Raw genomic sequence first — 57671 nt, forward strand, 5'->3', positions numbered from 1 at the left:
ACAAGTTGAGCGTTGTTATCAGCAGTACAAAAGCTTCACCAATAACTTAAATAAGCACATTTATTTACGTGCCATTCACGACACTAACGAGACCTTGTTCTTCCGTTTGGTACGCGATCACTTAGAAGAAATGATGCCGATTATTTATACCCCAACGGTAGGTGAGGCGTGTGAGCGTTTTTCTGATATTTATCGTAAACACCGCGGTTTATTTATTTCGTATGAAGACCGCCATAGTATCGATGATATTTTACGTAACGCCACCAAAGGTAAAGTAAAAGTAATCGTAGTTACTGACGGTGAGCGTATTCTTGGTTTAGGTGACCAAGGTATTGGTGGTATGGGTATTCCTATTGGTAAATTATCACTTTATACCGCAGTAGGTGGCATTAGCCCAGCGTATACATTACCGGTAATGCTTGATGTGGGTACCAATAACCAAGCGCTACTGGATGATCCTATGTATATGGGGCGTCGTCATAAGCGTATTTCGCAAGAACAATACGACGAGTTTTTAGAGCTATTTATTAACGCAGTTAAACGCCGTTGGCCAAATGTTATGTTGCAGTTCGAAGACTTTGCACAACCAAACGCAATGCCGTTATTACAACGTTACCGTGACCGCATTTGTAGCTTTAACGATGATATTCAAGGCACAGCTTCAGTTACCGTAGGTTCATTATTAGCTGCGTGTCGTGTTAAAGGTGAAGCGCTATCTGCACAAAAAGTGGTATTTGTCGGCGCCGGTTCTGCAGGCTGCGGGATTGCTGAGCAAATTATTGCGCAAATGGTAAGCGAAGGTATTAGTGAAGCGCAGGCGCGTTCGCAAATCTTTATGGTTGACCGTTTTGGTTTATTAACCGAGGGTATGGGCGATTTACGTGACTTTCAACAAGTATTAACACAGAAAAAAGACGCCATTAGCGATTGGAATTACAGCGGCGACTATGCATCTTTGCTTGATGTAATGAACTGCGCAAAACCAAATATTTTAATTGGTGTATCGGGTCAACCAGGTCTATTTACTGAGCAGGTAATTAAGGCAATGCATCAAGGTAGTCAACAGCCGATTATCTTCCCGCTAAGTAACCCAATCAAACAAGTTGAAGCGATGCCTGAAGACGTGATTGCGTGGACCAACGGTGAGGCAATTGTGGCAACGGGTAGCCCATTTGAACCAGTTACCTTTAATGGCAAAGAGCACATTATTCCACAATGTAACAATAGCTATATTTTCCCAGGCATTGGCCTAGGTGTAGTTGCAGTGGGTGCCAAGCGTATTACCGATGAAATGCTGATGATAGCGAGTGAAACCCTTGCCGCAGAATCGCCAAGAGCAAATACAGGTGAAGGTAGCTTGTTGCCGCCGCTAACAAAAGTTGAATCGCTTTCTAAAAAGATTGCGTTTAACATTGCGAAAAAAGCCATTGAACAAGGCGTGGCGCTTGAGATTTCAGATGAAAAATTAGCGAGCCTAATTGAAAAGAACTACTGGTTGCCTGAATATCGTGATTATAAGCGCGTAAGCATTTAAGTTTATCGTGTGATAATAAAAAGCCCTGCAAATATGCAGGGCTTTTTTAGTTTAAAAATGATATTTAACTAGCAAATTGACATTGTTTTCGTCAACACCACGTATGCCAAATTTATCAAGCCAATAAACGTATTCGATACCTAGGTATAATTTTGAATCGATATTTAAATGTGGAGCAACATCATATTTTAGCTGCGATGTGAAATTCATCTGTGCGTCGCTGTTGTCTCTGCTTGTTGCATAATCAATAAAACCATCATAATAAAGCGGTCCGATTGGTAAACCCCATGTAACGGTTGTTTGGTAGTTATTATCACCATGCTCATTGTTGCGGTAGTATAGGTTTACATTGAAAAAATCAAAGTAGGGCACATCAAACCCAGCACCTACGCCGTATAAGTAGTTTGTTAAGCTTGAACCAAAACCATCATGAGATGAAAACGTGCCGTACTCAATTGTAGTGGCAACGTAAAGTGCTTTAACGGGATTGTTTTCAAAGTCGGTGATTTTAAAGCGTGGCGAAAACTCGCCGTAGGTTTCTTTATCACCATTGTCAGACTCCAAACGGTCAACAAAAGTAAAGCTGTCTCCCCAGCTTGTAACCGCAAAGTGTTCTAGCGTTACGATTTGTTTTTTATTGTCGCCTACTTCATAGTTATTACCGTTTAAGTAACTTACACTAAAGTCAGAGAAATGTGTTTTTGCAGAAACCGTTGTTGAAAGACAAAGCGCTGCGAGTGATACAAGATGTGTTGTTATTTTCACAAAAGCCTCAGGTAGGGTTTTATTATAAATTTAATAGAATTTTAGCAGATTGTAGGAATGTTTCAGATAACTATCATTGATTTAGCGGCTAACAGGCTAAACAATAACCCTTTGTGATATGGCAACATGCCGTTTGATGACGTTTATATTGATGATTTCTCGGTATGTTACTACAGGTAGACAATAAAAAAGGGCGTGTTAACACGCCCTTTTTGTTGGTATTTTCTCGGGTATTAGAAATAAACGCGTAGGCCTAACTGTACGTTACGACCTGGTAATGGTGCGATATCTTTAATAAACGATGTATGGCTGAAAGCAAGTTCGTCTGTAATATTTTGTACTTTTGCAAATACAAACGAATCTGTGTTTAACACATCAAGATTATACTTCGCAGATACATCAAATAATGTGTAGCTGTCGGTGTGAGTTTCGTGTGCGCCTAACTTGTCTTGCTCAAAGTAATGCGTAGCAGCAAAGTTTACTTGCAATGCATGCCAGTCATACTCAGCCTCAAAACCTAATTTATTTTGCGGGAAACGCGGTAAATATTCCGATGAGTCTTTAACATCATTACGAATATGATCACCAATTAATTTAACTAGCAGTTGATCATTTACTTGGTAGTGAACATCAAACTCAATACCGTACAAATCAACATCTGCATATTGATATTGGAAAACACGTGTCGCTTCATCTTCGTCGTGACCATGCGATAAATACTCATCCATAGAAAGCATTTCGTCATGGTGCGCATCAATTACTAAACCTGTATCTTGCTGGAAATAAAAGTTATCAATCTGATTATAAAAAGCGTTTATAGTATAGCCAAAATCGCCATTGAATTTACGTAGTGTTAGGTCGATATTATTCGATGTTTCGCTTTCAACGTTTTCTGGCTCAAAGTGAATTTCGCCGCCTTCAATTTCATAGCCTAAACCAAGGTCATAAGTACTCGTTGCGATATGCAGACCATTTGATAATAGTTCAGCTGCACTTGGCGCACGTTCTGAATGACCGAGAGAAAGTGCGACTGAATGACCTTCTTGGAAATTCCAGATAGTACCTGCAGATAAGCTTACGCTGTCGAATTCACCAACATATGCGTATTCTTCACCGTGATGTTCCTCTTCATCATGTGCTTCATGATCGTGTTCGTCATGACTAAGGTGAATTTCTGGTGCATCGATTTCTGTATTTTCAAAACGACCGCCTAATTCAACGCGAAAATCGCCGAACGTTTTCTCTTCTAAAACGAAAAGTGCATGTTGTGTTGTATCGCTGTGTGGCGTAAATGCTTCTGCACCATCAGCGCCATAATCCGAATCATAATAGTGGTAACCGACAACACCGTGCCAACCTAACAGGTTATGTTCTGCAGTTGCGCGCAATTCTTTCGATTCATTGGTGAATACTGTGCCTTCCATGCCTTCTTCAATTTCGGCGTGGCGGTAATCGGTATAACCAAGTTTCACATCAAAACGTTCAATCATAGAATCATGTAGGCTGTAAGTGAAACGCGCTTGATAACGGTCTTGAGTTAATCGTGCGAATACATCACCATGTTCTTCGTGCTCATCTTCCTGTACATGGTTTTCTTCTTCGTGTTCATGCCCATGAACATGGTCGTGATGTGCATGAGAGTGACCCGGAATACCGTAATCTGATTCTAGCTTGCCATAAGAAACGCCTACAACTAGGTGTTCGTTCACATAACTTGTGCCTAAATTAAATGCAGTTGTATCAATAAAGCTGTTTTCAACTGAGTTTAAAACTTCTTCATCATGCTCATCTGCGTGGTCTTCACCTTCATGTTCTTCTTCGTGCTCTTCATGATGCGCTTCAAACTTTGGCACTTCAGTGTCTTCTGTTTTACGTTTTAAACCATCTAAGTGGAAGTTAAAACCGTTATCACCACCATTTAGTACAAATGCAGTTGTATTACCTTCGTTTACGGTATCGTGTTTGTATTCAACGGCACCTTCTAACGACTCGTAGTTAGTTGTCGGAATGCGGCCATCAACAACGTTAACAACACCGCCAATCGCACCTGAACCATACAGTAATGTCGCTGGGCCTCGCAGTACTTCAATTTGCTCTGCGCTGAGTGTTTCGTTGGTGTTCGCATGATCAGGTCCGACACGCGATGCGTCACTACTTTCTAAACCATTTTGCATTACGCGTACACGTGGACCATCCAATCCACGAATTACCGGAGATGACGAAACAGGACCAAAATATGTTTGGCTAACACCCGGCAGTTTATTAAGTGTTTCGCCGAGTGTATTAGATGATTTGTCTTTTAATTCTTCACCTGATAGCACGGTTACCGGTGAGGTCATGTCTAAGTTACTTTTATGAAGTGCTGAAGCGTATACAGTGATCGCTTCAATTGATGATTTTTCTAGTACAAAGTTGATCGTTTGCGCTTCGTTTTTAACGCTAATACGTTTATCTAAAAAACCATCTTTACTGAAATGTAGCTGACTATCGGCATCCAGTTCAATTTGATATTGACCCGCATTGTTGGTTGTAACGGTTTTTTCTTTACCATGAACATGCACTGCAACACCAGCGATTGGCTGGCCTGAATTATCAGTTAATTGTCCTGAAATCTGTGCTGCGTGTGAGCTAAGAGGGAATACTACGCTTAGCACTGCCAAGCTAATGAGAGATTTTTTCATAACGAATACTTCAGTAAGATTAAAACAAATACGTGTTATGTGATACTGTAACATCATCACACGCACAAATAAATAAATTGTTATATCATTACATATATTAATTATTTCTAATTACGAAACGATGACGGTAATTTACAGAAAGGGCAGTAAATAGGATTAAAACTTTGGAATGTCTATTTCGATATCTTCAAGTGGCGTGGCACAACACAATAAAATCTCACCTTTACGAACAAATGCCAATGGCTCCTGCTGGTAGTCGACTTTGCCACTGACTAGTTTACAGCGGCAGGCACCGCAAAACCCTTCACGGCAGTGAAATTGTGTTTGGATTTTATTTTTTTCTAAGAAGGTAAGTAGATTTGACTGATCAGAGTCGAATTCAAGACTCTGATCAGTATTTACAACAGTAACTTTGCTCATTAAAGATCAAAGTCACCAAAGTCAGAAGCATTTACTTCTGAATCAATTTGACCAACAAGGTAAGAACTAATTTCAGCTTCTTGTGGTGCTACCTGTACGTTATCTGAAACTAACCACGCGTTGATCCAAGGAATTGGGTTTGAGCTGGTTTCAAATACAGTTGGTAAGCCAACGGCTGCCATACGTACATTTGTAATGTATTCAACATATTGGCAAAGAATGTCTTTGTTTAAGCCAATCATTGAGCCGTCTTTGAATAAGTATTCTGCCCATTCTTTTTCTTGCTCTGCTGCCTTGGTGAACATTGCAATCGATTCTTCGCGGCATTGCGCTGCAACAATCGCCATTTCAGGATCGTCATCACCTTCTTGCATAATGTTTAGAATATGCTGTGTGCCCGATAAGTGAAGCGCTTCATCACGTGCGATAAGCTTGATGATTTTCGCATTACCTTCCATCAATTCACGCTCTGCAAACGCAAACGAGCAAGCAAAACTAACATAGAAGCGGATTGCTTCTAAAATGTTTACTGACATGATGCAAAGGTACAGTTTCTTTTTAAGATCGAATAAGTTGATCTTTACTTCTTCACCGTTAATTTGGTGTTTGCCTTCACCGTATTCGTTGTAAATCGTCGTTAAGCTGATTAGTTCATCGTAGTAACGCGTTACTTCTTCTGCGCGCTCTGCAATTTTTTCATTGGTAACAATGTCGTCAAAAATTAGTTCAGGCTGTTTTGTTACGTTGCGAATAATGTGGGTGTACGAACGGCTGTGAATGGTTTCACTGAACGCCCACGTTTCAATCCAAGTTTCAAGTTCTGGAATTGATACGATAGGGAGTAACGCAACATTTGGTGAACGACCTTGTACACTATCAAGTAGTGTTTGGTATTTTAAGTTGCTCAAGAAAATGTGCTTTTCGTGTTCTGGTAAACCTTCGAAGTCGATGCGGTCTTTGCTTACGTCAACTTCTTCAGGACGCCAGAAGAACGAAAGTTGCTTTTCAATTAGCTTTTCAAAAATAGGGTGCTTTTGTTGATCATAGCGCGAAACATTAACAGTTTGTCCAAAGAACATTGGTTCTTTTAGTTGGTCATTATGCTCGCGACTAAATGTTGAATACGACATATTATTATTAACTCTAGAGAAAACAAACTAGCGGGCAAAGAGTGTATACTTTGCCCGCTGGGATTTAGATTTTACACGCGCCGCCTGCACAGCCGTCATCTTCAGGCTCTGGCTTAAGCTCGTCCTGAGAATCCGATGCACCATCACGGGTGTTGTGGTAGTAAAGTGTTTTAACACCAAGTTTGTATGCAGTTAGTAAATCCTTAAGCAATAGCTTCATTGGAACTTTACCGCCTTCAAACTTATTTGGATCATAATTCGTGTTAGCAGAAATGGTTTGGTCGATAAACTTCTGCATAATACCCACCAATTGCAAGTAACCATCGTTGCTTGGAATATCCCAAAGTAACTCGTACGCATCTTGCAAACGCTCGTACTCTGGTACTACTTGCTTTAAGATACCGTCTTTACTCGCTTTAACACTGATATGTCCTCGCGGTGGCTCAATACCATTGGTTGCGTTAGAGATTTGTGATGACGTTTCTGACGGCATTAACGCAGATAACGTTGAGTTACGCATACCGTGTTTGACAATGCTTTCACGTAGGCCATCCCAATCAAGGTGCAATTGCTCATTACATACCGCATCAAGATCTTTCTTGTAGGTATCGATTGGCATAATGCCTTTTGCGTACGTTGTTTCGTTAAACTTAGGACACGCGCCTTTTTCTTTAGCAAGTTCATTTGATGCTTTCATTAAGTAATATTGAATTGCTTCAAATGTACGGTGAGTTAACGCGTTTGCTGAACCGTCTGAATACTTAACACCGTTTTTCGCAAGGTAATAAGCGTAGTTAATTACACCAATACCTAACGTACGACGACCCATAGTTGCGTTATATGCAGCCGGTACAGGGTAATCTTGATAATCTAGTAAGTTATCTAGTGCACGTACAGCAAGTTCTGCTAATTCGTCTAATTCATCAAGTGATTTAATCGCACCAAGGTTGAACGCAGAAAGCGTACACAATGCAATTTCACCTTCTTCGTCCATTACGTGTTTTAATGGCTTAGTAGGAAGCGCAATTTCTAGACACAGGTTAGACTGACGAATTGGTGCTACTTTTGAATCAAACGGGCTATGTGTATTTGTGTGGTCTACGTTTTGTAGGTAAATACGACCTGTGCTTGCACGCTCTTGGGCAAACATAGAGAATAATTCAATCGCTTTAATACGTTTTTTACGAATTGATTCATCTTGCTCGTATTGCACATATAAGCGCTCGAACTCATCTTGATCTTCAAAGAATGCATCGTAAAGACCAGGCACATCTGACGGGCTGAACAGCGTAATGTAATCGTCTTTAATTAAACGCGAATACATTACTTTGTTAAACTGAACGCCGTAATCTAAGTGACGAACACGGTTGTCATCAACACCACGGTTGTTTTTAAGCACCAGTAGGTTTTCAACTTCTAAGTGCCATAACGGGTAGAATAGGGTTGCCGCGCCACCACGCACACCGCCTTGTGAACAGCTTTTAACTGCCGTTTGGAAGTGCTTGTAGAAAGGAATACAGCCAGTGTGGAATGCTTCACCGCTGCGAATTGGGCTACCTAGTGCGCGAATTCGACCAGCATTAATACCAATACCAGCACGTTGGCTTACGTATTTTACAATTGACGATGACGTTGCATTAATTGAATCTAGACTATCGTCACATTCAATCAGTACGCATGAACTGAATTGACGTGTAGGGGTACGCACACCCGCCATAATTGGCGTTGGTAATGAGATCTTAAACGTCGACGTCGCGTCATAAAAACGTTTTACATAGTCTAAACGCGTGTCTTTCGGATATTTCGAGAATAGACATGCTGCAACTAAAATATAAAGGAACTGCGCGCTTTCATAAATCTCACCGGTAACACGGTTTTGCACAAGATATTTACCTTCTAACTGCTTAACGGCAGCATAGCTAAAGGTAAGATCACGAGAATGATCAATATATGCGTCAAGCTCTTCGATTTCCTGCAGGCTATAGTCGGCAAGTAGATGTGGATCATACTTGTTCATTTCAACCATCTTAACCATATGATCATATAGTTTAGGCGGCTCAAATTTACCATAGGCTTTCTTACGCAAATGGAAAATAGCCAAACGCGCAGCAAGATACTGATAATCTGGAGTTTCTTTCGAAATTAGATCAGCAGCAGCTTTGATAATGGTTTCGTGAATATCTTCTGTACGGATACCGTCGTAAAACTGAATGTGTGATTTTAGTTCTACTTGCGATACAGATACGTTATTTAGGCCTTCTGCTGCCCATGCAATAACGCGGTGAATTTTGTCTAGGTCAAGCGGTTCCTTGCGACCGTCGCGTTTACTGACTGAAAGCTCTTGGTTCATAGTTATGCCTGCAATTTCCTTCAAACGAGCAAAAAATTTTTATTATGTCGAAATATTAAACTGGACTTTTGTCCTATTATTTAAGCGCACGGCTCAGGCGAAATTACCACTAGTGCTCGTTTTTCGCTTAGCTACTAGATATGGTGTCGCCATCACAGATGATCACAAGATAGAGGGGTATGCGTCTTTTTTCAAGGCCTAGAAAAGCGAGATAATTTGTGATCAATTTTTTACTAACTAGTCTGTTAGCATCCACTAACTTGTTAAGTAAAGTGTGTTTAGTCTATGTGAAAAAACAACGAAAAAAATACGATAAAAAAAAATATTTAAAATTTATTTGTTGCAAATTCACAAGGTATTGTTTTTGGGTCCGAGATTAAAATAACCACTATATCTAGTGGTTATTTTTTATCATAGCAACTAGATATATGGTTAAGCAGTGAGCAGGCGTTGGTAAAGCTAAAGTCAGATTGCCAGCTTGAAACAGGGTTGCCATTTAAATATCCCCAAAGCGCCGAAGCTGTTTTCATCCCCGCAGATTTGCCAGCAATGATATCGCGCTCATCGTCACCGATATAAATGCAACACCTAGGATCAACCTTCATTAATTCACAGCTGTAAAGCAAAGGATCAGGGTAGGGCTTGGCGCGTTCAAGTGTGTCACCCGATACAATATTTTTGCAGTTTGCAAATTGTGTGATTTGCGCAACAAGGGGGTTAGTTAAGTGCTTTGGTTTATTTGTCACAATCGACCAAGGAACTGCGTGCTCATCTAAAAACGTAATCAGTGGCACAATACCTTGGTAAAAACGGCTTTTACACCATAAATTGTTCGCGTAATAAGTAAGAAACGCTTCTTTTAAATGTGTTTGTTCGTCGTTTGAGAAATGTTGCCATTCATCACCAAAACCAAGTTTGAGTAATGCAAGCGTACCGTTAGAGGCCTGCGTACGATATGTTTTTGCACTTACCGTCGGTTTATTATGTTTGGCCAACACAAAGTTAAGCGCAGCACCTAAATCATCCGCACTGTCGATTAAGGTGCCATCTAAATCAAACAATACTGCTTGATACATTTTATGCTAACTTTTCGAAATGAATCATATAGTTAACTGAGACATCGTTGGTTAAACTATACGTTTGACCAAGCGGGTTGTAACTTAACCCTTTCATAATGCGCGCTTTAAGGCCGTATTTTTCAGCCCAATTAATTAACGTTGCAGGCTTGATGAATTTGTCGTGGTCGTGCGTGCCTTTTGGCACAATCTTAAGTAAGTGCTCGGCACCGACAATGGCAAATAAATACCCTTTAAGTGTTTTATTAAGCGTTGACATAAAAACATGACCACCAGGTTTCACCAATGTTGCTAATGATGCGATTACCGATTCAGGATCCGGTACATGCTCAAGCATTTCCATACACGTAACAACATCAAATTGCTGAGGGTTTTGCTCGGCAAACTCTTCAGCGGTCACTTTTTCATAGTTAAGGGAAACGCCCACTTCTAATGCATGTAATTTAGCAACATTTAAGGGCTCTTCGCCCATATCAATGCCCGTCACTTGCGCGCCTAGTTTAGCCATGCTTTCAGCTAATATACCGCCACCGCAGCCAACATCTAATACATTTTTTGAGAAAATGCCTTGGCTATATAAGTTAATAAAGTCTAAACGAAGCGGGTTTATTTCGTGTAGTGGTTTAAATTCACCATTAAGGTCCCACCAACGGTCGGCCATGGCTTCAAATTTTGCAATTTCACTTGCATCTACATTTTGTTGAACGGTCATAAAAAGCATCCAGAGTGATTTGAGGGCATTATAAAGGGATTTTTTATAAAAAGACTACCGCTTACAACCTGTAAATAATGATTTTTTGTGTTAGCATGCTTTGGTTATAAAAATAATAACTGAATTAATACACGATTGAAGGAAGAGAAATCGGATGACAGATCTCGCCAATGAAATCCTTCCAATCAATATTGAAGATGAATTAAAAAATTCATACCTCGATTACGCCATGAGTGTAATTGTAGGACGTGCGCTTCCTGATGTACGAGATGGTTTAAAACCAGTTCATCGCCGCGTACTTTTCGCAATGAATGAACTCAATAATGATTGGAACAAACCTTATAAAAAGTCTGCACGTGTTGTAGGTGACGTAATCGGTAAATATCACCCTCATGGTGATAGCGCGGTTTACGATACGATTGTACGTATGGCTCAGCCGTTCTCACTTCGTTATTTATTAGTTGATGGTCAAGGTAACTTCGGTTCGGTAGACGGCGACAGCGCGGCTGCGATGCGTTATACCGAAGTACGTATGGCTAAAATGGCCCATCAATTATTAGCGGACCTTGAAAAAGAAACGGTTGATTACGTTGATAACTATGATGGTACGGAAAAAATTCCAGCGGTACTACCAACACGCGTTCCTAACTTATTAGTGAACGGTGCATCGGGTATCGCGGTAGGTATGGCGACCAATATTCCGCCACACAATTTATCTGAGGTAATTAACGGCTGTTTAGCGGTTATTGAAAACCCTGAAATACAAATTGAAGAGCTGATCGATTATATCCCAGGTCCTGATTTCCCAACAGCGGGTATTATCAGCGGCAAAAAAGGTATCGAGCAAGCGTATAAAACTGGCCGTGGTAAAGTTTATATCCGCGCCAAAGCAGAAGTTCAAGTTAACGAAAAAACGGGTAAAGAAACAATTATTGTTCACGAAATCCCGTACCAAGTTAACAAAGCACGTTTAATTGAAAAGATTGCTGAACTTGTTAAAGACAAGAAAATTGAAGGCATCAGTGCACTGCGAGATGAGTCTGATAAAGACGGCATGCGCATTGTTATCGAAATTAAACGCGGTGAAGTAGGCGAAGTTGTTCTAAACAACCTGTATGCACAAACACAAATGCAAACAGTGTTTGGTATGAACATGGTTGCGCTAGATAATGGTCAACCTAAACTACTTAACCTAAAAGAAATGCTTGAAGCATTTGTTACGCACCGTCGCGAAGTAGTAACGCGCCGTACGGTATTTGATTTACGTAAAGCACGTGACAGAGCACATACCCTTGAAGGTTTAGCAATCGCGCTTGCGAATATTGATCCTATTATCGAGGTTATTCGTCGTTCGCAAACTCGTGATGAAGCAAAAGTAGCCTTACTTTCTCGTAGCTGGGAACTGGGTAACGTTAAAGGCATGCTAGAAAAAGCAGGTGAAGACGACGTTGCTCGCCCTGAATGGCTTGCACCAGATTTAGGTATTCGCGATGGCCAATACTACTTGTCAGAAGCACAAGCGAATGCAATTCTAGACCTTCGTTTACATAAGCTAACAGGTTTAGAACACGAAAAAATCTTAAATGAATATAAAGAGCTATTAGATCTAATCGCTGAGCTACTTTATATCCTTTCAACTCCTGAGCGTTTAATGGAAGTTATTCGTGAAGAGCTAGTTGAAATTAAAGACAACTTCGGCGATGAGCGTCGCACTGAAATTACTGCAGCTGCGCACGATATTAGTCTTGAAGACTTAATCACTGAAGAAGACGTTGTGGTAACACTATCACACGAAGGTTACGTTAAGTATCAACCGCTTTCTGATTACGAAGCGCAGCGTCGTGGCGGTAAAGGTAAGTCTGCGACTAAGATGAAAGATGAAGACTTCATTGAACGTCTGTTAGTTGCAAACACCCACGACACTATTTTATGTTTCTCTACGTCAGGTCGTTTATATTGGCTGAAAGTATATCAGTTACCATTAGCGAGTCGCGCGGCGCGTGGCAAGCCAATTGTTAACTTACTACCACTTGAAGCTGATGAGCGTATTACCACTATCTTACCAGTACGTGAGTATGAAGAAGATAAGTATGTATTAATGGCAACAGCGAACGGTACAGTTAAGAAAACACCACTTACGGCATATAGTCGCCAGCGTGCTTCGGGCATCATCGCAATCAATCTAAACGAAGGCGATAGCTTGATTGGTGCTGATATCACTGATGGTACAAACGATATCATGCTATTTACCGATCACGGTAAAGTAGTACGCTTTAACGAAAAGCAACGTGATTCAGAAACAGGTGAAGTGAAACTTGACCCAGAAACAGGTGAAGAGTTACTAGCGTTACGCCCGATGGGCCGTACAGCGACAGGTGTACGCGGTATTAAGATGCCAGATGACGTGAAAGTTGTTTCACTTATTGTACCTAAGAACGATGGTCCGGTATTGACGATCACTGAAAATGGTTACGGTAAACGTACACTGCTTGAAGATTACCCAGCGAAGAGTCGTGCAACACAAGGTGTTGTATCGATTAAAGTATCTGAGCGTAATGGTAAAGTAGTTGGCGCGGTGCAAGTTGAAGATAATGATGAAATCATGATTATCTCTAACAAAGGTACATTAGTGCGCACCCGTGTTAATGAAGTATCTACTGTTGGTCGTAATACACAAGGTGTTATTTTAATTCGTACAGCTGATGACGAACAAGTTGTTGGTTTACAGCGTATCGATGAAATTGAAGAGTCTCAATTCCTTTCTGAAGAAGGTGAAGATGAAGCAGTTTCAAGCGAAAGTAATGAAACACCAAATACAGATGAAAATAATTCAGAGCAACCAGCTGAATAGAAAAAATATTCATCTTTATCATGCGGTAATTTGATATTTAATCAGTTACAGTATGAACAATGTTAAAAGCGGCTAACAGCCGCTTTTTTGTTTTCTAATTATGTACAAATGAGGTTTTGGGAATGAGTGTATATAATTTTTGTGCAGGGCCAGCAAGTTTGCCCCGAGCAGTATTAGAAAAAGCGCAAAAAGAGTTTTTAGATTGGCAAGGGCTTGGCGTTAATGTGATGGAAATAAGTCATCGCAGTAGCGAATTTATAGCGCTTGCTGAGCAAAGCGAACGTGATTTACGTGAATTAATGAACATATCTGATGACTATGCTGTATTATTTATGCACGGTGGTGGTCGCGGTCAGTTCGCTGCAGTACCGCAGAATCTTCATGTTGCAAACAAACAGGCTGTCTACATCAATAGTGGCATTTGGTCTGATGGTGCATTTAGCGAAGCACAAAAGTTTACTGATGCTATTGAAATTAATGTACGCGATGATAAAAACGGCGAGTTTAATTGTTTAACGCCTGACCTTTGGCCATTACCGAGCGAAGCGTCATACATTCATTATTGCCCAAATGAAACAATCGACGGTATTGAAATTTTTGATACGGTAAAACACAGTGCACCAATCGTTGCAGATATGTCTTCAAACATTCTTTCGCGTGAAATTGACGTTAATCAGTTTGATTTGATCTATGCAGGCGCACAGAAAAATATCGGCCCATCAGGCCTTGCGATTGTTATTGTGAAAAAATCACTGCTTTCACGTGAAGGTACAGAGAAGCCGAGTATCTTTGATTACGCCTTAGAAGCTAAAAAAGAAAGCATGTATAACACGCCGCCAACGTATTCTTGGTATTTAGCTGCGGAAGTTTTTAAATGGTTAAAAGCACAAGGCGGCGTTGCAGCAATAGAACAACAAAATATCGAAAAAGCGTCATTACTTTATGATTTTATTGATAATAGCCAGTTTTATAAAAATACCGTTGCGCGTAACTTCCGTTCACGTATGAATGTACCATTTTGGCTTAACGACGAATCACAGAACAAAGCCTTTTTAGCAGAGTCGAAACAAGCTGGTTTACTTGCCCTCGAAGGCCATCGTATGGTAGGTGGCATGCGTGCCAGTATTTACAATGCAATGCCAATTGATGGCATAAAAGCGTTAGTAGACTTCATGCATAAGTTCGAACAGGAGCATAAGTAATGGAACAGTTACACTTAAAAGCGATTAAGCGTGTAAATGGCGAAGTCACGTTACCGGGCTCAAAGAGTTTATCTAACCGCATTCTATTACTGGCAGCGCTATGCGAAGACACAACACAAGTAGAGAACCTTCTCGATAGCGACGATATTCGTCATATGCTTAAAGCGCTCAATGCTATGGGCGTTGAGGTATCGCTAAATGAAGATAAAACAATAGCTCAAGTTCATGGTAAAGGCGGCAATTTCGAAACGCCTTCTGAACCACTATTTTTAGGTAATGCAGGTACCGCATTTCGTCCACTTACCGCGGTATTAGCGACTTCCAATGGTGAATATGAGTTAATCGGCGAACCTCGCATGGAAGAAAGACCAATTGGTCACCTTGTTGATGCGCTTCACGCATTAGATGCAGATATTAGCTATTTAAAAAATAAAGATTATCCGCCACTTAAAATCGTGGGTAATCAACTAGCCGGTGGTAAAGTAGAAATTGATGGCAGTATTTCGAGCCAATTTTTAACAGCACTGTTAATGGCGGCGCCGCTTTTTAAAAACAACACTGAAATCACGATAAAGGGTGAGCTTGTTTCAAAACCTTATATTGATATTACCTTAGGCGTAATGGCCAAATTTGGCGTTCGTGTTGAAAATAACGATTATCAATCATTTGTAGTGACGGGTAACCAGCAGTATCAATCGCCTGGTCGAATTATGGTTGAAGGTGACGCATCAAGTGCGTCTTACTTTGTTGCGGCGGCAGCGATTAACGGCGGCACAATTCGTATTAATGGTGTTGGCGCAGCAAGTGTTCAAGGCGATATTGGTTTTGCAAAAGTGATGGAGCAGGTGGGTGCAAAAATCGAATGGCATGACGATTATCTTGTTGTGTCTAAGGGGGACCTTAAGGGCGTAGATATCGACGCCAATGCAATCCCAGATGCCGCGATGACACTTGCAACCGTTGCACTTTTTGCAAAAGGTAAATCAGCCATACGCAACATTTATAACTGGCGAGTAAAAGAGACGGATCGGCTTTATGCTATGGCAACAGAGCTTAAAAAGCTCGGTGCAGAGGTGGTAGAAGGGCATGACTTTATTGAAGTAACCCCAACCGATAACATTCAACTTGCCGAAATAGACACCTATGATGATCACCGAATTGCCATGTGCTTTTCAATGGTGGCGGTAGGTGGTCATGATGTAATTATCAATGATCCTAAATGTACCTATAAAACATTTCCTACCTATTTTGAAACACTTGCAAGTGTGTCGGAATAATCGTCTAAAATAGAAATCACAGATTTTTCACCGTAAAGTAGCGATAATTTTTTAATTATCGCGTATACTGCGCGGCGATTTTAGTTTTGTACATTTTGGGAGGTTGTAATGTTGGGTAGTCAACCAGTAATTACAGTCGATGGACCAAGTGGTTCAGGTAAAGGAACCGTTTGCCGTTTATTAGCAAATAAGCTTGGATGGGACGTATTAGATAGTGGCGCGATTTATCGTGTTTTAGCGCTAGCAGCGAGCCACCATATGATAGCGCCAACAGACGAAGAAGCTTTATTGCCGTTAGCGGCTAATTTAGATGTGCAATTTGTGGTAGATAATGAAACCGGCAATGGTAAAATTATTTTAGAAGGTGAAGATGTTACCAAATCGATTCGTACTGAAGAGGTTGGTGGCATGGCATCTAAAATTGCCGCATTGCCGAGTGTTCGCGAAGCGTTATTACGCCGCCAGCGTGCATTTAGAAGCGAATCAGGCTTAATTGCTGATGGTCGCGACATGGGCACTGTAGTGTTCCCTGATGCAGTGCTAAAAGTATATTTAACAGCATCAGCAGAAGAGCGTGCAAATCGCCGTTTTCTTGAGTTGAAGCAACGTGGTGTTGATGTTAAAATAGACAGCCTAGTTGCAGATATCAAAGCACGTGACGACCGCGATATGAATCGCCCAGTTGCTCCGCTTGTGCCTGCTGAAGATGCAATTGTTATAGACACTACCGAACTCGATGCAAATCAAGCATTTGAGCAAGTGGTGTCTTTGTGTATCGAAAAGAATTTAATTGGTTAACTCATAGGAAGAGTTAATTTTTACAACAACCCCACGCGGCAGGATAGCCAAATGGATATTTTATTTAGAGACTTATAATGTCAGAAAATTTTGCACAGTTATTTGAAGAAAGCCTAAAGGGTTTTGAAGCAGAACAAGGTTCAATCGTTAAAGGTACTGTTATTTCAATCGAAAACAACATCGTACTAGTAGACGCGGGTCTTAAGTCTGAAAGCGCAATCCCTGCTGAGCAATTCAAAAACACTGCTGGTGAATTAGAAGTAGCAGTTGGTGATGAAGTAGATGTTGCACTAGATGCAATCGAAGATGGTTTCGGTGAAACTATCCTTTCTCGTGAGAAAGCTAAGCGTCACGAAGCTTGGATCCGTCTTGAAAAAGCATGTGAAGAGCAAGAAACTGTTACTGGTATCATCAATGGTAAGGTTAAAGGTGGTTTCACTGTTGAAGTTGACACTATCCGTGCATTCTTACCAGGTTCACTAGTTGACGTGCGCCCAGTACGCGACACAGCTCACCTTGAAGGTAAAGAGTTAGAATTCAAAGTTATCAAGCTTGACCAGAAGCGTAACAACGTTGTTGTTTCTCGTCGTGCTGTTATCGAGTCAGAAAACTCACAAGAGCGTGAAGAACTTCTACAAAACCTTGTTGAAGGTCAAGAAGTTAAAGGTATCATCAAGAATCTTACTGACTACGGTGCATTCGTTGATTTAGGTGGTGTTGACGGTCTTCTACACATCACTGATATGGCTTGGAAACGCGTTAAGCACCCAAGCGAAATCGTTAACGTTGGTGACGAAATCTTAGTTAAAGTACTTAAGTTCGACAAAGATAAAACACGTGTTTCTCTAGGTCTTAAGCAGCTTGGCGAAGATCCATGGGCAGCTATCGCTGGTCGTTACCCAGAAGGTTCTAAGCTTTCTGGTCGTGTAACTAACCTTACTGACTACGGTTGTTTCGTTGAAATCGAAGAAGGCGTAGAAGGTCTAGTACACGTTTCTGAAATGGATTGGACTAACAAGAACATCCACCCTTCAAAAGTTGTTAACTTAGGTGACACTGTAGAAGTTATGGTTCTTGAAATCGACGAAGAGCGTCGTCGTATTTCTCTAGGTCTTAAGCAATGTAAAGCTAACCCATGGCAAGAATTTGCTCGTCTACAAAACAAAGGCGACCAAGTTACTGGTAAGATCAAGTCAATCACTGACTTCGGTATCTTCATCGGCCTAGAAGGCGGCATTGACGGTCTAGTTCACCTTTCAGACATTTCTTGGAACACGCCTGGCGAAGAAGCTGTACGTGAATTCAAGAAAGGCGACGAAATCACAGCTATCGTTTTACAAGTTGACCCAGAGCGTGAGCGTATCTCTCTAGGCGTTAAGCAAATCGAAGCTGATCCTTTCAATAACTACCTGGACGCAAACAAAAAAGGTGCTATTGTTAAAGGTAAAGTAACTGAAGTTGACGCTAAAGGCGCTACAGTTGAACTTATCGAAGGTGTTGAAGGTTACATCCGTGTAGCTGACGTAGCAGTTGAGCGTACTGAAGACGCTTCAACAGTTCTTTCTGTAGGTGACGAAGTAGAAGCTAAGTTTGTTGGTGTTGATCGCAAGAACCGCGCAATCAGCCTTTCAATCAAAGCGATTTCAGAAGCTGAAGAGAAAGAAGCGCTAGATAAGCTTAAGAAAGAAGAGCCACAGTTCGAAAACGCTATGGCAGCAGCTTTCAAAAATGCTCAAAAAGACTAATTAGTCGACTTGGAAGAGCAGCTTAATAGCTGCTCTTCCTATTACAATTATAAAGGGTACTTACATGACAAAATCAGAACTGATTGAAAAACTTGCTGAACAGCACGCAAATATTCCAGCGAAAGATGTAGAAAATGCAGTAAAAGAAGTGTTAGAACTTATGGCTGATTCTTTATCAAGTTCAGATAGAATTGAAATCCGTGGTTTTGGCAGTTTCTCTCTACATTATCGTGCACCACGTGTTGGTCGTAACCCAAAAACAGGTGATAAAGTAGAATTGCAGGGCAAATACGTACCTCACTTTAAGCCAGGAAAAGAACTGCGCGACCGCGTGAATGCAAGTATTGCATAATTTGAGGCTGTTTTGACCAAAATTCTCAAAGTAACTTTTCTCCTGTGCTTGCTATTTGTTTTATTTGTATTGGGGTCGCAAAACCCACATCTGGTAAAAATTAACTTTATAATAGCAAGTGCAGAAATCCCTCTCGCTTTCATAATAAGTATTTGTTGTGCTTTAGGCCTATTTTTAGGTATTGCACTCAGTACAATTCTATTGTCAAAAGCTAAACTGCAAAACCGTCGTTTAAGAAGACAAAATCAGAAGCTTACTTCTCAAAGTCATGGATAGTTAATGATCGAATTGCTGTTTTTGTTGTTACCAGTAGCGGCAGCTTACGGTTATATCATGGGTAAAAACAATGCTAATAATGAAGCCCAACAACAAAACCAAGAAATTATTAATGAGTATAGTAAAGGTTTAAAGTTCTTACTTGACCGTGAAGAAGACCAAGGCTTAGAACACCTAATTGGTTTACTAGAAATTTCAGCAAATTCTGTTGAACATTATTTAACTCTGGCAACCTTGTTCCGTCGACGTGGTGAGTTAGACCGCGCAATTAAAGTACACGAATTACTGTTAAAACATGACGGCCTTTCATTAGAGCAAAAAAAACATGTTCTTTATGAACTTGCGCAAGATTATATGATGGCTGGATTGCTTGACCGCGCAGAAGAAAACCTTGTTTATCTGCACTCATTAAAAGATAACAACGCGCTTTGCCAGTTGATGCTATTATATTTGCAAAGTCATGATTGGGATAAAGGCATTGCACTATTTCAATCTCACGAGTCCGACTTTAACACCAGCCAATTAAAGAAAACAATCGCTAATTTTTATTGCGAAAAGGCGATTCAAGACAAAAACTTAAAACCTCTTGATGTCGTAACAGAACTGACACAAGATCTCGTTAGACCAAAGTACATGCTTGGCGAAAAGCATTTGATGATGGTGATTTTCTTCAAGCGATTAAATACTGGGGTAGTTTACTCGATAAAAATGTCGCATTCGCTCCAATTTTTTTAGATAGATTAGAAGTAAGCTACGAAAAGCTTAACTTACAAGATAACTATTTCTCTCATCTTTCTAAGCATTTAAAAAGCGATAGTGTGCTTATTAAAATACATTATTGTAAAAGCCTTATGGCCCAAGGTAAGGTTAATGAAGCGAGAAACTATATTACACAAGTTTTGCGTAAGCAGCCCAATATTAGGGGCTTTAGTTACTTATTAATGTTGATGTCTGAACAAAGCCAAGACATTAAAACAGTATTAACGGAAATAAATAATTTAGTCCAAGACTACATCGCCACAAAATCATTGTATCAATGTAACCACTGTGGCTTTACAAGTAAAAAAATGTATTGGTTTTGTCCTTCTTGTAAACATGTTGAGTCATTGGTGCCATTGAGTGGCGTAGACGGGTTTTAAACAAAACACATAATATGTTATTCCTTTTTTTGAGTTAGGATTTATTAATGAACCACGATGCCAAAGTATTAATTGCATTAGATTACGCAGATGAAAGCGCCGCGTTAGATTTTGTAAAACGCGTTTCACCACAAGATTGCCGCTTAAAAGTGGGCAAAGAAATGTTTACGTATTTTGGCCCTCAATTTGTGAAGAAGTTAATTGATTTAGGCTTTGATGTATTTCTAGATTTAAAATTTCACGATATTCCGAATACAGTCGCAAAAGCAGTTGCCGCAGCGGCGGAATTAGGCGTTTGGATGGTTAATGTACATGCTAGTGGCGGTCCAGAAATGATGCGAAAAGCCAAACAAGCACTTGAAAAGTATGGTGATGACGCACCATTGCTGATCGCAGTAACAATACTAACATCAATGGACGAAGCTGAACTAAAACGTTTAGGCGTTGATAAAACACCAAACGAACAAGTGCAGTTTTTAGCGAAATTAGCAAAAGATGCTGGCCTTGATGGCGTGGTATGTTCTGCTCAAGAAGCGTCGGTATTAAAGTCAACTTTGGGTAGTGAATTCAAGTTAGTCACCCCCGGTATTCGACCTGCTGGTTCTGATAAGGGCGATCAAAAACGCGTCATGACACCACGACAAGCAATTGATGCCGGCAGTGATTACCTTGTTATTGGTCGCCCAATTACCCAATCTCCTGATCCACAAGCGACTTTAATTGAAATAAATAACACTTTAAGTTAACCTGATTAAAGTAGTTGCACTAATGTAAATTAAGGCATTAGTGCATTCCCGTTTGAAGCTAAAAAGAATAAGAAGAGTAGTACTTCATGCGTTTTATTTTTGCAATTGCTGCTATTGTTGCAGCCTACCTAGGTTATCAACATTACGATAACGAAACACGCCAAAATGCGTTTATAGATATACTAGATACCATTAATCGCCAGCCTATTAATCAATTTGAATTAAAGCTTTCATTAAATACGCAAGTTGAGGCTCGTTGCCAAGCGATTGGTAAAAACGAAACTAATTTAGCAAAAATGGAAGAGTGCTTGAATTTAATTGAAACATATAAAGACGAATGCGAGCTGCAAATTTTCCGTTTAGCGCCTATCGAGTTCGAAGACGGTAATGAAGCATTAGATTATGGCAAACGTTATCAGAAATGTGTTTACAGTAATCAATTTGCTGATCTCGTAGATTCAACAAATCATTTATAGAAAAAGGCACGCAATGTGCCTTTTTTATTTAACTAACGTAATCTTAGTCGCGGCAAGATCAATCTTACCTTCCTTAAACAAATGACCAATGGCACGCTTAAAGTTTGCTTTACTGCAACCAAATGCTTTTTTGATGGCGATTGGATCAGACTTATCACCTAAATGAATAACACCGTTTTCCTGTGTTAACTTATCGTAAATTACATCAGATAGTTCATTTGAACCTGCAACGCCAGGCTTACTTAAACGAATATCTAATTTGCCATCTTCACGTAATTTAGCGACATAGGCTTTTAGCTTTTGACCAATAAACAGAGGTTTGAAAACTTGGTCGGTAAACACCATGCCCCAGTATTCATTATTCACAATTACTTTAAAACCAAGATCTGTACGACCAGCAACAATAATGGATACTTCTTGAGACTTTTTAAAGCCTGTTGCTTCTTGTTTAACAAATTTGTTTAGGTTTGATGAACCACATAAACGCTGTGATGCTTTGTCCAAATAAAGGTGTACTAAGTATGAGCGTGACAACTCAAATTTTGGACGCTGCTCGTTGTAAGGCACCAGTAACTCTTTGCCAATGCCCATATCAACGAACGCACCGATGGCATTAATTGATGTAACTTGGAGTAGGGCAAAGTCACCTAATTGTGCTATTGGGGTTTTGGTTGTTGCGGTTAAGTTTCCTTGCTCCTCAAATACAAATACCTCAATCACTTGTTTTACTGCTAAGCCATTGGGCATCTCTTCTTTTTTAAGAAAAACTTCACCATTACCGCTGTCATCTGTTAAATACGCACCTTCATACGCAATTTCATTAACAACTAAACTATTCATTTTACCAAGTTGAATTGTCATTATTCTTCATCCTTTTTTGGGCGACGCTTTAACGGTGCAACACCATCAACATCAAACGGTGCCGGAATAGCCTTCGCAGTTTTGGCTTTATTTGGCTTTTTGAATGGTTTTTTATGTTTGCTTATTTTTTGATTGACGGATTTTGCTTTAACATTCTGTTTTGGTTGATGTGTTTTTTCTTTAAACCCTTTAAATTTACCTACTAAGCCATCAATTTCTGAAAAACCAATACGCTTAGATAAGTAACTTTCAATTGCTTTAAAACTCTGCCAATCTTTTGCACTTACTAAAGACAACGCGTTGCCTTTAAAGCCAGCGCGTCCGGTGCGACCGATACGGTGCACATATTCTTCAGCTTGCTTCGGTAAGTCGAAATTAATAACTTGCGATACATTGAGCAAATCTAGACCACGAGATGCAACATCTGTCGTCACTAAGATTTGTGCTTGGCCACGAGAAAACGCATCCATAATAGAATTACGTTTGCTTTGATTCATATCACCCGATAACGCAAGCGTTTTATAGCCTTGTTGCTCCAAGATTTCGGATAACTTTACTGTGTCATCACGGGTTGCAGTGAACACAATTTGTTGGCCGGATTCAGCACTTTTTGTTGCGGCGATTAATAGCGCAATCTTATGATCTAAGTGATCCGCTAAGAAAAACTTTTGTGTAATGTCGTTGTGTTCTTGCGTACTGCCATCAATGGTTACGCGTTTTGGATTCTTAAGTAAATTACGTGAAAGCGCATCTACTTCGGCATGCTCTAATGTAGCCGAGAAAAATAAAGTTTGGCGTAAACGGTGATTTGCCGCTGCGTTTATTTTTTCGATTTGTTCTTTAAAACCAAGCTCTAATACACGGTCCGCTTCGTCAAGAATCAATAATTCAAGACCTTCTAAGTAGAAATTACGGTCATCAAGGTGGTCAACTAGTCGACCTGGTGTTGCAACAACAAATTGTGGGTCTTTAGAAAGCGCTTTAACTTGGTCGTTATAATTATCACCGCCAACAATTTTTGTCGCTTTTAATCCTGTGCCTGCAATAATCAAGGTTAACTGTTTATACACTTGATTCGCCAATTCACGTGTCGGCGTAATGATTAACGCACGCGGATCACGTTTACTTAACGCTTTTTGCTTACTTAAGCGTGTAATTGCAGGTAATAGAAATGCAAATGTTTTGCCCGAACCTGTTTTTGATTGGGCAAGTAAATCGTGTCCAGCAATGGCCACAGGAACTGCTTGTTGCTGAATATCCGTCGGCGTAGTAATACCAATGTGTGAAAGTTGACTTGCAATTCGCTTATCAACGCCTAAATCTTCAAAGGACAAATGTGTCTCTCCACTCAATGTGTTTGTGGCATAAAATAAAGCGTGCATTTTACATGAAAGACAAAAACATAGCTAATTAGCGATGGTTTTGTGTGCAAAATATAGACAATAGAATTGAACAGCACAAAGTTTCTGATACAATAGCGACCCATTTTGGCGCCGGAATTACGCTCCGGTTAGTATTTAAAGCTAAACATTAGGAAAATTATGTCTCAACAATACGTCGTGTGTGCCCTTTATAAATTTGTTTCTTTACCTAACTATAAAGAAATTCGTCAACCTTTACTTAATACTATGGAACAACATAATGTGCGCGGTACATTATTGTTAGCACAAGAGGGTATTAACGGAACGGTTGCCGCAAAGCGCGAGGGTATCGATGCATTATTAGCGTGGTTAGATAAGCAACCAGGACTTGATAATATTGTATCGAAAGAATCGTTTGACGACGAATGTCCGTTTTACCGCACCAAGGTAAAACTTAAGAAAGAAATCGTTACTATGGGTGTACAAGGCATTGACCCTAAAGAAGTTGTTGGTACTTACGTAAAACCAAAAGACTGGAATGCACTTATTTCAGACCCTGATGTTGTGCTAGTTGATACACGTAATGATTACGAAATCGAAATTGGTACTTTTGAAAATGCCGTTGATCCAAAAACCAAAACATTCCGCGAGTTTCCCCAATGGGCTGAGAAAAACCTCGACCCAAGCAAAAATAAAAAAGTAGCAATGTTCTGTACAGGAGGCATTCGCTGCGAAAAATCAACAGCTTATATGAAAGAGCAGGGCTTTGAAGAAGTTTATCACCTTGAAGGCGGTATTCTTAAGTACTTAGAAGAAGTTCCAAAAGAAGACACCATGTGGAAAGGCGAGTGTTTTGTATTTGATAATCGCGTTGCGGTAGACCACGACTTAAACAAAGGCTCATACGATCAGTGTCATGCGTGTCGTATGCCTATTACCGAAGAAGAAAAGCAACTTGAAGCTTATCAAGAAGGCTTATCATGCCACCATTGTATCGATACAGTAAGTGACGAGCAACGTGAGCGTTTTGCAGAACGTCAAAAACAAATTGAGCTAGCAAAAGCGCGTGGCGAAGGCCACATAGGTAACGAAGCACAAGAAGCTATCATCAAACGTAAAGCTGAAAAAGCCGCGCGTAAAAAGGCACAATCTGAAAAAGCTTCATAACAATATAAAAACGTTGTTTTACATTAAAATCCGGTGGCGTGTAGTCATCGGATTTTTTATTCTTTCAATAAACACTACTCAATAATAAACGCAAAAAAGCACGTGTGATAAAGCGTTAAAAAATAGGGTGGTTTTTATTTCCTTAAAGCACCTTCCTGTAAAAATGTGAATACTGGTATCAAATATACTATGGGTTTATAAAATTCTTATCTATTGATGAGCATTCAGTAAAAACATGGCCTGATATTTGTAAATCAACATACGTATTTAACTGTTCGCACAGCGAACAACATAAAGGATAAGGGATTATTATGTTGTTATTTAGCACATCATCAACCAATGCAGATCACAAGATTAAGCAACCAAACCACAACAACAACGTTAATGAAAATAAAACTGGCAAGGAAATGCCGTTAGCTGATGAAAATTCGGCAACATTTAGCCCCGTATTGACAAAAGAAATGCCCAGTCAGACTGCATCTGAAACATCACAAAAGTATCAAAATAAAAGCATGTTTGAATCAGATCGCAACGCGAGTTTTTTAGAAAAAATTCAAGAAGCGATTTTAATGCAACGACTCGGCGTCGATCTGGAAAAAGTGAAACAGTTGAAAGAAAAAATAGCCGAACTTGAAAGCATGCTCGAAACGGGTGACATTAGCCAAGAAGATTTTCAAAAACAAGTTTTCGCATTAGAAGAAATGATTGCTGAGGAATATCAAAAAGGCCAAGAACGACGTCAAGAAAAGGAATTAAAACAAGCCAATGAGACCCAAAGTACCAACGACGAATCGTTAACTTCTTAGCTTAACTGGTTGTGTTATTTTTGCTTACTAAAACTTTTCGTCACAGTTACTCATTTTTAAGTCGAAATACCATATCACGAGTGAAATTGTTAATTTTATTCATGAGGCAATATAATTTCCTCATTTATTAGCGTACATACTTAAATTGTCACTATGTATAAAAAACATATTTAAGTAGATGTTTTAAAAAGTACGGCACTAACAAACAACGTGCATATCCTTGTTAACGAGTTATTTAAACGCAAAGTGTTACATCATTTTAAAATAAGAAACTAACGCATTCACAGCCTACATAAATAAAGCACTTACAATTATTAGACACATGTATTTAAATATATTTTGTGTTTTTGCCGTTAGCTGGTTGATTTCTTCCATACCATTCAAGTTTTATGTTTAAAATCTAATTAATTAAAAATTTAAAATCTAGCGAAGATGAAGTTATTAAGATGTGAGGTTTGACATGGATTAAGAAGTTAAATCATGGATTGAAAATAATGAATGCAACTTAACTAGGAAAAGTAATCAAACAACAATACGCTCATAATGTATAGTATGTGATTGAAGAGGAAATGATAGTTTCCTCTTTTTTATTAATGGGTTAAGTTGGCATACAAAGATGTCAAAGTGACAGTTATATGTGTAACGCCCATTGTTGATGCGCTTGTTAGGGTTACGGTAATGGCTCGCCAAATTCATCAATTTTTTTGCCCCATTTATCCATCATTGTGCCGCAGCTATTGCAAGTCCAGCCCCCGTAAAATTTTTGATATTGATTTTTGGGCAGCCTAATTATTGGCATTTGTTTATTACAGGTAGGACAATTCACTATGTTTTTCAGATTTATGCCGTGTTTAGACTTTTTAGCATTCTCCACTTTAAAGTAGAGGTACAAGCCCAAGATTGGAACTAGTGATGTAACTATAATCGTCAAATACAATCTTGTAACCCTAACGCCTTGCTAAGAGGCGCAAAAATGCTTGGCTAAAATTAGCGACGAAGGAGCACAAGCCAAGCGTTTTGCGTCCTTTTGAGTAACTTGTTAGCTGTACTTATCACCAGACCAGAAAAATTGTTCGATTTCTGCTGGCTCACAAGGCGAGTCTTGTTCATTAATATCATAATCAATATTGTAGAAACCACCACCAGTTTTATGACTACCCCACAAGACAAGCTTATTTGAGAAGAGCTCTTTCAAAAAGTCCATAATTTCCGCTGAAACTTGTTGATACCTTTCTTCCTTAGTTATTGTTTGGTCGTAACATGCTGCGTGCCAATGGGTAAAACTACCAACGAATACGATAATTTCATCTAGATCATCTTCAAGTTCAACATTCCCTATACGGTCGTTTGGCCCATTAATGATTAAAGTATCACCACATTCATTGAGAGAGTATTCAAGTGAAGGGAACTCTTTACGAATATTTTTCTCAACTATCTGCAACAGCATATCTATCCTTGTACAGCTAACAGTTTATTAAGAGGCAAGTTGCCTCTTTTTCTACCGCAACATCGCCTGTTTACATTCTAAAGCAATTTATAACACTAATAATTAATTGTTACTAGTCATATAGTTATTTGAAAATTAACATTTTATAAGTTAAGGAAAACAGGAAAATTGCCTGTTAATACTATTAAGGGTGAAATAATCATTAAGAAATTGAATAGGTATAATTTTTACTTCAAACAACTAAGAGTTTGATGTGTGCGCAAATTTCATTAGTAAACAAATTGGGCTGAAACAAGGTGGCTCATAACATGTAGTATGTGATTGAAGAGGAAATACATATTTCCTCTTTTTTATTAAAGAGTTAAATAAATGTTTAAATATGTCAAACTGACATTTAGGTGTGTATCTTAAGTGATTAACATATTATACATTAATTAATTTTTCTCTAAAAATAGTGCCTTCCCAAACAAGGCGACTGGCTCGTTGGGATGACACAGCTATTTAGTAATCGCATTTATGAAGTGTTGCCTCTTTAAAAGTACCACGCTCCAATTTGTCATTAACGAAATACTGAACGGTGACATCACCGTTTTCAAACCCATTAATTTTTAAAGCATCAAGAATTTGCTCTTCCCCAATAACACCAGTTACAGTCATTAGAGGACCACCAGATTTTAACTGTACTACATCACCTTTTTGAAAACTCATTAAATTTTCCTTTAATATTTGCTGCCACCATTAGCAGTATGTAAAACATGGTGATACTTGGTGGAATTTCAAGACTGCCTAAGAATTTAATATCAATACAGGAGCACCTTATAGACAATGAACATAAATTCAATGATTAAATATTCGCTAAATTCAACCTATATAAAAATATAAACTTTGGAATAAAAACCGAATGATCTAATAAAATTTTACTGGTCTAAACGAGTTTTAGGTAATAACTCTTCAATTAAATTTTTAAGTTCTTTTGCAAGTTCTTCTTTTTCAGAATTAGTCTTATTTGCTTCTAAGTCCTCAAACATACCTATAGCTTTTATAAACTCTTTGTAGAGTACATCTGAGGTGTAATATTTTGATTTCAAAAGAGTGCGTCTGATTTCTTGATAATCCGATATTTTAAATTTGTAACCCTGTTGTACTAATTCGTAATATAAGTCATTTACAGCTACGGCAAGCAAAAATCTTTGATGTAGAAATACATTTTTCTTGTTCTCTTTTATAGCGTTCCAAGCACAATATGCGGCAATTGATGAACTTATTGCAGATATAAATGGAGCAAGCACTTTACAAATTTCAAATAAAGACATGATCTTCCTAAACGAATTATAGTGATAATAAGGGAGCTTAAAGCTCCCATAATTTAGAACTTGTGATAGATATACACTGGAGTTAACTTAAAGCCTCTAGAGTTTTATCTTCAAACCAAACAAAATATTCACCAAACCTTTTACTCTTTTTAAGCTCACCACCCAAAGCTTGTGATTTTTCAGTGAGAGAATGCTTATCACCCTCTAGACTTAAGTAACCATTAGATACCATCATTTCTAAAAGCTCAGGTGTTTTGACCCCTAATTTTTTAGCAATCTTAGAAGATGAGAGCTTACTGTTTACATCAGTTTCTTCACTAGCTTCAGAGGAAATTTTCTCTAGTTTAACTCTAACCTCATCACTAATTCTGATAATGCGCTGTGCCTCATCATATGCATCACGATACAATTCTGCGTCGTCATCTCGAGAAACATATATACCCATTTCATTATTGTTAACTTGGCTAAATTCGTACAAATTTAAGCTAGTAATTATGCATGAAGATTCATTGATGTAGCACTTAGCATGTAAATTTTTACAAAAACTAGTTCTCACATAAGTTAACTCATTAAGCCAACTAATCTCTTCAGGTTGCAACTCACTCTTGCCATACACGATTCGAATATCGAGCTTTAGGCGATTTTTGTCTTCTAACAACTCTTTAATTCGTTCATTTAACTTTAAAAATGGACTTATCAAAATTAAACGTTCAGATGATGATTTGATTAGTTCTTCGAGGTAATAGTTGGTTGCGCTTGTATTTAGAAATTTTGCCATTGAATGTACTCCTTGACTCAATGCAATTTAATAGAATTGACAGTCTTAACTTAAATTAAATCAGCCAGTTTTTCTAGCTAATTTAGCAACTATATCCAATAGTGCATCTTGTATATCATCACTGTTGGATAGTTGTTCTAATTCAGAGATCCTTTTTCTTGCCGTTTTAAGTTGTTCCGTAGCTCTGTGTGCAGCCCATTTGTAATTATGCAAATAAGCTAACTCGCCAGAAGTAACCTTGCCATAAGGGGAGTGCATTACACCATCTTTATCGATATAGGCATCATGCCAGCCATTCGAATTGGGTAAATATCCTCGATACATAATGTCCGTCAGTATTCTCACCGTTCCACACACACGGCCAGTCTCGATATAACGCCTTATTTGCCTTGGTGATTTCCCAAGCTTTTTAGATGCTAGTTCGTAATCAGTGCCAAATAATGAGTAGAATTGACTTTCAAAGTCTACCTTAACCATTGTTAACTCCTTATATTTCAGTGGTTAAGGGGTTGAATTATTGTTTTCATAGGATTGTATGCAATTACATTTAAGTACCGTGCACAGGGTGTTTACGTGCACATGTGGTAAAATTTTTGCTCCCCCCCTATTAGTATTAGGGGGGAGGGCTGATACATCGGAGTTAAATTTATACATTGTTTTGGTTTAGCAGGGGGCGAACCAGCCACTTTTATACAAGTGTTGCTGGTTTTGCCCTTGTCGATTTGATGTACAGGTATTGATATGTGGCATATTGGTTTTGCATCAGGGGCAAGCCCCTAATAACCCCTAAACAGCTTTAGCAAATCGGCCTGTTTTTATGCTCTTAGCCATGTAGGGAACATGATAGGGGTTTTCTATACAAAACTCGGCCGTTTGTTTGAATTCAATTTCAGCGTTTACAGGAAGCCATAGGGTGACTTTTTTAAGGCCTTTTTGTTTCATCTTTTCTTCATATCGTTTATTTCGATTCATAATGTCACCAGTGACGTATTGTTAAATTGTAAATCTAATAGCTATGATTCCGCGCTACGCTCAGGCTCCGCTTGGCGCGGAATCAAAGCTATCTGTTTGTGGTGGTTGGTATCTAATTGGATTACAAAGCGCCTTATATTCAGACTGGCCTTGTTGTATCGATACGTTACAAATACCATAAAATTTCGTTGTATAACCCATTTCTAATAAGTCGATATTGTTTAACGATAGTTCGCCATAATCGGGAGTTTGTAGCGTGAAAATAATATGTCTCGAAAGCGCTGCACCGTCGCGTTTTTGAACAACACCAGAGACAAATATATTTGACGCATTGTAAGGCAGCTCTAGAACAGGAACGCTGCTATCACTAGTCGAAACACTAGCATTACGACTAGAAACACTAGTAGCTTTTTGAGTAGTTTGAATAGTATTCGAAGTGGTGTCTTTAGATACAGTTTTAGTATCTGAATCACCGGAAAGAAAAATAAATGCAGCAATGACCCAAACGAGTATCGCAGCACCCATAATGGCGAGAGGAAGACTTGCGATATTTTTACCGCGTCCCGCTGTAATAGCGCCCGTTGCGGTTGATTTGTAGCATTTGTGGACATCGAGCGGGACTTTCTTCCAGTTTGTTGCGTCACCTTTTGTGATTGTTTTGCCGTCGAGTTTTGCTGCGTGTAGGTGGATTCTGGGGCGTCTGTAAAAGTATGGAATCCAACTAAGTCCTGAGAAGTATTTGTGGCAATAGGCTTCTTCTGAGACGTTTCTGATGTACTTGTGAACGCTTGTAATGTCAGGGGTTGCGACGACGATATCCCAGTTGTATTTACGGTGTCGCATGTAGGCTTCTTTGAGGTTTTTAGGGTATATAATGTGGCCATGTTCGTTAAATAACTCCCGTCCTGTATCATCAACATCAGCTGATGAAAGCTGTTCTGGTTTGATGCTGTCTAGCTTTTCTATGTGGTAGTCGTACCAATGCGAAGGTAATAAATCTTTAAACGTTGATATGTGTTTATAGACACATTCAATCTCTGGTTTGAATGTACGCTCTGTGGGATAAACGTCTTGCACCTCATCAATAAGAATCAATGCGCCTACAGGAGCCCAACAAAACCAATTACGCCATAGGTTCAAACCGTCTTCATTTTGTGAAGATAAACGCCATAATTGCGCGGTTTCTGGAAATTCCTCCTGTAGTGCGATTTCGATTTCTTCAAGCGGATAAATACCCTCAATGTTAGTTATAACAATGCGACCTTTGCGAAGCGCTGGAATGATTTCAAACCATGTTGCGGTAGCTGATTTAAACGAACCTGGTGGACCATGAAATATTGATGCGGCCATTACATGAACCTCATAACAAAGCGAGAAACGCCCGCTTGAATAATGAAGTTAAGACCATCAAAAAAACGTATATCAATAAGCATTGCTTTTACGTCCTGAGGTAACGACTCAGCTTGTGAAATTATGCGGCTTGCTATGTCGTAGTTTTCTAATATACGTTCAGCAACAGACCATGACAGCTTTACCATTTCAATCTTCACTGCAATGTAGCCTATCGTTATATATTCAATGTAATAGGAATACATTCGCTGTATAAAGTTAGGTACGTCTGATTCAAAGTAAGACCATAAGTCAGTAATGAAATCACCGTGCATTTGTGCCACGCCTTGCTCGCCTGTGTAAGTGTCGGCCAGTACAAACAACGGTAAAAAAAGCATTATTAGTAAGAGTGTTTTAGTCTTCATTCCCATAATAAAATCCCTAAAGCAATGATTGAACAAACCAATAAAACGATTGGCGCAAGTTGTTTAAAGAGGTTCTCAGATAAGCGTTGTGCGCCTACCTCTTTTTGGTGTCCGTGCCACTCAATTGTCCGTGATTCATACGTACCAGAAATGCTATTACTGAAGTTGAAGCGATCAGTTACGTCATTCTGAATTTGTGTGTAAACGTCAGTTAATTGCTGTTTTTTGTTTTCAAGTTCTGTAACTAATTGCGCCTTATCTTCCTCTGTGAAGAAGTCATTTAAGCCGCCAGTTTTGCGGTTAGATGTAACTGAAATTGAATCGTTATTTTCACAACCGTCTGGATTGTCACAAGGCTGTGGCTCTGTCTGGCCATCACCCAACTTATCACCAAGCTCTTTTAATAATCCGTTTGTTTCTTTGAGTAATGTGTTTGTATCAGCACTTTTTGAAGCTGTGTCGTACGTATTATCTTTTAGGTCTGCTAGAAGCTTATTTGTGTTTTGTGTTTCATCAACAACTTGGTCAAGGCGGTCTATTTTTGCTTCGTTAGCGTTCACGATGTTTTCATTAATTGCGTCTAAATTGTCGTTAGTTTTATTGAGTGCGTCTAATTCGTTTGTATCGTCAGTGTTATCGGTATCAGCTGCATCGGGTGGTGTTTCTGGGTCGTCAGTTGGGTCTGGGTCATCAGTCGGGTCTTCTTGCGGTGAGTCAGCAACACAGGCAACGGCTTCCTGTGAAGCGTATTCAAAAGGTTTTGTGAACGAACCTGTTTCATCAGTTGTGATTTTGCATTGTGTGCCATCAGGATTATAAAAGCAGTGCTGTTCGATTTTATTTGATACACCGAGAACTGGAATATCATCAGGTGATTCATCAGGGCAATAATTGTGGCCTATATCATTTGCGTTATAACACCAACGCGCTGTACCAATTTCATTATCTTTTAGAATAGGGCCTTGATCGTAACGATGGTTATTTGCTGGAGGACATTTGTAAGTAGGGTTTTCGAAAGGTGTATTACCCACTGCTATGAACTTGCGAAAATCATAGTGTATGCGAGGTTGGCTTTCTGGCGTTTGCCATTTCTTTTGAACAACACATTCAATAATTACATCATTCTCCCTTTCATCAGCAAAACAATCAGGTGTACCAACGGTACTATGATAATAGTAATAACCAATGGGGTCATAGGTTTGCTCAGCAAGTTTATTGCTCGCAAATTCCATGCATGATTTTGTGTCGACTTCATTGATTACGTAACGATTATCTACGATGCAATTAGCCCATTTTTTGACAGGAGTTAATTCGGCGATAACTAACTCGTTATCTGTTAAACCCATGCGCTCAACAGCTATTTGTGATTGTGCAAGTGCGGAAAATGTTAAAAGTATAAAAATTGATAAATAGCGCATAATTCACCGATAAAAAGGCGGGAAAACCCGCCGTGTTATGAAGTTCTTACAGCTGAACTAAACCCCTCAAAAGCGCAGTAATAAACTGCGACAGCGAGAAATATAGACGTAAGCATTAGCCTTTCTTCATTGCGCTGATAATCATCCAGAAGCCGAAACCAAGAACAGCAAAGCCAAAAATAGCTAGGTAAAGCGTTGTTAAGTTCGCTTCTGTTTGCGTGCCTGCTTCAGTGATTTTTGTGGTTAAATCCTGAGCCTGTGCTGAGGCAGCGGCAAGACCTGAAGCAATTACCAAACCTGCTTTTGCTGCTTTAGTTTTTGCGTGTTTCATAAATTTTTTCATAGTGATATTTCCTTTCATTAGTATTTGCCCATAGCGCGGACGACACGTCCTAAACCATGGAAAGAGACAAAGGCAACAGCTAGTGATGTTGATACAAAACCAAATATTGCCAAATCAAAAGCGAATAGCTCAGTAAGCAAATTCGCCAATCCTTGCATACCTAAATTTAGGTATTCTTCCTGCGTAACGATTACATAGTCACAAGCTGTGTTACTGGCCTGTAAAGTGCCGTCTTGAAGTACCGTTACGCATTGCATAATTAGTCCTTAGCTAGCGCAATATCAGTTACGATGTTACGTGCTGGGTTTTCTGGGTCTGGCGATAGTGTTAGGTCAACTTCACACACACCATGTTGAACACTAAGCTTTTGAACCTTATTGAATAGGTCGGTGCTGTGTTGCATGTTTACTGACTTCTTATCAAAGCCGCATTTATCGATGTTATGGTCACCAGCGTGATAACTGCTTGCTGGTACAATGTAATCAATAGATGCAATTGAATATGGCTTTGGTGTACCAGATTTAGTGCTGATACCGCTGCCTAGTGTGGCGCCTAATAAAACAACTTTTAATGACATGGGATGTTCTCCGTTTGGTTAAAATTCGGTGGCATAACGAACGTTTGCCTTATCTTGGTTGGCATGTCATCAACAGCCAATCCTTTGGTTAATTGTTTAACGATTTCGCTATCTGATAGCTGTAATGCTTGTTTCATGTAGTTCACGCACTTGCCGTAAGCGAGTTTGTGATATTTGAATAAGCGTTGCTCTGTTGCTTCTAGCTGGATGCGAATATCAACAAGTCTTGAATCCATTTTTTTGCGTTTAGTTGTTTCGATAACTAAGCGTTTTTCAGATACAAAGGCGAGGGCAGGATAGGCCGCAGCAAATACCGCATCTGTGTTAATCAGTGCATCAAGTGGAATAGTGCGGTCAGTTGCGCGCAGTTCTAGCTCAGCACGTACCCAATTAGGATTGGTTTCGCATTCCATTTGACGGCCTTTTTCATAGGCTCTAAACATTTTGCCGTTAGAACGTGAACCAACATAAAGCGTTGAACCAGCATTAGGTACTAGGTCATATTTCTTTTGCCAGCCGTGCTTTTTCTTAAATTCGGTTTGTTGTTCTTTTGATAGTGATACGTAAGTACCACCGCAAATATATGACCAGTTAGGCATTTGGTTAGTTAAAGCAAAGTTACCCATTTCGTATTGGCGTAGGTATTCGTCAACAGGTATTTCGCCTTGGTAGTCATCATAAGCGATGTCTAATCGTGTAATTTTTGCGTGAGGCATTTTTGAAAGCATTTTATGTAATAACGTTAGGTCTAAGCCTTTGCAGCCAGTGCCCGAAAAAGAAACCATACAGCCAGCGTTATTTGCGCCCCACGCTACAATGCCGCTGTTTACCCCGTGGCGGTAAAGAGTTGCTGAATGGTCATATGTAAACATTCCGCCTGTATTTTGGCGAATAGTCCACGGTTGTTCATCTGCGTTCATACGGTCGGCTTTAGTAGCAACAACTGTATTTAATAGGGTTAAAAAGTGTTGTAGTTCACCCTCGATAAGGCTATCTAATACCTTGTATTTCTGTGTTTTTTTTACGACTACTTTGCAAAGCGCTATCTTTTCGTCATGAGGCATGTTGTTTGGATAACGTTTATTGTTATCAAATAAATCGTTGTAAGCCTTTTCAGATTCATCAGTATAAAAACGGTCAGTAGTACGCTTTGTTTCAGTGACAATATCAAAGTCATCAGTGCCGTTTTCGTCAAATACTTCAGCACAAATAAGCGCGTTGTACGCTTCGCGATAGTGGTTATATTCACCCGTTGAAACGTGCCATTTAGCCATTGTTTTAAGGCGTTGAATTTCAGCAGGGCAAAAAGTAACAGTTAGGTAATCAACCTTAGTTACATTTTGGTGTTGTGGTTTAGGCGCTAGTTTCATTAGTCAAACGCCCCCGACATTAACAAATCTTCGCGATTGTTTTCGTCGACTTCTATTAGCTCGAATTCCGCACCTTGTTGATAATCAATTATCCAAGCCAACATTTCAGCTTTTGAATAAAAAGATAAATACGTGTCTAAGCCGCTAAACATAAGTCCGTATTGGTCTTGGTTTGGGATTTCTTGCCAGTAGAACTTCATTAGTTAGCAACCTTTGAAGACTTAAGAGCGTGAACAGTTGCTTCTAATGAGGTTTTAACAATCGTTATGCCGTGTTGTTGTAGATTTGATTTGTAGTTGATTAACTCGTAACAGATTTTGTGTAACTCAGCTATTTCGAGATCCATTTGCTGTAGGATGCCGTTTTCAACAACGCCAGTTTGAACAGAACGGATGTATGCTTTTTCTCTAATCTCGTTGTTAACGATTGCAGTTAGAACGTTTAAAGTTTTATCTGAAAGCATAAATATTTCCTTATCAAATCCGTCTTAAAATGACATATGTCAAATTTGATATTTAGCGTAATGTCAATTTTGACATGTGTCAATATGTCAAATGTGATATTTTCCAAAATGTCATTTTTGAGATTTTGTATTTATAATAGATTTATAAAGGAGGTACTTATGGCTTTTAGTAGCGAACTTATTGATAAGTATAAAAAATTTAAAGACTACACTCAGGATAAACAAGTACTGTCTGATGTTGAAAGTTTACATCAGGGTAACTTGTCTAAAATTAGAAAAGGTGAAAGACACCTGACAGCCAACCAAGTGATATACATTGCCGAAGCGATGGAAATGGATGTTAAAGAGGCTTTATTGCAATTAGCATTAGAAAAATCGAAATCAAAAGAAGAATCGGCAGTATGGACAGATGTTATAAAAAAGATTAGTGCTGCTTGTGTGATTGTGGGTCTATGTTTAGGGCTTGCAGCAGAACCAGAAAGTCAGGAGACTTTCGCTTAACCTTAATAGCCCATAATGTATATTATGTTAAATAAAGTGTTTGATACTGTTTTCCTATTTGTTGCGTCCACTTCTTTGTTATATGCTGTTGTGAATTATTAGTTTATTTAAACATTAGCATAATGAACAAAACACTCGACCAGATAATACAACAACTAAACTCGGTCATCTTAGGTAAACAACAACAAATTAAACTCTCAATATGTTGTTTGCTCGCTAAGGGTCACTTATTAATTGAAGACTTACCAGGTATGGGTAAAACCTCTTTGGCGCATGCGTTATCCAATGTTCTTGGTCTCAATTATCAACGCGTGCAGTTTACTAGCGATCTGTTACCGTCGGATATTACCGGCAGCACCATCTTTGATCCAAATAAGCAAACTTTTCATTTCCATGCTGGCCCACTATTTAATCAAGTTGTGCTGGCAGATGAAATAAACCGCGCAGGACCAAAAACACAAAGTGCCTTGCTTGAAGCAATGGAAGAACAACAAGTGAGTATCGATGGTAAAAGTCACACACTTCCTTCTCCGTTTTTTGTAATAGCTACACAAAACCCAATGCATCAAGCTGGCACCTTTCCATTGCCAGAGTCTCAGTTAGACCGATTTTTAATGCGTATCGGTTTAGGTTATCCAGATAAAGCTTCAGAAAAATCTATTCTTCTTGGTGAAATAAATAACGCGGCAAAGAAAATTAATGCATTACTTTCACCAGAGCTTTTAGTCGAGATGCAGCAAATCGTTAGCGAGGTCGTACTTTCTTCAGTTGTTGCTGATTATATTTTAGATTTAGTAAATGAAACACGCGATAGCCCTGATTACCCAATGGCATTATCGCCACGAGCATCCATCGCGATAGCAAACGCAGCTAAGGCGTGGGCGTTTATACACCAACGTGATTATGTTATCCCAGATGATGTACAAGCTATATTTCCATCTGTTGCGGAACATCGTCTTGGATTAACCAGTAATACCTCAAATAGTTTGTCATACGACTTATTAAATAAAGTTAAAATCAACCCTTAAGTTATGTCCGATACTAATGTAAGTCTTATGCAGTCTATAAAATCGCATGTAAATGTTTGGTTTAAGAATCAATTAAAAAAACGTAAGCACAGCGAAACGTCTATTACCCTTACTCATAAGAATATTTATATTTTACCGAGTAAGTTTGGCATGGCGTATTTGATATCGAACGTTTTGGTCTATGTGTTAGGTATTAATTACCAAAACAACTTAGTAATTATGTTTAGTTACTTAATGTTTTCGTTTCTTTTAGTGAATTTTATCGTTGCGTTTATCAATCTGTATAACCTTAAAGTATCACTTTCTCATACAGTCGCGGGTTATCAGCACACCGGGTACTTTGCCTACTTTCAATTGGTCAATAAAGATGGCACCACGAGTTTAGAAGTTAGTGGTGATCATATTCGTAGCCAGTTTATTGATAGTATTGAAGAGACTACGCAAAAATTAGAATTACAAATTAATATCGCTAATCGCGGCCAACATAGTTTGCCACGGATAAAGTTATTTTCTCGCTATCCTTTTGGTCTTGTAACCACTTGGAGTTACTTCGTTCCCGAGAAAAAAACGTATGTATACCCCACTCCACTGTCGTTTTCATTTCACCAAGTAAGCCAAGCTGAAATTGAATCAGACAGTCAATCTCAATCTAACCAAGCAACGGTTAGCGAGAATTATCAAGGTGTTAGGCCTTATATTGATGGCGACAAAGTGAATCGCATATCGTGGAAACATTATGCTAAACACCAAGTACTGGCAACCAAAGACTTCTCTTCAGGCAGTACCAGTGAGTATGAGTTCAGCTTGCAAACAGTACCCGGTAACCTAGAGCAAAAACTGCAACATCTAAGCTATTTAGTAACCCATGCGGAAAATGAAAATTTACGATATAGCCTAGTGTTACCACACGCTAAAGTAGATTTAGGTTCGGGTAAACCGCATATGACCAAATGTTTGGAAGAATTAAGCAATGTTTAATCATCAAAGCGTTAAAAGCTTATCTGCGCTGATCATCGCTATTGTTAGCGCCTTATTATTTGATGAACTTGCGGTACTATTTGTTGCTACCGTTGCACTTTTAATTATTTGGGTATTTGCAATTGCTTACACAAAGGCCAGTGCACCAACTGTTATCGTTGGTAATGTACTCGCTTTGGTATGTACGCTTACCTTATTCTTAACAATCGGCATTAGTGAGCTTGTAAATTTATTTATTGCCATGTTATTGCAAGCTAATTGTCTGAAACTATTGATTGCTGAAAAGCCACGTCAAATCAAATCAATTGTGTTAGTTAACTTTTTCATTTCAAGCTGTGTGTTTTTGTTTTATCACTCTCTGCCAGTGACGCTTTTGGTTTTGTTTTTATTTTTGCTCAACATCACCGCGCTGTATTTACTTACCAACCGAAAAATCATAAAACAAAGCGGCGCACGTGCGTTTAAACTATTACTGCTAAGTTTGCCAATAACCTGTGTACTTTTCCTGTTTTTACCAAAACTGCCAGCCTTTTGGCGAATGCCGAGTTTATCTACCGCGCAAGTTGGATTATCTGAATCAGTAAACCCTTTTAATATCTCTGATCTCACTAAGTCAGATAAACTCGCATTTCGCGCTGTTGTGCCAGACAATATTGCTGCTCCTTACTATTGGCGCACTATGATACATGAAGAGTTTGATGGTCGTTCGTGGAATATCGTTGATTCTGCGGATTTAAAATTGCGCAACAGCGCGCTTAAAAAAGGCGGTCGCGAGATTAAAATCTACCATGAACAAACATCATTAAACTGGCTACCCACTTTGTATGCAGGTTCGTCAAGCACCGGTAATATCTTCACTACAGTTGACGGTGGTTTATATCGAGTTAACCCTAACAACCAAAAATTTACGTATGACATAACCGAAATAGACTTTGCTGACGATTTAACGTCTAGTAAACGTGGGTTAAACCTTACATTACCACAAGATATCAATACACAAGCCGTTGCGTTAGCTTCTCAATTAAAAGCACAATCAACATCAACCGAGCAGTTTATTCAATTGCTATCACGCTATTATACTCAACAACAATTTAGCTATACGTTAAAGCCACCTATTTATACAGGTAACAATTCAATTGATGAGTTTATGTTTGGGGAAAAACAAGGTTTTTGTGGGCATTACGCAAGTAGCAGTGCCTTTATATTTCGAGCAGCGGGTATTCCTGCTCGTGTCGTATCGGGCTACTTAGGTGGTGAAGCTTCAAGTAGCGCTGAATATTTATCAGTTTATCAATACGATGCACACGCTTGGACGGAAGTTTGGGTACCTTCAAAAGGTTGGACTAAATTTGATGCGACGGCATTTGTCGAACCTGATCGCCTATACGGGTCACTCTCTCAACTTGATAACACACGCGATGACTTCGAAGAGAATATTGGCGTGGGCCTAACCGCGTTAAGTGATATTGCTGTTTTTAATGAACTTAGGCTTTATCTCGAACAATTAGATTATCAATGGACAGCATGGGTGCTGAGTTTTGATAACGAAGCACAAAATAAGTTATTAAAAGAGCTTATAAAGGAAACCAGTGCGCTCAAAATAGCAGTGATTGTGATGTCGTTAATTGGATTATTTTTGGTAAGCTTTTTAGTGATAAAACTATGGCAACGACGTACGCAAATTGACGACCCAGTTGCTGCTTACTTAATTGCATTAGAGCATTTTGCGAAAGGCAAAAATCTCGCGCGTGAAAATGGCGAAACTGTAGCACATTTTTTAACACGATTATGCGAACATTTCCCTAATAATAAAACCGATTTAATGAGCTTCTTAAGCCTTTATAGTCGTCACCGTTATGGTGAAAAAACGCTTACAAAGGCACAAACTAAGATGCTTAAACGTAATGTCAATAACATAAAATATAAGAGACAATTATGAACTCAGTCGTACTCGGCGTTAGTGTAATGCTGATTTTAAGTTTACTGCGTATTAATGTGATCGTAGCGATGACAATCGCCGCAATCACCACAGGATTAACTGCAGGTCTTGGCCTTGAACAAACACTGCAAGCATTTAATGATGGTCTGCAAGGCGGTGCAAAAACCGCTCTAAGTTATGCAATGCTTGGCGGGTTTGCAGTTGCTATTGCCAAATCAGGCTTAACCGATATCGTGGCAGACAAATTAATTAACCAGATAAAAGGTGAACAAACTCAATACTCACAACTCTTTATTAAAGCGAGCGTATTGAGCTTAATCTTACTTGTATCAATCAGTTCACAAAACTTAATTCCAGTGCATATTGCGTTTATTCCAATTTTGATACCGCCTCTGCTTATTATTTTTGATCATTTAAAACTCGATCGCCGCGCAATAGCATGCGTGTTGACCTTTGGTTTGGCAACCGCCTATATGGTACTACCTTACGGCTTTGGTGGAATATTTTTATATGACATTGTGCACACTAATCTTGAAAAAAATGCGCTAGACATTGACGCGACCAGTGTACCGTTTGCGATGATTATTCCAGCGATTGGCATGTTAATTGGTTTAATAATCGCGGTGTTTTTTACTTATCGCAACGAGCGAACTTATCAAGCGTTAAACCAAACATCCGAAATTAAACTGCCTAAAAACAAAAGCAAAGTGATTGCTGTTGGCTTTATTGCGATAGTGACTTCTCTTTACGCGCAAACCATTACCAACTCAATGATTTTAGGTGGCTTAATCGGCGTACTTATTTTTACTATTTTTGGTGTTGTAAAATGGCAAGAGTCGTCTGATATTTTCAGTAAAGGTGCAGCGATGATGGCGATGATCGGGTTTATTATGATATCAGCCCAAGGCTTTGCCTCTGTTATTCAGCAAACCAATGAAGTATCAACGCTTGTGCAAAGTATCTCGAGCTCTATTGGTGATAGTAAAGCATTTGCCGCAGCACTTATTTTAATAATTGGCCTGTTGATCACTATGGGCATCGGTAGTTCGTTTTCTACTGTGCCAATCGTAGCGACGATTATTGTGCCACTTGCCATAACACTTGGCTTTTCACCAATGGCCACCGCCGCGTTAGTGGGCACGGCGGGTGCATTAGGAGATGCTGGCTCCCCTGCTTCTGATTCAACCTTAGGCCCGACATCTGGTCTCAATGCCGATAATCAACACGACCATATAAGAGATACAGTTATACCAACCTTTATTCACTTTAACATTCCGTTATTAATATTCGGCTGGATTGCTGCAATGGTATTATAAAAAAAGGCCTTATTTGGCCTTTTACTTTTTATCAAAACTAAAAATCGGATTAAATACCCAAGCAGGCCCTATGAGTAAAAAGCTCAAGTCATCAAAAAATGATGGCTTTTTACCTTCTACTTTATGCCCCACAAACTGAAATATCCAAGCGACAACAAATACAGCAATGGCAATTTCAATCACATAAATTGAAATACTGCTCGCAACGTAAATACACAGCCCAGTAAAAATCGACATTACAAAACCAAGTTTAATGCTCAGTATAAAATAAAAGAGTAATGCGGCCAGCGTGATAGTACCAAGAATAACGTGCCCAGTTAGCCCTGGTATTGCACTAATTAGCGCTACAACAGAGAAATAAATAAGCGGCACTGCGACTTTGTGGATTTTAATGTTGGTGGGGTTTTGATGGCTTTCGCCATACAAAGAAAACCATTGTTCAATCGTTTTCATAATTACCTCAGTGTTATTAGGGTCTGTTGACCTTTCAAGTTCGTTTTTGCAGCAGTTTGATTGGATTTTATACAAGGCAGAGGCTGCGTGGCATAGTCATTCTATGTGAGTCAGCCGATAACACAGTAGAAAAGCCAATCAAGCGCTGCCGAACGGTTCTTTTGAGCGCACTTTTGTCATTGTTGCTCGATATTCGCTTAGATTGCTAGGCCACACATCGAGCGCCGCGATAAAAGCACGCTCAAACAGAACAAAAATAGAACAGAAAAGATCAACAGACCCTAGCGTTATTAGAATAATTACACTAACAACAATAATACACTGAGGTATAAAAAGCTAATTTGCTATATTCTATCCGAAACCATTTATCATTTTGTCACATACAACCGGTGTTGGCTTATGCTCGGCATCGACAGCAACAAATGTAAAACTACCTGAGATGGCTTGGTGTTTATCGTCTTTGTGCATAGTTTCAAGGTAAATAACTACCTCTATTTTCAAACTGGTATTACCTACGTGTACCACTTTAGCTACAAGCTCGGCAAAACTGCCTGCAGGAATCGCCTCTTTAAAATCAACGCGATCAGAAGAGATGGTTACTAAAGGTTTACGACAAAAACGTGTTGCTGCAATAAATGCCACTTCGTCCATCCACGCAAGTGCATCACCACCAAATAAGGTGTTGTGATGATTTGTACGGCCTGGAAATACCGTTTTAGTTACAGAGGTAACTGAGTCTTTAATACGTTGTTCAATAATATCTTGATTTGTCATGATTACTTTTGTTTACTCGCAAGCTGCACTTGCATTAATAGTGCGGGATCTAGGCGAACTTGACCCCAGTTTAAGCGCCAATCTAAGTGTGGGCCAGTTACTCGCCCTGTTGCGCCTATTTCAGCGATTTTATCGCCTAATTTGACTTCCTGGCCTTCTTTAACGTGCAGTTTATGAAGGTGAATATAGGTTGTGGTTATGCCATAACCATGGTCAAGAATAAGCGTACCACCTGAGTAGTATAAGTCGTTATTGGCAAATACAACTTTACCTGAAACGGGTGCATAAACAGGTGTACCGGTTTTGTTGGCAATATCTAACCCAAAGTGTGGACGTTTAGGGGTACCATTGAAATAACGCTGACTACCATAAACACCAGAAATACGTCCTGTCGCAGGGCGATAAAGCGGCGACAAAAAATCTTCTCGATGAGAAAAGGTACTGCGTGCCTCTTTCACCGCTTTTGCTTCTTTTTTAGTGCGCGTAAGCACCGATTTTGGCGGAGAAACATATTTCTTTTCTACACCAGTAATTTTATCAATGTCGTAATCACGCTTGGTTATTACTAGCGGTTGCGTTTGCCAGCTGCCATCAGCAGTTTGCCAAGAAAGCGTGTGTGTTAACGTTTCATCGCGGCCAAAACCAAAAACAAAATGGCCACCTGGGGTAATCGCAAGCGGTTTATCGTTTAGCTTAACCTGCTTAGCGTTTTTTATATGACCTGTTACTAAGCCACCTTGGGTTAAATGCCCTTTTAGCTCTAGCGCTTGTGCTGAACTTATAATAGAAAGACCTAATGCAAACAGTTTTTTAAGCATATGCAATAGCTCCTTTGCCGACACCTTCATAGGCTGCAACGCGATAAGAGTTCTCTGGGTTATCATTTTTTAATGTTTGCACAACATGCTGTGCAATACACTCAACGGTTGAGTCAACCGGTAAAATATCGGTAACCGCTTTACTAATGCTTAGCTCAAAATACCCTTGCGATGCGGTGTAGGCAGAGTGAACACCATTTTCAATTGGTGCTACAAACTTAAGTTCCTCTGCGTTGATACGATCTTCTGCACTTACAAGGTAAATATCTTGCCACTTTTGACACCAAAGCTTGTTAAGCCTTGGGCTGCGCATGCCATTTTCTTCAATTTCAATGGTGCTGCGATGACCGTGAATAATACGCTGACAATTACCATCGTGTTTTTTCAAACCATGACTGTAATGATAATAAAACCCGTTGGTGTGTTCTGGTCTTAATTTAAGTACGATTTTACTTACATTACTAGGTAGTTGCGGCAGTATCGTTTGTTCTAAAAAGCCTTTAACACTGGTTTCATTGATTTTATCTGTATCAATCAAACAAAACGCTTGATGAGGCGAACTGACGGCAAGCTGATGCTCGCCAAAGCTAAAACTAACATTGGTTTGTTGACCGGCTTCAGAAATAACCGCATCGCCTTGTGTTGCAATCGCTAATTTATGGTCAATCACATCATCTATAATGCGCTTCACTTGTTTTTTAACCAGTGAAAAATCAAGCACCATTGACTCGTCGTTTAAATCGCCATGCATTTCAAGGTCGACAATCCAACTTTCACCCAATGGACCACGGTCTTTACAAAGGTAAGAAAAATCAATAACGGTTAGGTCTTTTACAAATAAAATCATAGATAAGCTGCGCTTTTTAACAATGCTGTAATTATAAAGGGATAACGTGGCTATTAGTAGCAAATTTAAAGAATTCAACTGTTCGGAGTTGTTTGGCGTACAAGTGTAAGCTAAAGTAGCCGGAAAAATTTACGAAGAAAGAAGTTATGGAACAGAAAAACAGTTATAGCAAAGCCGAATTAGAAGCATGTGGTCGTGGTGAAATGTTTGGGGAAGGCAATTGCCGTCTTCCTTCAGATAATATGCTCATGATGGACCGCATCATTAAAATCGCCGATGAAGGCGGTGAATACGGTAAAGGTGAAATCATTGCTGAGCTTGATATCGACCCTAGCCTGTGGTTTTTCGACTGTCACTTTAAAGGTGACCCAGTAATGCCTGGTTGTTTAGGTCTAGACGCTATGTGGCAGTTAGTGGGCTTTTTCTTAGGTTGGTCTGGTGGTCCAGGTCTTGGCCGTGCATTAGGTGTTGGCGAAGTTAAATTTACAGGCCAAATCTTACCAACAGCTAAAAAAGTGACGTATCGCTTAAATATGAAACGTGTAATCAAGCGTAAATTATTTATGGGTCTTGCCGATGGTACGGTAGAAGTTGATGGCCGTGTAATCTACGAAGCAAAAGATTTAAAAGTAGGTCTTTTCCAAGATACTAGCGCGTTTTAATTTTAAACGAGCAGATACAAAAACGCCCACTTTATGTGGGCGTCGTCTCCTAAAACTATGATTTAAACATTGTGCGATCTTCCATCGCTTCTCGCCATCCACCGAGCCATTGAGATCTTGGGTCAATATTGTCATACGGACACATTTCTTTGGAACGACCTGCTAGGCCTGCTTTGTAACCTTGAGAATGTGCTCTTTCTAAACGATCTCTTTTTTGTCTCTTCATAGGTAATGTCCTCACCTTCTTATTAAACTAATTGGATGTTGAAGTTGGGCAAAGGCCCTTAACCAATAACTTAAAAAATTCGTAACGGTTTCACGTTACAGTTACGGTGTTTAACATTTCCTTGTTAGCAACCGTGCTAACAAATGGAAGTGCTCTACATAGATTTAAGTTGCTCCTTTTTACATTATGAGTAAATGAACTGGCTCAAAGGCCACATGTCTAGAAGACCATATTTATAAGGTTAGATCAAACACAGAAAACATGTTAGATAGAATAAACATGACAAATGTATGAAGATTTAATTGCATATTTGGGAAATCAATGCAGTTTTGTGTAAATAGGAAAATTATTTTTTAATGAAGTGACAATAAGCGAATAAATATTTTTATTTGTGTTTTTTCAAAACAATTTTTGAACTTTATTTATTACCTCTATCTATTTGATTTTCAATGAATAGTTTCGGATTTTTCGGGTAGTAAAAGCTAGGGTGTTGATCGCAAAGAGAAAACTCACGAGTGTTTTTATACGGCAACTTCATAAAGCCCGCAACACCATGATCTTTGATACGTACGATGTTTGCCATAATGCGGTTTAACAGATTTTCAAACAGGCCTTTTTTGCTAGGTTCTAACAAGCGATAGTAATAATGCACTTTGATACGTTCAGGCAGCGACTCAATAATAATGCAACCTGTATGGTGAATTTGGTTTAAGCCAAATACCGCTTTTAAAATTTCATTGGGTAACGTTAGTTGCTCGTCTGGGTCTTTACCATCTTCAAAGTAACTGTGTGGCCTTACTATTTCGCTATCAGGCATTTCAGAGGTCGAATAATGTAAGGTTGGCATCTCATCGAAAATAAGTGCACCTTCTTGATCGCGCTCAAGCTGAATAGTCTGCCTTGCATCGAATAAACAACACTTAAATAAGCCTTTTTGCTTAATGCCTTGAGCAATTCGAATGGTATTGTTAACCGCTTGAGTAAAGGCTGTGCGATATGATTCATCGTGCAGCACCAAATTAGATTCAACATACAAATTATCTTCACGCCATTGATAACTTAAGCCGCCTACCACTGGGTATTTTGCTAAACGTGATATAGACGCTAAAAACGCTTTTTCAGTATCACCCATATCGACCAAAAACTCTTTGTAGTAGCGATCAAGCTGGGCATCTTCAACCTTAGCAAGTTGCTTTTCACTGTCTGCTTGACGTAAAAATTGTTTTCGTGAGCTATACACTACGGTATCAGGCTTATCGTCAAATGGGTGATGCCAAAACGGAATAAGTGCTTTGTCTTTATGAAGTGGTAAGTCAGGCAGATAGCTTTTGGCAATTTTCGGCATGTTTTTAATAAAATAATCGCCAGATAAATCGCGGGTGGTTTTATCTTTACTGAGCATGCCATCAATAATACTGGCAAATTCAATCGGCAACCCCAAACTTTTCGCCGGTAAGACAAGATTACCAAAACGACATGATTGCGCAGACGCTAACGCATATAATGTGGATGCAACGCCCTGCTCGTCAAAGCGTGGTGAGGATTTAGCGCCCGACATCTGCTCATCACCAATAAAATAAACATCGCCCATACGTGCATTTGAATAATTCGCATCATGGCTCATTAAATCCATCATGTTAGCGGCAACGGGATTGCCAAAACCATCTTCTTGCGCAAATACACTTGAGCCCCAATCAACTAACGAAAACTGGTTTGTGTTTTCATCCCACACGATATTAGAAGGTTTAATATCACCATGCACTATAGGTTGTTCAGTAAAGCCTGTTTTATGATTGCGAAGGGCCAGCAATATATTGCGAAGCTCAAGACCAAGATTTACCAAAAAAGGCACTGATACGCGGCCTTGTTGTAAACTAACTTGCTCTAGATTATCGCCTTTGGCGTAAGCCATCATTAAAATGCCCTGCTTCTTTATGCGCTCAAAGGCATAAAATTCGGGCACCATGGGATTCTTCACTTGAGAAAGCATATAGCCTTCATCTTCTAAGCGATCCCGAACACTTTGTGCAAGCGTAATACGTGAAAACTTAAAGACGCATTCTTTACCTTGAGTATTGGTGCCAACAAAAACAAAACCAAATGCGCCTGAGCCAATTACTTTAACGTCATAGTAGCCAAGTTTTTCAAGCTGCTTTTCACAAATTTTCAGCCATTGCTTATGTTTTTTAGCATCAATGTGCGAAAGCAAATAAATAGATTGCTCTTCATTGATATAAAAATTACGAATGGCTTTAGACATGAAAGAAATAAACTGATTTTTTATTGATTATAAAGAAAAAAACGAGTGAAAGACCACTCGTTTTTAGATTTAAACGCGCTTTAATGGTTAGAAAGTGATACCACCATCAATTTCCATTACGCGGCCAGTAACAAAGTCATTTTCAAAAATAAAGTTTGCTGTATGTGCGATTTCATCTGCTTCACCTAAACGACCAACAGGTTTCATTTTAAGTAAACGCTCTTTCGCTTCAGGTTTCATTGCATCTGTCATTGCGGTGCGAATAACTCCTGGTGCAATCGCAGCGACACGAATACCATAACGGCCTAATTCGCGTGCCCAAGTGGTCGTCATTGCAACAACGCCCGCTTTTGATGCTGCGTAATTAGTTTGCCCCATATTACCTGCACGTGCCACACTCGACATATTAATAATAACGCCTTTATTACCGTTATTAACCATGTGATTTGCCGCTTCACGGCCACACAGAAATACACCTGTTAGATTAACGTCAATGACCGATTGGAACTGCTCTAGTGACATTTTTTTGGCAACTTTGCCTTCTTTAACTTTTAAAAATAAACCGTCACGTAAAATGCCTGCGTTATTTACTAAGCCATCAATCTGACCAAAATCGTTATTAATTTGGTTAAAGGTGTCTTCAACTTCTTGTTCTTGCGTTACATTACATACGTAAGTGCGAATAACGCCCGTTGTGGTGCCTAATTCAGATTTCGCATTTGCAAGCATCTCTTCTTGCATATCAATAAGGGCAATACTCGCGCCTTTATCTGCAAAATGTTTTGCCATCGCAAGACCTAAACCTTGCGCACCTCCGGTAATAACAATGTTTTTACCATTTACTTGCATATTATGAATCCTTATTAAACAACTTAAAGATTGAAGAGAAATCGAGATTACCCATCTCTTGATTTTGCATTAACTGATATAAGCTTTGCGATAAACGGCCAAGTGGTACATTTGATTGACTGCTGTTTGCAGTATCCATCGCAAGGCCAAGATCTTTTGCCATTAAATCAACCATAAAGCCACCTTTATAGTCATTTGAGCTTGGCACATTTTCAAGCACATTCGGGCAAGGGTTATATAATTCTAACGTCCAGTTACGGCCAGAACTTTGCAGCATAATGTCTGACAAAACTTTAGGATCTAGACCATTATCGATACCCATTTGAAGTGCTTCGCTGGTACCGGCCATTAAAATAGCAAGTAGCATGTTATTACAGATTTTAGCTACTTGACCTGCACCGTGGTCGCCCGCATGAAAAATGTTTTTACCCATATCAGCTAGTACGGTTTTAGCATTTTCAAATTCAGTAACACTGCCGCCAACAATAAAGGTTAATGTGCCATTCGTAGCGCCTGCTACGCCACCAGAAACAGGTGCATCCACAAAACTAACGCCACGTTTGGCAAGTTCGCTTGCAACAAATTTAGCCGTATCTGCATCTATAGTGCTGCAATCAATCACTTGTGTATTATTTGTAAGTGCTGCGCCAACACCGTTTTCATCTAAATAAATTGACTTAACGTGTTTGCCAGCAGGTAGCATGGTAATGACAAAGTCTTTCTCTTCCGCACATGCTAAGGCTGTTGTGGCGCTATTAGCACCTTTTTCAACCAGTTCAGACACTGCTGAATCATTTAAATCAAATACCGTAACTGCATGACCCGCTTTAACAAGGTTTGCAGCCATTGGACCGCCCATATTACCTAAACCAATAAATCCAATATTTGCCATGATTATTCCTATAAATCCGTTAGTGGATGCCCGTTTGACCATTCAACATTAAAGAATGATTCAATCACATCGTTATCTACATTGCTGATGGCGTCAAATTGCCATTGAGGGGCGTTGTCTTTATCAATCAATAATGCACGCACACCTTCTTTAAACTCACCAAGGTGACCACAACGTACACTAATACCAAGTTCCATTTGAAAACACTCTTTGAGTGATAAGCCATTTGCACGCTTAAGCTGTTGATAAACTAAATGGGCACTCAGTGGGCTACCATGTGAAAGGCCTTTTTGCGCACGCGTTAACCATTTATCGTCTGTTTCAAACGATAAAATGGCATCCACTTTATCGGTAAGTGCGTCAACTTCGGCCATAGCAGCAAATACTGCGTTGTGCGATTCAACATTGGCTGGCAGGTCAATATCACTTTTCGCATTAAACGTTGTTAATAAATGACTTAACGCTTGATGGTTTTCATCAGCATTGGTTGACCACTTTGTACTTATAAGTGAGTCTATTAGCTCACTTTTAAATTGATGCTCAATTATCGTATCGCCTAAACCAATATAAAGTGCATCTTGGGCATTCACCGATGCACCGGTTAATCCTAAAAATAAGCCTACTTGCGTTGGCATTTTATTTAGAAAATAGCTGCCACCGACGTCTGGGTATAAACCAATGGTAATTTCAGGCATAGCGATACGCGATGACTCGGTTAATACACGGTGCGATGCACCCGCCATTAAACCAAGGCCGCCACCCATAATAATGCCGTTCCCCCATACACATAGCGGCTTTGCATAATTATGAATAAGGTAATCTAAACGATACTCTTTAGTGAAAAACGTCTCAATGTAATCGCTTGGCTCGCCGGTACGCATTGCATTGTACAAGCTAACAACATCACCGCCGGCGCAAAACGCTTTATCGCCCGCACCTTGTAACAGCACGATGCTAACGTGTTCATCACTTTGCCAATCAAGTAACTGGTTATAAAGCAGCTCAATCATTTCAAGATTAAGCGCATTAAGTGCCTTTTCAACGTTTAAGGTTGCGATACCGATAACAAAGCCGTTATCGGTATTTTTTGTTTCAAACGTAACAACAGCCATTAGCCGTTCACCCAGTTTGCTTTACGCTTTTCTAAAAAGGCATTTACACCCTCTTTTTGATCTTGCGTATCAAAAAGATTGATGAAAAGCTCGCGTTCAAGTGGTAACGCAGAAGTCATAGTGCCTGAGCGGCTATGTTGGATCAGTGATTTACACGCAGCAACCGAAGTTGGGCTTTGTTCTTCAACTTGTTTTGCAAGCGCCATTGCTTTATCAAACGCTTCACCTTTGCCAACAACCTCTTCCACAAGTCCAATATTATGGGCTTTTTCTGCAGTTAAACGCTCACCACATAAAATCATGCGTTTCGCCCAGCCTTCACCTACCAGCCATGCAAGGTTTTGCGTACCGCCAGCACAAGGTAATAAACCCACTTTAGCTTCAGGCAATGCCATTTGCGCTTGCTCTTCAGCAATACGTAAATCACATGCAAGTGCTACTTCTAAGCCGCCGCCCATGGCGTAACCGTTAATCGCTGCAATAGATACACCACGGAAATTACTTAACGCTTCAAACGCCTGACCAAAAATAATCGACATTTCAGCGGCAACGCCTTTGTCGCCGCTTGCAAATAAGTTTAGATCGGCGCCAGCTGAGAAGAATTTTTCACCTTCCCCTGTGATCACAAGCGAATACACATCTTTATTGTTATTCAGATCAGCGACCATATCACGCAGTTGCGTCAGTGTTTCTTTGGTCCACGTATTCGCCGGTGGATTAGACATAGTAACAACTGCGATATGCCCTTCAATCGATAATTTGATTTGTGCGCTCATTATGCTCTCCTTACAGAATCTCTTGTGAACCTTCAGCTAAAATGCGACGACCAATAATCAGGCGCATAATTTCATTTGTGCCCTCTAAAATTTGGTGTACACGAACATCACGGAAATGGCGCTCTAACGGGTATTCTTTGATATAACCATAGCCACCGTGAAGTTGCAGTGCATCGTCACATACTTTAAAGCCAACATCGGTTGCATAGCGTTTTGCCATTGCGCAGTAAGTGGTGCGCTCAGGATTTTTTTCATCCAATTTAAATGCAGCAAGGCGTACCATTTGGCGGGCAGCTACAAGCTCTGTATTCATATCAGCAAGTTTAAATTGCAGTGCTTGAAACGCTGCTAACGGTTTGCCAAATTGCTTACGCTCTCGCATATATTCTTTTGCTGTGTTAAGTGCTTGCTGCGCGGTACCAATTGAGCAGGTCGCAATATTAATGCGGCCGCCATCTAAGCCCATCATGGCAAATTTAAACCCTTCGCCTTCTTGACCTAACAGGTTTTGCTTTGGAATACGCACACCATCAAACGAAATAAGACGTGTAGGTTGCGCGTTCCAGCCCATTTTTTCTTCTGCTTTACCGTATTCAATACCCGCGGCGTTTGCATCAATAACAAACGCCGAAATACCTTTCGGGCCATCTTCACCGGTGCGCGCCATTACAACTAATAAATCGGTTTCACCTGCACCTGAAATAAACATTTTTGAACCAGAAATAACATATTCATCACCTTCTAACACCGCTTTAGTTTTAAGAGATGCAGCATCTGAACCTGAACCTGGCTCTGTTAAACAATACGATGCTAGCAATTGCCCCATCACAAGCTCATCACAATACTGTGCTTTCACCTCATCAGTACCAAAGCTTGCAATCATCCAAGTAGCCATATTGTGAATGGTTAACATAGCCGTGGTTGCAGTGCAGCCCATAGCCAGTTGTTCGAAAATAATGCTCGAATCAAGACGCGATAAACAAGACCGCCAGCTTCCTCTGGCGTATATAAACCACAAAAACCAAGTTCACCGGCTTTTTGGATTACGTCTTTTGGAAAAATATGTTCTTGATCCCACTTGCCCGCATTTGGTAGTAATTCGCTCATAGCAAACTGTTTGGCGGTTTCTGCAAACGCTTGTTGATCTTCAGTTAGATTAAAATTCATAGTCACCCCTTTGAACGGCAGATAAGGCAAATGCCTTATCGTAGGTTGATACTCATATTTGGACCGGTTGCGATATCATCTTCAAACCAGCGTGCAGTAATTGTTTTAGTCTCAGTGTAAAAGCGAACACCTTGTTTACCATAGGTGTGTTGGTCGCCATAGAATGAGCCTTTCCAACCCGTAAATGAGAAGAAAGGAAGTGGTACCGGAATTGGCACATTAATACCTACTTGGCCTACTTCAATCTCATGCTGGAATTTACGTGCTGCAGCACCGCAAGCAGTAAATAGAGATGTACCATTACCGTATGGGCTTTCGTTGATGATTTGGATTGCTTCATCAAGCGTATCAACGCAAATACACGCAAGCACAGGGCCGAAAATTTCTTCTTTGTATAAGTCCATTTCGCGCGTTACATCAGTAAATAACGTTGGGCCTACCCAGTTACCTTTGTCATAACCTTCAACAACAAAGTCAGAGCCATCAATTAAACACGTTGCACCTTGCGCTTTACCACTTTCGATAATTGATAAAATACGCGCTTTTGCTTGTGGCGATGTTTGAGGGCCATAGGCTGCTTCTGGGTCATTCCAAACGCCCGGGCGTACTTTAGTAAATTCTTCTTTTAATTCGTTAATCCATTCTTTCGATTGACCAACAAATACAGCAACTGAAATACCCATACAGCGCTGACCAGCGGCACCAACTGATGCACCAACAAGGTTTGAAATGGCGCGCTCTTTTTTCGCATCAGGCATAATTACCATGTGGTTTTTAGCGCCAACACAGGCTTGAACACGTTTAAGATTCGCTGTACCACGTGAATAGATGTACTCACCAACACCACATGAACCAACAAATGAAATTGCACGTACACTTGGCTCATCTAAAATACGGTCTACTTGGTGTTTTGTACCATGAATAACCTGTAATACACCTTTAGGTGCGCCAGCTTCTTCAAACAGTTCAACTAAACGCATTGGTGTAAGCGGATCTTGCTCAGACGGTTTTAAAATAAAGGTATTACCGCAAACAATCGCCATTGGGAACATCCAAAGTGGGATCATCGCAGGAAAGTTAAATGGTGTAATACCAGCACACACACCAAGTGGCTGCATGTACGAATAAGTATCGATATTACGCGCTACGTTTTCAACGGTTTCACCCATCATTAATGCAGGCGCGTTAGCTGCTTGTTCAACAACTTCAATACCACGCCACACATCACCTTTAGCATCTTCAAAGGTTTTGCCTAATTCGTGACAAATAATGGTTGCTAGCTCGTCATGGTGTTCTTTTAAAAGTGCTGCGTAGCGCATCATAATGCGTGCACGTTCTGTTACAGGAACGTCTTTCCACGTTTTAAACGTTTCTTTAGCAGAGGCAATTGCTTCATCAATTTCGCTGTCTGTTGCCAATGGCACTTGCGCCAGCACTTCTTGGTTAGCTGGGTTTACAACATCTAACCATTCATTTGATTCCGACTGGCGCATTTCGCCATTAATATATAAAGGAACCTTTACCATTATTCTTCTCCCCAATAAAAAAGGCGCATTAACGCGCCTTTAATTTTTAATTATTTTACTTCGATTGCCATTGCGACCGCTTCACCACCACCAATACACAGTGATGCAACGCCTTTATTTAGGCCACGATTTTTTAGTGCATGAATAAGCGTTACTAAAATACGCGCGCCACTTGCACCAATTGGGTGACCAAGTGCGCATGCACCGCCATTCACGTTTACTTTATTGTTATCAAGTTGCATTTCGTTAATAGCAAGCATCGTTACCATGGCAAATGCTTCGTTTATTTCCCAAAGATCAACGTCTTCTTTAGACCAGCTCGCTTTTTCTAATACTTTTTCCATCGCACCAATTGGCGCGGTAGTAAATTCAGCAGGAATATGTGAATTTGTCGCATGGGCTTTAATTTCACAAAGAGGTGTTAAACCAAGTTCTGCCGCTTTTGACGCTTTCATTAAAACAAGTGACGCTGCACCGTCAGAAATTGACGATGAGTTTGCTGCTGTAATGGTGCCGTCTTTTGCAAATGCAGCGCGTAGGCTTGGAATTTTCTCAGGACGCGCATTACCTGGCTGCTCATCAATTGCTACTGTCACATCACCTTTACGGCTTGAATAGGTATGTGGCGCAATTTCAGCTTCAAATGCACCACTTTCAATTGCAGCGTTGGCTTTAGAAAGAGATGAAATGGCAAACGCATCCATATCGTCACGGGTTAAACCGTACTTATCAGCCGTTTCTTGAGCAAAACAACCCATTGCTTTGTTGTCGTAAGCATCTTCTAAGCCATCGGCCATCATATGATCTTTAATTTCACCATGACCCATACGGAAACCGCCACGTGCTTTTGGTAAGAAGTAAGGTGCGTTACTCATGCTTTCCATACCGCCAGCAACGGCAACGTTAATGCTGTCTGCTTTAATTAAGTCATGGGCTAACATCGCTGCTTTTAAGCCTGAACCACATACTTTATTAATAGTTGTTGCGCCTGTTGCTAAATTAAGCCCTGCCTTTATCATTGCTTGACGTGCAGGTGCTTGGCCAAGACCTGCAGGTAATACGCAGCCCATAATGACTTCGTCAATCATATCAGCGTTTAAATCACAGCTTTCAATACTACTTTTAATTGCTATAGCACCTAAATCAGTTGCATTTACCGATGATAAAGCACCCATAAAACCGCCCATTGCAGTGCGTTTTGCACTCACAATTACAACCGGATCGATTTGAGAATTTTCAACAGACATTTGTTATCTCCAAAATTTATATGTTTTCAGCATACATAAAAATTACGTTTACGCAAACGTAAATCTAGATGTCATACCTTTTATAGTGTTAAGAAATAATGACAATGAATGGCAACTATGTAATGAAATTAAGGCGGTAAGCTTGGTAAAGCTCGTTGGCGAACCAACATTTATTGCATATACCTACGACTAATTGGGGTAGATAAATACTCTCTCTCCAAGTATGCAGCTTTACCTTTACGTAAACTTCACTTATAGTTAATTACCAAATTAATGAGGTGTAGTTTAGATGAGTACAGAAAATACAGAACAGACCTTTAGTATTAGCGAACTTGCAAAAGAATTTGACATAACAACTAGAAGCATTCGTTTTTATGAAGACCAAGGTTTGGTTACGCCCCGCCGTCAAGGGCAAACACGTATCTATAGTAAACGCGATAAAGTGCGTTTAAAACTGATCTTACGAGGTAAACGCCTAGGATTTACGCTAGCTGAAACAGGCCGTTTGTTCGAGCTGTATGATGCCGACAAATCAAGTGCAACTCAACTTAAAATTATGCTTGAGCTAATCTCTGATAAAAAAGCACATCTAGAACAGCAAATGGATGACATTAAAGTTGTTTTAATGGAACTAGTTACCGCTGAACGACGCTGTCGTGACACACTTAAAAACCTAGACGACGCTTAAAATAATAATCACACCTTATGGCAACAAAACATCAATAGGATACACACAATGAGCACCGTTTCTCTTTATAAAGAATTAAATTTTGGTCTTGGTGAAACAGCCGACATGATCCGTGACCACGTAAATAGTTTTGCAACAAATGAAATTGCCCCACTCGCAGAAAAAACTGATATTGACAATATGTTCCCAAATGAGCTTTGGCCAAAGTTTGGTGAAATGGGTTTATTGGGCTTAACCGTAGATGAAGAGTTTGGCGGTTCTAACTTAGGTTACCTTGAACACGTAATTGCAATGGAAGAAATTAGCCGTGCCAGTGCGTCAATTGGTTTAAGCTATGGTGCACATTCAAATTTATGTGTAAACCAAATTGCCCGTAACGGTAACCAAGCGCAAAAAGAAAAATATTTACCAAAACTTATTTCAGGTGAACACATTGGTGCGCTTGCTATGAGTGAACCAAATTCTGGTTCTGACGTTGTTTCAATGCGTTTAAAAGCCGAAAAGCGTGGCGATAAATACATTCTTAACGGTAATAAAATGTGGATCACCAATGGTCCAGATGCAGATACCTTTGTTATTTATGCAAAAACAGATTTAGAAGCGGGCCCGAAAGGCATAACAGCCTTTATTGTTGAAAAATCGTATCCAGGTTTTAGCCAAGCACAAAAACTCGATAAATTAGGTATGCGCGGTTCAAACACTTGTGAACTTGTGTTTGAAGATTGTGAAGTACCAGAAGCGAACATTCTTGGCGAATTAAACCAAGGTGTAAAAGTACTGATGAGTGGTCTTGACTATGAGCGTGTTGTGCTTGCAGGTGGTCCACTTGGCATTATGCAAGCATGTATGGACATTGTTGTGCCTTATATTCACGAACGTAAACAGTTTAATACTGAAATTGGTAACTTCCAGTTAATTCAAGGCAAGATTGCTGATATGTATACGCAAATGAATGCCGCGCGTTCTTATGTTTATACCGTTGCAAAAGCGTGCGACCGTGGTGAAACAACCCGTAAAGATGCTGCTGGCGCAATTTTATATGCTGCAGAGCTTGCTACCAAAATGGCACTTGATGCAATTCAAATTCTAGGTGGTAACGGTTATATCAATGAATATGCAACAGGCCGATTACTACGTGACGCAAAACTGTATGAAATTGGTGCGGGTACGTCAGAAATCCGCCGTATGTTGATTGGTCGTGAACTATTTAACGAAAGTAAATAGGATGTGCCATGACCATATTAACTTCAAATATTAACCCGCTTGATTCAGACTTTTTAGCAAAAGCTGAATCAATGCAGGCACTTGTTGATGACTTAAAAGCTAAAACGCAAGAAATAACTCAAGGCGGTGGCGAACGTTTAGTAGAACGTCATCGCGGTCGTGGTAAGTTATTTGTCCGTGACCGCATTAATTGTTTATTAGACGAAGGTTCACCGTTTTTAGAAGTAT

The 57671-nt window shown here is 39.7% G+C and carries 58 protein-coding genes and 2 pseudogenes (2 of these 60 cut by a window edge); 22 read left to right on the forward strand and 38 right to left on the reverse strand.

Translation table 11 applies throughout. The features are described from left to right. On the forward strand, positions 1-1534 hold the 3' portion of the coding sequence (locus C2M30_RS08765; protein WP_105171364.1) for an NAD-dependent malic enzyme. Its footprint begins 161 nt before the window's first position; 1534 of the gene's 1695 nt are visible here — the last part of the coding sequence; its start codon lies off the left edge, out of view; it ends in the stop codon at positions 1532-1534. 51 nt (positions 1535-1585) lie between these two features. On the opposite strand, the gene C2M30_RS08770 is transcribed toward C2M30_RS08765, so the two are convergent. From C2M30_RS08770 to ubiG, 7 genes are all read right to left on the reverse strand, one after another. Further along, positions 1586-2299, reverse strand: coding sequence for a hypothetical protein (locus C2M30_RS08770; protein ID WP_010560075.1), 714 nt, complete (start codon positions 2297-2299; stop codon positions 1586-1588). Between the two features lie 233 nt (positions 2300-2532). Continuing rightward, a complete protein-coding gene (locus C2M30_RS08775; protein WP_105171365.1) occupies positions 2533-4980 on the reverse strand; it encodes a TonB-dependent receptor in 2448 nt (815 codons plus the stop codon). A 156-nt stretch (positions 4981-5136) separates the two neighbouring features. Further along, on the reverse strand, positions 5137-5400 hold the full coding sequence (yfaE, locus tag C2M30_RS08780) for a class I ribonucleotide reductase maintenance protein YfaE (protein WP_105171366.1): 264 nt from the start codon (positions 5398-5400) through the stop codon (positions 5137-5139). Further along, positions 5400-6530, reverse strand: coding sequence for a class Ia ribonucleoside-diphosphate reductase subunit beta (nrdB, locus tag C2M30_RS08785; protein WP_010560078.1), 1131 nt, complete (start codon positions 6528-6530; stop codon positions 5400-5402). Before nrdB ends, yfaE begins: the two co-directional genes overlap by 1 nt. 64 nt (positions 6531-6594) lie before the next feature. Next, positions 6595-8880: a class 1a ribonucleoside-diphosphate reductase subunit alpha gene (nrdA, locus tag C2M30_RS08790; RefSeq protein WP_105171367.1), complete on the reverse strand. Its 2286-nt coding sequence runs from the start codon at positions 8878-8880 to the stop codon at positions 6595-6597. 401 nt (positions 8881-9281) lie between these two features. Further along, positions 9282-9956 (reverse strand): HAD family hydrolase, encoded by a 675-nt coding sequence (locus C2M30_RS08800; RefSeq protein ID WP_105171368.1) that lies wholly within the window; start codon positions 9954-9956, stop codon positions 9282-9284. A gap of 1 nt (position 9957) precedes the next feature. Then, a complete protein-coding gene (gene ubiG, locus C2M30_RS08805) occupies positions 9958-10668 on the reverse strand; it encodes a bifunctional 2-polyprenyl-6-hydroxyphenol methylase/3-demethylubiquinol 3-O-methyltransferase UbiG (RefSeq protein ID WP_105171369.1) in 711 nt (236 codons plus the stop codon). 154 nt (positions 10669-10822) lie between these two features. Here ubiG and gyrA point away from each other — a divergent pair, with 154 nt between their 5' ends. From gyrA to C2M30_RS08855, 10 genes and pseudogenes are all read left to right on the forward strand, one after another. After that, a complete protein-coding gene (gene gyrA / locus C2M30_RS08810) occupies positions 10823-13519 on the forward strand; it encodes a DNA gyrase subunit A (protein ID WP_105171370.1) in 2697 nt (898 codons plus the stop codon). A 122-nt stretch (positions 13520-13641) separates the two neighbouring features. After that, positions 13642-14721 (forward strand): 3-phosphoserine/phosphohydroxythreonine transaminase, encoded by a 1080-nt coding sequence (serC, locus tag C2M30_RS08815; RefSeq protein ID WP_105171371.1) that lies wholly within the window; start codon positions 13642-13644, stop codon positions 14719-14721. After that, the gene (gene aroA, locus C2M30_RS08820) at positions 14721-15998 is read left to right on the forward strand and encodes a 3-phosphoshikimate 1-carboxyvinyltransferase (protein WP_105171372.1); all 1278 of its coding nucleotides are present in this window, start codon (positions 14721-14723) and stop codon (positions 15996-15998) included. Before serC ends, aroA begins: the two co-directional genes overlap by 1 nt. 108 nt (positions 15999-16106) lie before the next feature. Continuing rightward, positions 16107-16796 (forward strand): (d)CMP kinase, encoded by a 690-nt coding sequence (cmk, locus tag C2M30_RS08825; protein ID WP_010560086.1) that lies wholly within the window; start codon positions 16107-16109, stop codon positions 16794-16796. A 77-nt stretch (positions 16797-16873) separates the two neighbouring features. Continuing rightward, positions 16874-18541: a 30S ribosomal protein S1 gene (gene rpsA / locus C2M30_RS08830; protein WP_010560087.1), complete on the forward strand. Its 1668-nt coding sequence runs from the start codon at positions 16874-16876 to the stop codon at positions 18539-18541. Positions 18542-18605: 64 nt separating this feature from the next. Continuing rightward, entirely contained in the window at positions 18606-18893 is a 288-nt protein-coding gene (gene ihfB, locus C2M30_RS08835; protein WP_010560088.1) for an integration host factor subunit beta, read from the forward strand. A 69-nt stretch (positions 18894-18962) separates the two neighbouring features. Further along, a complete protein-coding gene (locus C2M30_RS08840) occupies positions 18963-19169 on the forward strand; it encodes a LapA family protein (RefSeq protein WP_232732291.1) in 207 nt (68 codons plus the stop codon). A gap of 3 nt (positions 19170-19172) precedes the next feature. Further along, positions 19173-20308 (forward strand): annotated as a pseudogene (locus tag C2M30_RS08845) (lipopolysaccharide assembly protein LapB). A gap of 47 nt (positions 20309-20355) precedes the next feature. Next, the gene (gene pyrF / locus C2M30_RS08850; RefSeq protein ID WP_105171373.1) at positions 20356-21054 is read left to right on the forward strand and encodes an orotidine-5'-phosphate decarboxylase; all 699 of its coding nucleotides are present in this window, start codon (positions 20356-20358) and stop codon (positions 21052-21054) included. 86 nt (positions 21055-21140) lie between these two features. Continuing rightward, entirely contained in the window at positions 21141-21530 is a 390-nt protein-coding gene (locus tag C2M30_RS08855; RefSeq protein WP_105171374.1) for a hypothetical protein, read from the forward strand. A 24-nt stretch (positions 21531-21554) separates the two neighbouring features. Here the strand turns inward: C2M30_RS08855 and C2M30_RS08860 are convergent, their stop codons facing one another. After that, positions 21555-22391 (reverse strand): CvfB family protein, encoded by an 837-nt coding sequence (locus C2M30_RS08860; RefSeq protein ID WP_105171375.1) that lies wholly within the window; start codon positions 22389-22391, stop codon positions 21555-21557. Further along, positions 22391-23725: a DEAD/DEAH box helicase gene (locus C2M30_RS08865; RefSeq protein ID WP_105171376.1), complete on the reverse strand. Its 1335-nt coding sequence runs from the start codon at positions 23723-23725 to the stop codon at positions 22391-22393. The genes C2M30_RS08860 and C2M30_RS08865 overlap by 1 nt, the downstream gene beginning before the upstream one ends. 207 nt (positions 23726-23932) lie before the next feature. Here C2M30_RS08865 and trhO point away from each other — a divergent pair, with 207 nt between their 5' ends. Next, positions 23933-24919 (forward strand): oxygen-dependent tRNA uridine(34) hydroxylase TrhO, encoded by a 987-nt coding sequence (gene trhO / locus C2M30_RS08870; protein WP_105171377.1) that lies wholly within the window; start codon positions 23933-23935, stop codon positions 24917-24919. A 311-nt stretch (positions 24920-25230) separates the two neighbouring features. Beyond that, positions 25231-25725 carry a hypothetical protein gene (locus tag C2M30_RS08875; RefSeq protein WP_105171378.1) on the forward strand — a complete coding sequence of 165 codons (495 nt, stop codon included), beginning with the start codon at positions 25231-25233 and terminating at the stop codon, positions 25723-25725. 1039 nt (positions 25726-26764) lie between these two features. Here C2M30_RS08875 and C2M30_RS08885 read toward each other — a convergent pair. From C2M30_RS08885 to C2M30_RS08955, 15 genes are all read right to left on the reverse strand, one after another. Then, a complete protein-coding gene (locus C2M30_RS08885; protein WP_105171380.1) occupies positions 26765-27172 on the reverse strand; it encodes a hypothetical protein in 408 nt (135 codons plus the stop codon). 501 nt (positions 27173-27673) lie between these two features. Then, entirely contained in the window at positions 27674-27880 is a 207-nt protein-coding gene (locus C2M30_RS08890) for a YodC family protein (protein ID WP_105171381.1), read from the reverse strand. A 209-nt stretch (positions 27881-28089) separates the two neighbouring features. Next, positions 28090-28485 carry a hypothetical protein gene (locus C2M30_RS08895; RefSeq protein ID WP_105171382.1) on the reverse strand — a complete coding sequence of 132 codons (396 nt, stop codon included), beginning with the start codon at positions 28483-28485 and terminating at the stop codon, positions 28090-28092. Positions 28486-28567: 82 nt separating this feature from the next. Next, a complete protein-coding gene (locus C2M30_RS08900; protein ID WP_105171383.1) occupies positions 28568-29263 on the reverse strand; it encodes a phospholipase D family protein in 696 nt (231 codons plus the stop codon). Positions 29264-29323: 60 nt separating this feature from the next. Beyond that, positions 29324-29740, reverse strand: coding sequence for a hypothetical protein (locus C2M30_RS08905; protein ID WP_105171384.1), 417 nt, complete (start codon positions 29738-29740; stop codon positions 29324-29326). 309 nt (positions 29741-30049) lie between these two features. Continuing rightward, positions 30050-30235 carry a hypothetical protein gene (locus tag C2M30_RS08910; RefSeq protein WP_105171385.1) on the reverse strand — a complete coding sequence of 62 codons (186 nt, stop codon included), beginning with the start codon at positions 30233-30235 and terminating at the stop codon, positions 30050-30052. A gap of 60 nt (positions 30236-30295) precedes the next feature. Continuing rightward, positions 30296-31585, reverse strand: a complete 1290-nt coding sequence (locus C2M30_RS08915; RefSeq protein WP_105171386.1) for a zonular occludens toxin domain-containing protein — start codon at positions 31583-31585, stop codon at positions 30296-30298. Further along, positions 31585-31995, reverse strand: coding sequence for a DUF2523 family protein (locus C2M30_RS08920; RefSeq protein WP_105171387.1), 411 nt, complete (start codon positions 31993-31995; stop codon positions 31585-31587). The genes C2M30_RS08915 and C2M30_RS08920 overlap by 1 nt, the downstream gene beginning before the upstream one ends. Continuing rightward, entirely contained in the window at positions 31986-33407 is a 1422-nt protein-coding gene (locus tag C2M30_RS08925; protein WP_105171388.1) for a hypothetical protein, read from the reverse strand. The genes C2M30_RS08920 and C2M30_RS08925 overlap by 10 nt, the downstream gene beginning before the upstream one ends. A gap of 115 nt (positions 33408-33522) precedes the next feature. After that, positions 33523-33750, reverse strand: a complete 228-nt coding sequence (locus C2M30_RS08930) for a hypothetical protein (protein WP_105171389.1) — start codon at positions 33748-33750, stop codon at positions 33523-33525. A gap of 17 nt (positions 33751-33767) precedes the next feature. Further along, positions 33768-34007: a hypothetical protein gene (locus tag C2M30_RS08935; RefSeq protein WP_234004704.1), complete on the reverse strand. Its 240-nt coding sequence runs from the start codon at positions 34005-34007 to the stop codon at positions 33768-33770. A 2-nt stretch (positions 34008-34009) separates the two neighbouring features. Beyond that, complete coding sequence (locus tag C2M30_RS08940; RefSeq protein WP_105171391.1) at positions 34010-34327, reverse strand: hypothetical protein; 318 nt, start codon at positions 34325-34327, stop codon at positions 34010-34012. After that, positions 34318-35697, reverse strand: coding sequence for a replication initiation factor domain-containing protein (locus C2M30_RS08945; protein ID WP_105171392.1), 1380 nt, complete (start codon positions 35695-35697; stop codon positions 34318-34320). Before C2M30_RS08945 ends, C2M30_RS08940 begins: the two co-directional genes overlap by 10 nt. After that, positions 35697-35897 carry a hypothetical protein gene (locus C2M30_RS08950; RefSeq protein ID WP_105171393.1) on the reverse strand — a complete coding sequence of 67 codons (201 nt, stop codon included), beginning with the start codon at positions 35895-35897 and terminating at the stop codon, positions 35697-35699. Before C2M30_RS08950 ends, C2M30_RS08945 begins: the two co-directional genes overlap by 1 nt. Beyond that, positions 35897-36160 carry a hypothetical protein gene (locus C2M30_RS08955; RefSeq protein WP_105171394.1) on the reverse strand — a complete coding sequence of 88 codons (264 nt, stop codon included), beginning with the start codon at positions 36158-36160 and terminating at the stop codon, positions 35897-35899. The genes C2M30_RS08950 and C2M30_RS08955 overlap by 1 nt, the downstream gene beginning before the upstream one ends. 159 nt (positions 36161-36319) lie before the next feature. Here C2M30_RS08955 and C2M30_RS08960 point away from each other — a divergent pair, with 159 nt between their 5' ends. From C2M30_RS08960 to C2M30_RS08980, 5 genes are all read left to right on the forward strand, one after another. Beyond that, the gene (locus C2M30_RS08960; protein WP_054981226.1) at positions 36320-36661 is read left to right on the forward strand and encodes a hypothetical protein; all 342 of its coding nucleotides are present in this window, start codon (positions 36320-36322) and stop codon (positions 36659-36661) included. Positions 36662-36783: 122 nt separating this feature from the next. After that, positions 36784-37689, forward strand: a complete 906-nt coding sequence (locus C2M30_RS08965) for an AAA family ATPase (protein WP_105171395.1) — start codon at positions 36784-36786, stop codon at positions 37687-37689. A 27-nt stretch (positions 37690-37716) separates the two neighbouring features. Next, positions 37717-38667, forward strand: coding sequence for a DUF58 domain-containing protein (locus C2M30_RS08970; protein WP_158683356.1), 951 nt, complete (start codon positions 37717-37719; stop codon positions 38665-38667). After that, positions 38660-40606, forward strand: coding sequence for a transglutaminase family protein (locus C2M30_RS08975; protein WP_105171397.1), 1947 nt, complete (start codon positions 38660-38662; stop codon positions 40604-40606). The genes C2M30_RS08970 and C2M30_RS08975 overlap by 8 nt, the downstream gene beginning before the upstream one ends. Continuing rightward, complete coding sequence (locus tag C2M30_RS08980; protein ID WP_105171398.1) at positions 40603-41922, forward strand: Na+/H+ antiporter family protein; 1320 nt, start codon at positions 40603-40605, stop codon at positions 41920-41922. Before C2M30_RS08975 ends, C2M30_RS08980 begins: the two co-directional genes overlap by 4 nt. A gap of 21 nt (positions 41923-41943) precedes the next feature. On the opposite strand, the gene C2M30_RS08985 is transcribed toward C2M30_RS08980, so the two are convergent. From C2M30_RS08985 to C2M30_RS09000, 4 genes are all read right to left on the reverse strand, one after another. Further along, positions 41944-42375 carry an Mpo1 family 2-hydroxy fatty acid dioxygenase gene (locus C2M30_RS08985; RefSeq protein ID WP_105171399.1) on the reverse strand — a complete coding sequence of 144 codons (432 nt, stop codon included), beginning with the start codon at positions 42373-42375 and terminating at the stop codon, positions 41944-41946. A 351-nt stretch (positions 42376-42726) separates the two neighbouring features. After that, complete coding sequence (locus C2M30_RS08990) at positions 42727-43149, reverse strand: acyl-CoA thioesterase (RefSeq protein WP_105171400.1); 423 nt, start codon at positions 43147-43149, stop codon at positions 42727-42729. A 2-nt stretch (positions 43150-43151) separates the two neighbouring features. After that, on the reverse strand, positions 43152-43967 hold the full coding sequence (locus tag C2M30_RS08995) for a M23 family metallopeptidase (RefSeq protein WP_105171401.1): 816 nt from the start codon (positions 43965-43967) through the stop codon (positions 43152-43154). Continuing rightward, the gene (locus C2M30_RS09000) at positions 43960-44814 is read right to left on the reverse strand and encodes a 6-carboxytetrahydropterin synthase (RefSeq protein ID WP_105171402.1); all 855 of its coding nucleotides are present in this window, start codon (positions 44812-44814) and stop codon (positions 43960-43962) included. The genes C2M30_RS08995 and C2M30_RS09000 overlap by 8 nt, the downstream gene beginning before the upstream one ends. A 146-nt stretch (positions 44815-44960) precedes the next feature. Here C2M30_RS09000 and fabA point away from each other — a divergent pair, with 146 nt between their 5' ends. Next, the gene (gene fabA, locus C2M30_RS09005) at positions 44961-45476 is read left to right on the forward strand and encodes a 3-hydroxyacyl-[acyl-carrier-protein] dehydratase FabA (RefSeq protein WP_010560104.1); all 516 of its coding nucleotides are present in this window, start codon (positions 44961-44963) and stop codon (positions 45474-45476) included. Between the two features lie 55 nt (positions 45477-45531). Here fabA and rmf read toward each other — a convergent pair whose 3' ends face one another. The 10 genes and pseudogenes from rmf to C2M30_RS09050 form a co-directional block, all read right to left on the reverse strand. Beyond that, positions 45532-45702 (reverse strand): ribosome modulation factor, encoded by a 171-nt coding sequence (rmf, locus tag C2M30_RS09010; protein WP_010560105.1) that lies wholly within the window; start codon positions 45700-45702, stop codon positions 45532-45534. Between the two features lie 418 nt (positions 45703-46120). Next, a complete protein-coding gene (locus C2M30_RS09015; RefSeq protein WP_105171403.1) occupies positions 46121-47962 on the reverse strand; it encodes a protein kinase domain-containing protein in 1842 nt (613 codons plus the stop codon). Positions 47963-48049: 87 nt separating this feature from the next. After that, positions 48050-48811: an SDR family oxidoreductase gene (locus C2M30_RS09020; protein ID WP_105171404.1), complete on the reverse strand. Its 762-nt coding sequence runs from the start codon at positions 48809-48811 to the stop codon at positions 48050-48052. A gap of 1 nt (position 48812) precedes the next feature. After that, positions 48813-49709: a 3-hydroxyisobutyrate dehydrogenase gene (gene mmsB, locus C2M30_RS09025; protein WP_199775882.1), complete on the reverse strand. Its 897-nt coding sequence runs from the start codon at positions 49707-49709 to the stop codon at positions 48813-48815. A 2-nt stretch (positions 49710-49711) separates the two neighbouring features. After that, the gene (locus C2M30_RS09030) at positions 49712-50815 is read right to left on the reverse strand and encodes an enoyl-CoA hydratase/isomerase family protein (protein WP_105171406.1); all 1104 of its coding nucleotides are present in this window, start codon (positions 50813-50815) and stop codon (positions 49712-49714) included. Continuing rightward, entirely contained in the window at positions 50815-51591 is a 777-nt protein-coding gene (locus tag C2M30_RS09035; RefSeq protein ID WP_100913357.1) for an enoyl-CoA hydratase, read from the reverse strand. The genes C2M30_RS09030 and C2M30_RS09035 overlap by 1 nt, the downstream gene beginning before the upstream one ends. A gap of 10 nt (positions 51592-51601) precedes the next feature. Continuing rightward, a complete protein-coding gene (locus C2M30_RS09040) occupies positions 51602-52486 on the reverse strand; it encodes an acyl-CoA dehydrogenase family protein (protein ID WP_442792806.1) in 885 nt (294 codons plus the stop codon). Then, a pseudogene (locus C2M30_RS22125) lies at positions 52472-52758 on the reverse strand (acyl-CoA dehydrogenase family protein); the annotation flags it as partial. The pseudogene C2M30_RS22125 and the gene C2M30_RS09040, both read right to left, overlap by 15 nt. Before the next feature lie 35 nt (positions 52759-52793). Continuing rightward, the gene (locus tag C2M30_RS09045) at positions 52794-54284 is read right to left on the reverse strand and encodes a CoA-acylating methylmalonate-semialdehyde dehydrogenase (RefSeq protein ID WP_105171407.1); all 1491 of its coding nucleotides are present in this window, start codon (positions 54282-54284) and stop codon (positions 52794-52796) included. A 50-nt stretch (positions 54285-54334) separates the two neighbouring features. Then, a complete protein-coding gene (locus C2M30_RS09050; RefSeq protein ID WP_105171408.1) occupies positions 54335-55531 on the reverse strand; it encodes an acetyl-CoA C-acyltransferase in 1197 nt (398 codons plus the stop codon). Between the two features lie 289 nt (positions 55532-55820). Between C2M30_RS09050 and C2M30_RS09055 the strand changes: the two genes are divergently transcribed. The 3 genes in view from C2M30_RS09055 to C2M30_RS09065 are tightly spaced (at most 48 nt apart) and all read left to right on the forward strand, a layout consistent with a single transcriptional unit that may run on beyond the window. Continuing rightward, positions 55821-56219, forward strand: coding sequence for a MerR family transcriptional regulator (locus C2M30_RS09055; RefSeq protein ID WP_010560114.1), 399 nt, complete (start codon positions 55821-55823; stop codon positions 56217-56219). Positions 56220-56267: 48 nt separating this feature from the next. Next, a complete protein-coding gene (locus C2M30_RS09060; RefSeq protein WP_105171409.1) occupies positions 56268-57443 on the forward strand; it encodes an isovaleryl-CoA dehydrogenase in 1176 nt (391 codons plus the stop codon). Between the two features lie 8 nt (positions 57444-57451). After that, positions 57452-57671, forward strand: partial view of a carboxyl transferase domain-containing protein gene (locus tag C2M30_RS09065; protein ID WP_054981243.1) — the beginning only. It continues 1388 nt past the right edge of the window; the window shows 220 of its 1608 coding nt (coding positions 1-220); its start codon is at positions 57452-57454; its stop codon lies off the right edge, out of view.

Origin of the sequence: Pseudoalteromonas sp. T1lg24 (genome assembly GCF_002964745.1) — a bacterium.
GTDB lineage: Bacteria > Pseudomonadota > Gammaproteobacteria > Enterobacterales > Alteromonadaceae > Pseudoalteromonas > Pseudoalteromonas spongiae.

Coding starts and splice junctions, on each gene's coding strand:
- C2M30_RS08775 (WP_105171365.1), bottom strand. CDS start 4,980: ATGAAAAAATCTCTCATTAGCTTGGCAGTGCTAAGCGTAGTATTCCCT.
- yfaE (WP_105171366.1), bottom strand. CDS start 5,400: ATGAGCAAAGTTACTGTTGTAAATACTGATCAGAGTCTTGAATTCGAC.
- nrdB (WP_010560078.1), bottom strand. CDS start 6,530: ATGTCGTATTCAACATTTAGTCGCGAGCATAATGACCAACTAAAAGAA.
- nrdA (WP_105171367.1), bottom strand. CDS start 8,880: ATGAACCAAGAGCTTTCAGTCAGTAAACGCGACGGTCGCAAGGAACCG.
- C2M30_RS08800 (WP_105171368.1), bottom strand. CDS start 9,956: ATGTATCAAGCAGTATTGTTTGATTTAGATGGCACCTTAATCGACAGT.
- ubiG (WP_105171369.1), bottom strand. CDS start 10,668: ATGACCGTTCAACAAAATGTAGATGCAAGTGAAATTGCAAAATTTGAA.
- gyrA (WP_105171370.1), top strand. CDS start 10,823: ATGACAGATCTCGCCAATGAAATCCTTCCAATCAATATTGAAGATGAA.
- serC (WP_105171371.1), top strand. CDS start 13,642: ATGAGTGTATATAATTTTTGTGCAGGGCCAGCAAGTTTGCCCCGAGCA.
- aroA (WP_105171372.1), top strand. CDS start 14,721: ATGGAACAGTTACACTTAAAAGCGATTAAGCGTGTAAATGGCGAAGTC.
- cmk (WP_010560086.1), top strand. CDS start 16,107: ATGTTGGGTAGTCAACCAGTAATTACAGTCGATGGACCAAGTGGTTCA.
- rpsA (WP_010560087.1), top strand. CDS start 16,874: ATGTCAGAAAATTTTGCACAGTTATTTGAAGAAAGCCTAAAGGGTTTT.
- ihfB (WP_010560088.1), top strand. CDS start 18,606: ATGACAAAATCAGAACTGATTGAAAAACTTGCTGAACAGCACGCAAAT.
- pyrF (WP_105171373.1), top strand. CDS start 20,356: ATGAACCACGATGCCAAAGTATTAATTGCATTAGATTACGCAGATGAA.
- C2M30_RS08855 (WP_105171374.1), top strand. CDS start 21,141: ATGCGTTTTATTTTTGCAATTGCTGCTATTGTTGCAGCCTACCTAGGT.
- C2M30_RS08860 (WP_105171375.1), bottom strand. CDS start 22,391: ATGACAATTCAACTTGGTAAAATGAATAGTTTAGTTGTTAATGAAATT.
- trhO (WP_105171377.1), top strand. CDS start 23,933: ATGTCTCAACAATACGTCGTGTGTGCCCTTTATAAATTTGTTTCTTTA.
- C2M30_RS08875 (WP_105171378.1), top strand. CDS start 25,231: ATGTTGTTATTTAGCACATCATCAACCAATGCAGATCACAAGATTAAG.
- C2M30_RS08885 (WP_105171380.1), bottom strand. CDS start 27,172: ATGCTGTTGCAGATAGTTGAGAAAAATATTCGTAAAGAGTTCCCTTCA.
- C2M30_RS08890 (WP_105171381.1), bottom strand. CDS start 27,880: ATGAGTTTTCAAAAAGGTGATGTAGTACAGTTAAAATCTGGTGGTCCT.
- C2M30_RS08895 (WP_105171382.1), bottom strand. CDS start 28,485: ATGTCTTTATTTGAAATTTGTAAAGTGCTTGCTCCATTTATATCTGCA.
- C2M30_RS08900 (WP_105171383.1), bottom strand. CDS start 29,263: ATGGCAAAATTTCTAAATACAAGCGCAACCAACTATTACCTCGAAGAA.
- C2M30_RS08905 (WP_105171384.1), bottom strand. CDS start 29,740: ATGGTTAAGGTAGACTTTGAAAGTCAATTCTACTCATTATTTGGCACT.
- C2M30_RS08910 (WP_105171385.1), bottom strand. CDS start 30,235: ATGAATCGAAATAAACGATATGAAGAAAAGATGAAACAAAAAGGCCTT.
- C2M30_RS08915 (WP_105171386.1), bottom strand. CDS start 31,585: ATGGCCGCATCAATATTTCATGGTCCACCAGGTTCGTTTAAATCAGCT.
- C2M30_RS08920 (WP_105171387.1), bottom strand. CDS start 31,995: ATGGGAATGAAGACTAAAACACTCTTACTAATAATGCTTTTTTTACCG.
- C2M30_RS08925 (WP_105171388.1), bottom strand. CDS start 33,407: ATGCGCTATTTATCAATTTTTATACTTTTAACATTTTCCGCACTTGCA.
- C2M30_RS08930 (WP_105171389.1), bottom strand. CDS start 33,750: ATGAAAAAATTTATGAAACACGCAAAAACTAAAGCAGCAAAAGCAGGT.
- C2M30_RS08935 (WP_234004704.1), bottom strand. CDS start 34,007: ATGCAATGCGTAACGGTACTTCAAGACGGCACTTTACAGGCCAGTAAC.
- C2M30_RS08940 (WP_105171391.1), bottom strand. CDS start 34,327: ATGTCATTAAAAGTTGTTTTATTAGGCGCCACACTAGGCAGCGGTATC.
- C2M30_RS08945 (WP_105171392.1), bottom strand. CDS start 35,697: ATGAAACTAGCGCCTAAACCACAACACCAAAATGTAACTAAGGTTGAT.
- C2M30_RS08950 (WP_105171393.1), bottom strand. CDS start 35,897: ATGAAGTTCTACTGGCAAGAAATCCCAAACCAAGACCAATACGGACTT.
- C2M30_RS08955 (WP_105171394.1), bottom strand. CDS start 36,160: ATGCTTTCAGATAAAACTTTAAACGTTCTAACTGCAATCGTTAACAAC.
- C2M30_RS08960 (WP_054981226.1), top strand. CDS start 36,320: ATGGCTTTTAGTAGCGAACTTATTGATAAGTATAAAAAATTTAAAGAC.
- C2M30_RS08965 (WP_105171395.1), top strand. CDS start 36,784: ATGAACAAAACACTCGACCAGATAATACAACAACTAAACTCGGTCATC.
- C2M30_RS08970 (WP_158683356.1), top strand. CDS start 37,717: ATGCAGTCTATAAAATCGCATGTAAATGTTTGGTTTAAGAATCAATTA.
- C2M30_RS08975 (WP_105171397.1), top strand. CDS start 38,660: ATGTTTAATCATCAAAGCGTTAAAAGCTTATCTGCGCTGATCATCGCT.
- C2M30_RS08980 (WP_105171398.1), top strand. CDS start 40,603: ATGAACTCAGTCGTACTCGGCGTTAGTGTAATGCTGATTTTAAGTTTA.
- C2M30_RS08985 (WP_105171399.1), bottom strand. CDS start 42,375: ATGAAAACGATTGAACAATGGTTTTCTTTGTATGGCGAAAGCCATCAA.
- C2M30_RS08990 (WP_105171400.1), bottom strand. CDS start 43,149: ATGACAAATCAAGATATTATTGAACAACGTATTAAAGACTCAGTTACC.
- C2M30_RS08995 (WP_105171401.1), bottom strand. CDS start 43,967: ATGCTTAAAAAACTGTTTGCATTAGGTCTTTCTATTATAAGTTCAGCA.
- C2M30_RS09000 (WP_105171402.1), bottom strand. CDS start 44,814: ATGATTTTATTTGTAAAAGACCTAACCGTTATTGATTTTTCTTACCTT.
- fabA (WP_010560104.1), top strand. CDS start 44,961: ATGGAACAGAAAAACAGTTATAGCAAAGCCGAATTAGAAGCATGTGGT.
- rmf (WP_010560105.1), bottom strand. CDS start 45,702: ATGAAGAGACAAAAAAGAGATCGTTTAGAAAGAGCACATTCTCAAGGT.
- C2M30_RS09015 (WP_105171403.1), bottom strand. CDS start 47,962: ATGTCTAAAGCCATTCGTAATTTTTATATCAATGAAGAGCAATCTATT.
- C2M30_RS09020 (WP_105171404.1), bottom strand. CDS start 48,811: ATGCAAGTAAATGGTAAAAACATTGTTATTACCGGAGGTGCGCAAGGT.
- C2M30_RS09030 (WP_105171406.1), bottom strand. CDS start 50,815: ATGGCTGTTGTTACGTTTGAAACAAAAAATACCGATAACGGCTTTGTT.
- C2M30_RS09035 (WP_100913357.1), bottom strand. CDS start 51,591: ATGAGCGCACAAATCAAATTATCGATTGAAGGGCATATCGCAGTTGTT.
- C2M30_RS09040 (WP_442792806.1), bottom strand. CDS start 52,486: ATGGCTACTTGGATGATTGCAAGCTTTGGTACTGATGAGGTGAAAGCA.
- C2M30_RS09045 (WP_105171407.1), bottom strand. CDS start 54,284: ATGGTAAAGGTTCCTTTATATATTAATGGCGAAATGCGCCAGTCGGAA.
- C2M30_RS09050 (WP_105171408.1), bottom strand. CDS start 55,531: ATGTCTGTTGAAAATTCTCAAATCGATCCGGTTGTAATTGTGAGTGCA.
- C2M30_RS09055 (WP_010560114.1), top strand. CDS start 55,821: ATGAGTACAGAAAATACAGAACAGACCTTTAGTATTAGCGAACTTGCA.
- C2M30_RS09060 (WP_105171409.1), top strand. CDS start 56,268: ATGAGCACCGTTTCTCTTTATAAAGAATTAAATTTTGGTCTTGGTGAA.